The organism is Pseudomonas sp. CVAP#3, from assembly GCF_018986375.1.
Taxonomy (GTDB): Bacteria; Pseudomonadota; Gammaproteobacteria; order Pseudomonadales; family Pseudomonadaceae; genus Aquipseudomonas; species Aquipseudomonas helvetica.
The window spans coordinates 227949-285619 of record NZ_JAHMSC010000007.1; the positions used below are offsets into that span (position 1 = coordinate 227949).

Sequence of the window (57671 nt, forward strand, 5' to 3'; positions counted from 1 at the left end):
CAGCGATGAAGCAGCAAAGCCGGAAAGGTCGCTGCCTACATTTCAGTGATGGACTGCAATGTAACGAGATCATCTCGGCCCACTCGATACAGAAGCGGGGGCAACTGGGCCTGATTGCTGAATCTGGTCACGTTTATCGACTCAATGCAGATCTGTCGACACTGAAGGAAACAGGAGGCAAACCACTGCCAAAAAAAATAGGAGTGAATCGCGCGTCGACCTTTCCCGGGATGTGCAAGCAGCACGATAACAAGCTTTTTTCACCCATTGATGACCGCCCGCTGGCTATCGATCACCATCAGGTGGCGCTGTACGCATACCGCAGCATCTGCCGAGAATATTTTGTTAAAGAGAACGCATCGATCTCTCTCACTGAAATGCTTGGGCACCCAGGACTGATTTCCGAGCAGAGCCATTGGCTTACCGGTGCTGCCTATGGGCAGACCCTAGGGTTTGAACGGCTCAAACGGCATAAGCTCATCTACGATGGCTGCCTCGCGACCAACGATTTTACCGGTCTGAAATTCATTGTCTTTGGCTCGACGTCTCGATGCTCGCTCCAAGCCTCGGGGCTTATCTTCCCTGATTTTGATTTTCAAGGTCGTCAGTTACAAGACTTGGGCCCCGAAACCAGAGACTTGGATCTCCTGGTTTTCTTCACAGCCCCCACCGACTATGGTTGGGCATTTGTCCTCGCATGGCATGAATCAAGCGATCTAAGCTGCCAGCGATTCATCTATTCCTTGGCGAAATCAGGGCGCGACGGCGGAAAGATTGAGGACATGCTGCTCCGGTTTTCGCTCGCGTGTTGCGAGAACCATGCGATTCGAATCTCCTGGTGGGACTCGCTACCAACGGGTGCGAAAAATCAGGCGATAGATTTCATGGCGGTTATGGCGGATCCGACCTTGGGAGTACGACCGGACTATCTGGCGACGGGGTGCGAGGGATTGGCGGACTGGTCATTTGACAACGTTCGAGATGTACGGTGACCCGCATGAATGGCCAGAGCAGCTTGGGGGAGGGCGCCGCTGGAAAGATGCGCAGGGCAGCGCTCAAAACAGCGGGGTGGTCAGCTCATGGAGCTGACAGCACAGGCTCTGGTGCCATAGCTACTGCGTTGTTTCCGTTACGCGCGGGGCACATGGGCGTTTCGCAGGCGTTCGAAGCACTGATCGTATTCTAGCGCAGTAGGAGGCAATGGGATTCCCCATGGCATTACAGGCTACTATCTGATGCCATTCCAATTAATTTGGATCATCCATCCATGCTTCAACCTCGGAACTCCAATCCTCAGCGCAAAAATCAAGTGTCGGCCAATAGTTTTGGAATTCCTCATAATCCAGTTTCAATGCGTCTGCCCTTGATTTTTTGTCGATAACAGTCCAGGCGCAATACATTCTCTCTTTCCAGCTATCTGCAGAAAGCAATACATCCCCTATATCAAGTTTCCCTCCTAGTCCGCACAGTCGAGAATTGAAAAAATCGATTGCCACGTGAGCATAGTTAGGTTGGCGTAGGATAACTGCATCCGCCATGTGATAGAGCAAGCCGATGCCTTGGAAAGTCGAACTCGTGATCGACTCTTTTTTTTGTGTGGTGTGCTCTGCTTCTAACACGCGTCCAGCATTCGTTTTTAATAGACGAACATCGATGGAGAAGGTAGACATGATCAGATCCTCGTTCAATTAGCAGCTTACTTCGCTACATGCTTTCCTACGGTTCCGGAGTGGAGATTTCCGCATAAAATCGTGAAAAATCATGTTGAAGGAGTCAAAGCCAGGCCAATAATTTTTATTTTCCTCGTCGTCATAGTCATAACCGAGTGCAAGTGCTTGGTCTTGATAGCTCAATTGCGGCCAAATAAGGTTGAAACGCTCACGCCAGGTTTCAGCTCGCACGAGAGCACACGCAGTGTCCCATTCCAATGCCGCGAGATTCGTCAGCGCATCGGAGACATTGCTTTCACGGATAATTTCGTCCCACTCATCTACGAGCGTTCGCATTTTGTCGAACACATATAATATCCAGCCGATAGTTTGGAATCTGCACTCGCGAACTGACTGCGGAACTTCACCTAGGTCATTGAAGACCACAAAAGCCAATTTCGTATTTTCTAAATGCTCAACGTGAATGCTGTAAGACTCCATTGCATAAACTCTTTTTTGTTGTTGTATTAACAGGCTAGCATGGAGCTTTTTTGTTTAACAAGAGGTATTCGATTGACAAACACCAAGTGTTATATATACAAATAGCAACTCAAGACCTGCGCGTGAGCGAGAGGCTGATTAAACGAAGAAGATTGCACTAACCCTGGTAAGACTGATTTTTAGATGAGTGATAAGAATGCCCTATGACCTAGAAAATCGTTTGGTAATAGGCGTGGCCTCCAGCGCCGTGTTCGATTTGGTGGCTTCGGATGCCGTGTTTCAGCGCCAAGGAGAGGAGGAGTACCGCAAATTTCAGCAAGAAAACCTCCACGTCCCGCTTCCAAAAGGGATAGCGTTCCCTTTCATCAAGCGTTTGCTGTCGGTGAATGACCTGAGCGTCGATCCTGAGGATCCGCTTGTCGAGGTCATTCTTCTTTCGCGGAATGATCCTGACACAGGGCTACGCGTATTGAAGACGATCGAACATTACGGGCTTGGGATGACCAGGGCGATTTTCATGCAAGGAAAGTCTCCTTACGAGTACATACCGGCGCTAAATATCGCTCTGTTTCTGTCTGGTGACAAAAAAGACGTGGAAGCCGCTATAAAGCTGGGTAGGAGTGCGGAGATTGGGGTCGAAAACTTTTCCCGTTTTGGTTACGACAGTTAAGGACGGTAAAAATTGGGATTGCGTCGATCAAGCCCCTGAACGTTCCGTTTTGATCCCGACAGCAGTCGGCTCATATCTCAGGTATCACGAGAGCTGTCAGAAGCAACACGTTGAGGAAGGTTCGTTTCCGGTGATGCGACAGAATTCCGTTTAGTTTTCAACGCTTACAGCAGGGGAGTGAGGTCTTCGTCGCATGTACCTCACCTCGCGTTCATCCGCGCAGTATCTTCCCAGGAGTCATGCTCTCAACGCCGCGATAAGCTCAGCCCCTTTTTAGCTAACCAGGCAAGCGGAGAGCGCAGGCGTGAGGCTCGAAGCCGGTCAGGGTCAAGACGCACGAATCGCGGGCGGCTTGATTTACGAGAGCCGAACTCGAAAGCCTCAGTCATTGCTGGCATTGTCAGCACGGCCGGCCGCTGAAACGACCTAGCAAGAATGGGGTGAGGGCGCGTTTGCCTTCAAACTTGGTGGAAGCTGGTCGTAGGTTAGTGGTACTTCGAGCTTCCAAGCATCTTTGAAATCTCAACAAATGGATTATGACTTAATATTGCCATATCAATAAGATCCTGAGTTACCGCACTGCACCAGTCGATTATTCTCACAGCGCGCAGGATTAACGAAGTCTCATTCACTAAAAGCTTAAACGGGCGCCACTCTGTGCTGGAGCGACCAGTCTCAAGGCCTGTGGATTTAGTATTGTTTGAACACCAATTCCTAGGCGGAACAGAGCAAAACTTTAAAAATTCCATAGCATTCTTTTTAGTCAACCTCGCGATGTCGAGACCTGTCACTAACAGACACCAGAGCGCCAGCTTTTCAATTCCCCTGACCTTATAACGGTTTTTTCTGCCGCTCACACTATTTGCATACCGTGCAAATATTTGAATGGTACTTATATCACTGTCGGAGAGTGCTCCAACGCATCGCTGAATTTTGAAATGCAGTAGGCTTTCATTTACAAACTCTATAAGCGCGGGGTTTTTCTGGTGGTAATTGAATAAGGATGAAGGAGAGTGTAAAGATCGCACAGGCGGCATAGATAATTCTTTTTTACCAAGCAACTCAGCTGCCACTCGCAGTGATTTATTTGTTCGCCTGGCGTGTGCGGTTTTATCAGGCACATCCTGCACAAAGCCTTCAGAATCCGAGCTTCTATTGGCGGTAGAAGTTAGTCTTCTAAGATGTTGCCCAACAGTTGTGCCCATGAACTCAAACACAGGAAGCGACCCCCACACATGCTCGATTGCACGGCGTGACCCAAATATTGGCTCAACCTCACAAGGACTTGGCATCTCGCTAAGCCCGCAACTAACTCTGTAATTCCGCAATATCTCTATGTACCTGCCTGGCAGTTTTCGAGAAATCAATCCCTCATCGCCTTCAAGATTCAAGTGCCAGGCATTACAATATACTGAAAACGATGACATGCTGAAAAACCTGGTGTACCTAGATAACTCTGCAAAAGGGACTTTTAACAAGTAGCATGTAGCAAAAACAAATATTTGTTTATTTCGAGATGTGCGGCTAGGGCGACGCCTAACGGAGTCTTCAGTACTTTCAATCAACAATACAAAATATCGTTCAACCAGATAGTCATCCCCCAAAGTCTCTTTCGAATCTGTGGGAGCTACACCAGCTCGCCCTCTTGGAAGACTTATATTCACTAGAGTGCTTAGCGAAGCATGTCCAAAGAAATTTCGAAGGATACTGATTACCCTGTCGACATTTTTCGCCTGACCGGAAGGCATATAAAAAGGTTTCCAGTCAGGATTTACGGAAAGAGAAGTGCCAGATCCAACAAACCGTTTACAGAGACGAACAGTCCGGAGATAGGAAGCAGGGGGTGAAAAGTAAAATTCACAAAATGCAATAATGTCTTCACTCAGCATTTTTAGTGGCGACAAGCGCCGCACAAAAAAAGCCCAGTTTAAGAATCGTTCAATGACGGCAGCCGAAGGCTTAATGGAATTTTCGCTTGAACAGACAGTGCTCTTAAAGGCGAAGAATTTTCGCGCTAACGCATAGGTTATCGAGGCATCGAGCTCAGGATCGAGCTGCGCTAAAACTCGCTTGATCAGAGAGCACTCAGCAGGATCCGAAGAGGCCTCATCGCTCTTCGGATCCCATGTGTTCCCGAAGAGTGGATGCATCTTGTCCATAGAAGAGCTTCGGCTGTGGGGCTAATGATCGTCACCGAATATAGCTTGCTGCGCAAGGTTGTCAAAAAAGGCCTGTCGACCGCGAAGGTTTAACGGTTAATTATCGAAAATTTTCCAGAGAAATTACGCTGATTAATTTTCGACCGAACAAGACAAACCATAGCCTGATACGAGTAGAAACCCAGGTTTAACTGAGCGGTGGAGAAAGAGGAGCGCCGCCGATTAATTCTTAACGCCGACAGGGGGTTTGCGGAAATGGACAACAGGAGGAAAGTTCCGATCAGACACATTATTTAACATAATATACATTATGCGTTACTTCCTATACGGACGTGGGAGGCTCTGGCTGTGTCGAGATTACTTAAATATGCGAAAAAACAGCTAAATATGAAACGGGATACAAATCAGCCCCTTAGAGTCCTCGGAAGTAATTCGTTGTACTTTTCGGAACTAAATCGTTGAACTCAGCCTTTCGCACCCAGTACAAAGATTTGATTCAACAGCATGACCGGGTGCAAGCCATGAGTCATACCCGTCGATCCTCATTCAACATTTTAGCTCCTTGCGACCCAGCGAATGCTTTCTTTACCATCAAACGTTCTGGCCGTGGCTTTTGTGGGAATACTCATCGGGGGTGCCACGCGATTCCGGGAATGTCACCAAAGCCAGCGGGTTTACATTTGGATGGCAACAGCCTGAGCCTTGTCGTTGTAACCCTATTTTTTGACTTGTTAACCATCGTGGTTAACAGATCAAAAAATAGGGTTACAAGGTGCTCTGGATCTAAGCTTTTCGAAGCCGATGAAGCTGAGTAGCTGCTAGACTCCAAGCGGTTGACACGGTGTGTTTAGCGAAACCGTCGCCGGCCTACAAAGGGTTGTCAATTTGATTGACGGGCGTCAACTTTTCCCTACTGTAGCCATGCAACTGCGGGACGACTAACCGGTTGAGATTTGAACGTCCCCTAGCCCGAAAGGGTGCTCGCGCAAGGCGGGCCGAAGCCTGAAAAGGCGAAGTGGTGACCGGATCTGCTTTACCCGAATGCGAGAACGGTGCCTTAAAGCGCCTTTTTTCGTTTCTGCCATCAGCGTTTCATTGGTAGGCTTAGAATTAGGCGTTCTATACGACTTTCTTAGCTCAACTAAACGGCAATTTAGTTGAGCTATTTAGTTGTCGCAACCACCCTACCCCCACAGTTTCTTTCTAGTACGGATCAAGGACTTGTAGCTCATCCGGATGAACTCCAAGTACTCCACACAGTTCCGGATGGGTGCTTCGCTTCTGAAGTTGCCGGCTCCGTCGTGGCCCGCGGGTGGAGTTAACCTAGGGCAAACCGTCAGTGAAACCTTCGCGCTGGCCCCTACTCGCTTCCCGAGCGTAACAAGGCGTTGAACTATGAGCGTCAGCGTCTGGTGTGTGAACCTTGATCCGTGGAGGGCGTACCCGCGATAACGGAATAACGGCAGTTATAACTCCTACTTTAACGAAACACAACTAACCTACCCATAACACCGGCTCGATCAAGCCGGTGCGGTGTTCAAAACGGGGCGAACGGAGGGCATGAAGCCCACGCACAGTTACAAAACGGCCAGGTACTACAACGGCGCTCCCGAGGGGGCGGCAAGCCCGACTCTTTGAGGTCAACAGGTTCATCAACCAGCCCATGAACTTCGTCACCTCGAAATAAAGCGTATCTAAAGCTCTATTTAAGAAGTGTCTTAAAGACAAGCAACCAGCTCAAATATCATCATAGATGGCTTAGCACGAGGTAATTGAGTAGTGAATCCACTTAAAAAAACTCTTAGCGCTTTACTAATATTGGCGGCTCTAGCACCTGCGACTAGCTACGCATTATCATGCAGGACGATAGACGGAGGACTATCAACCATAGAAGCTATTGGAACTTCACTTGCCGTACCTGCCGACGTTGCCGATGGCACGATTATCTGGGAGTCCGATAAAATTTCAACAGATATTCGATGCGAAAATGATTATCCCACTTCGTATAAATACGAAAAAATATACCTTTGGAATGATCCTGCCAAGATTTCAAGCATTGGTAAAGGCATCCGCATAGGAATCCGATATAACAATGTAATCTATCCAAGCCAAGGAAAAATTGATACCGGGTATTCTATTCCATGTCTCTGGCTTGATCCTAAGTACTGTAAGGGTCAGTACTTAGATATTAAAATTAATTTTTCTGTCTTTGTCGAAAAATATGGAACTGTCCCTGATAACGGGCAAGCCAGCACTCTTTCTCAATATCGAGTATTCCAAGCTGACGGAGAGGAAAGTGTGTCGACAAAAGGTTTCAACTACATCCTCACAGGGCTTTCAAATATACGATTTATCCCCTGCTCGCCCAATCTGACTATTACTCCAAACGTGGTGAATTTTTCACGTGCTTATTCAGGGAGTGCGGCGAATGGCAAAGTCGCCAGCACAGCAAAATTCACTTTAGGACTGAACAAGAATTGCGACACCCCTTATACAGTCGATGCAAAATTTACACCCGCGTCGGGTAGCGTCATCAATGAACTGCTGGTCCCTCCCAACAACAATTCAGTCGGGATAATGCTGTCCCGAGTCGACAACGATGAAACAATTCCTTTCAGTAAATGGTTCAAACTAACCGAGATGAACCGTAGAGAGCCAGACAACATTGATTTCCGTGCAGATCTTATCTGGCGCGCCGATCCCATTGCCGGTCCATTTGAGGCATCCGTTATCGTAGACATGATGTACAAATGAGGCCACGACTTCGCCGTGGGTGTTCGGCTAGGGGTTCTCCGAAGACGCTCCCAGATAGAGAATGTGAAATGGCAGTAATATGAACCGGTAAGGCAACACGCAAGGAATGCCGCATGACCGATGAGAATAATCCAAAGGTTAAAGGTGATTGCTTGATCCATACGCACTCTGTCCCCGCCGATGAGTTATCCCGCCACCGCCGCGCCAGAAGCTACGGCCATACTAAAAGAGACATTACAAGCTACGTGGAAAGCGTCAAAAAGGAAGTCCTGAAAAATGAGACAGCAAAATGCAATTTAGGCGCAGCGACGACCTGTATAATTTGCGCAGATGCAAATGAATGGATTTTATGGACGGCCAAAGTTAGATTATCAAGTGCATCTTGTAGACAGTTGAGCAACTGGTTGCACCGCGCCGCTGCCTGCAGCCAACCCGCATGTTTTATTTCTCCCGATCAACCCAGCGGTCGCGCATAGCCCGGTACAAAACCAGCGCAAGATGGGGTGTTCCATCGGTCAAGGTTATGGCTTGCCCCGACCAATGCCAGGTGCACATTTCTTCTAACACTGTCTGGACACCGATCACCGAGGACGCAATTTTCCATTTTCGGCCTGATATCCCTCCCCTGAAATCGTGCGCCATGTGTCACTCCTGAAAACCATCTCCTATAGGCCGATATTTATAGCCTCTTGTTGTCTTTTACTTATGATTCACTCGCTTATTATTTTAGGAATGATGAAAAAAGCCCGGCATTTCTGCCGGGCTTCACTTGCTGTATTGCCTAATCACTTAAAGATAATCACCAGTTACGCACTAGCGTGAACTTGTAACTGGGTTGTTTCCATGTTGCTGCCTTATACGCAGGATAGGTTACAACCGGTGTTTGCCACATCCCAGGGACATAGCTCCAGGATGGGAAGACGGACTGCAACCAGGCGTCGCTGCCCACTTGGTTGCCGGCGATGCCGGAACCAAGCCAGTCATTGCCGCTCTGCTGGCCAATGAAGATCCCGGAGCCGGACGATCCAACACTAACGCCACCGGCAACATTTCCGGTGCCTTGGGACTCGGAGTTATCGACCACTGCGGGTGGCGTCACCTCCGGCTTGGGCACCACCGGAACACCGGTGCCTGCAGTCTCTGGCTGGCTGACACTGGTGTCACCGCCCGTACCGACGCTGCCAGCACCGGCAATATTTCCTGCGCCCTGGGACTGGGAGTTATCGACCACTGCGGGTGGCGTCACCTCCGGCTTGGGCGCCACTGGAACACTCGGCTTTGCCGGTGGCTCCTTGAACCCTGAACCCATGACACCTTGGTTGTGCTTGGTATCGACGAGTTCGGAGAAGCTACCGGCACTGGTGATGGAGCCGGTTTGAGTGTTTTTAACATCATCCGCCAACAGCGTCAGTTTGCTATCGCTATGGATAACATTGTCATTGAACACTTCAGGAGAGTTGATGGTCATCGACCCTGTACTGCGCGCAGTACCATGGTTCTCCAGCGACCCGGTGTAAGTCATGGAACCACCACTGCGCAGCGTGCCGTTATTCACGACCGTGCCGGTGTAAGTCATGGAGTTGCCGCTTTTTACCTCACCATCATTGCGCATACCGCCAGTTACCGAGAGCGAACCGCCCGCCAACAATGACGCCTTTCCGCTCTGAACCGAGTCGCCGGTTATCGACACGCTGGCGCCTTTGGCCACGCCGTGGTTATTCATGCCACCGTTGATACTCAGTAGTTGCTTGGCATCGAGTTCGCCCGTGGAGGCAATCATGACCTTGCCGTCCGATGTGACGGACAGGCCACCGGTCAACGCATTTATCTTGCCATCCACGTTCACCCCCACCCCTGCGGACTTACCGACCAGGCGGATCGAGTCAGCGTGCATGCCTCCCAGTTGGGCAACATCAATGGCTACTTCGGGTTGGTTATCAGCAGTAGCGTCGACTTTGGCGACCATCGCTGGATTGACGGCATACACCTCACCCTTCAAGGCAGTCGCGTTGAGCTTTTTGGCCTGAATTACGGCGTTGACCTGCAAGGTGCGAGCGATGAGATCAACCTCATTGGCTTCAGTCGCTTTAAGACCCGCGCCTTCGACGCGAATCTGGCCTTTGTCCGTCTGGAAGCGGGAAAGGTTACCGCTGTCGTCAAATACAACTTTACCAGCGACAAGCGATACACGATTGGCGTTGATGAAGCTCGCACCATTGGTCGAGATTCCGTTGGGGTTGGCGATGACCACCCGTGCACTCGGCCCAGCGACTTCAATCGCGCCGTTGAGACGAGAGGCCGTCTGGCCAGTCACTTCATTCAAAATGATACCGGCTGACTTGCCATTGAGCAGGTTGTTACCGGTAACAGCACCAGCCAATGTGGTTTGCGTACCGACCGTGCTGTTGTTAAGAATCAGCCCCGTCGGTCCCACATTGAAATCGGTGAACTTGTTGTGCGAAACACCCGAGCTGTTCGGGGCGACGATGTTGATGACCGGGGTGCCATTGACCGTCGACACGACAGCTGGCTGCGCCGCGCTCGGATCGACAGTAATCAGAGGCTGCGCAGATGCGGTCTGTTGCACCACTGGCAGTGTCAGCATAAGCGCCAGTGCCAGTTTGGTGCGCCTGGATGGCACGCGGCCAAGTTGAGCGGGATGTTCAATCATTGTTTTCATTATGACCTCGTTGTATTTACATAAGACGTGCGCGCAGGGCTAACACGAACGCTGTTGAGTTGACGGATCGGCGTGTATCAATGGTCCTCCATGCTTAGGGTGGTAGAGACGTCGTTTCGCAACCGAGTCGACCTAGAAACGACTGGTGATCGAGAAGTCGAGCGTTGGCATCCGGCTCTGCAAATAGCCCGGTTTTTTCAGCGGTAAACCAAGCGATGCGTCGTAGCCAAATGAATTGAGATTGCCCCGCAGGCCGATCGCACCGCCGATCAGCATTCGCCCTCCAGGCTGCTGACTGGCGGCGCTCGATACTTCTGCGGCATCAAGCGCGGTGTAGACTTGGCTTCCCAAGGGTGCGGCCATGGCAACTTCATTGCGCCAGGTCCAACCTCCAGGACCGGCGAGCGTGGTGTTCCCATCAAAACCGCGCACGGTGTACCGGCCACCAATCTGCAGATACTCGGTTGAGGGAACGGGAACGGGTGAATATTGAAAAGAGGCTGTGCTCTGATATCCCAGCGTTTTTTCACCCACGAGAAACGTGGTTCCCGCCGAAGCCTTTGCGGTGAATATCCGATAACGTCCCTTCCAGTCCTGCTTCTCGTAGATGGCACCTGGCGATGAGCTCATGCCTGGCAGGCTTCCCCGCAGCCCGAGTTCGAAGTCCAGAATGCCGCGGCTCAGCTTTTCGCGATGGGCGATACTGAATTCATAGCTGGTGATATCCCGATGCAACTGGAGCAGTTCAGTTGAGCTGACCCATGACTGATCCAGCCGCCGTATCAATCGAGAGTTGAACGTGCCCTTGCTGTGACTGGAGCGATAAGCCACAGCACTGATCCCGGCATCGAAACGACGGGTTTTTGAGGTCAGTGGAATGCCGTTGCCATCGCCATCCTTAAGCAACTGCTGCTTGCTTTCCCACTCGCTGGCACCAAGGGAAAACAATGCGTAGCCAAAAGGGACGTTCCAAGCTGCACTTTTCGAGGAGGAGCCCAGCGTGTGATTGCCGAATTCGGCATCCGAGTTGTAGGTAAGCAGAAACTGGTCGTAGAGCCACAGTGGAGAGTCAATCGCCATAATCACACCCAGTTGATTACGGCCGGTGGCGTCGATTCCGGAGTTATCTGCCGTCAACATACCCATGACACGGTCCGCGTCCTTGGGGTGCTGAATGAGAATGTCACTTTCACCCAATCCTGAGCCCGGAACCAAATCGAAAGCAGTGACGGCCTGCCCCGGCAGCCGGCGTACGTTTTCGAGTGCCTGATCGAGATCACGGACATTCAGCAAGGCGCCCTTGACACCGGGGAACACCGGCCGCGTCCAACCGATGCTGTCGGGATGCTCACGAATGCTGCCGATGCGCCCGGCAATGACATCGACGATCAAGCGACCGTTGGCCAGGTCTTGCTGCGGGATGCTGACTTGAGTCGTCAGATACCCCCGTGCAATGAACTGTTCGGCCACCCAATGCCTGAACCGGCCGAGCCCCTCGCCGCCTACGCAATGCCCAACGATGGGTGGAGTATCAGGTAGCCAGGGAAACTCGCTAGCCCCTCTCCACTCGACCACATGAACCGCAACGCACGGCGCTTCCTTCGCAAACACCAAGGTGTCGTTCTGCTCGAGCGGGGTGCTGGAAAGTACATCCGGCTGTTTCAGGGCTTGCGAATGCAGCATTTCCAGTTGCTGGTCCTGATGACGTCGCGCGCCGGAAAGGGCATTCAGCGACTCAGCACCATGGACTTCTTTGCCCCCCAGAAAAACCAGCACACTCAGCAGGCAAAACAAGGGCCTAGTGTTCTTGCATCTAGCCAACGTCGATATCCCCGACAACTCATTCGCGGGGATTTTAGATAGGCGCAAAAAAGATAAAAATCAGACAATTCTCAAATCCCCATAGGGGTGAACACCCATTGAGGCACCCTCAACCCACTTACTTAATCTCGACTAATGCTCGTCATAAACGTGAACGTAAACTCAACGGCGCCATTACCGTTCCCAGGCGTCATTTCATCTTCGTTACCTGTTCGAATATAACTGGCTCGCAGAGGTAAAGGCGATCGTCAGCACTTGGGAACGACCTTCCGCACACCGGCCTTGAAGACGCTCTGTCCCGTCCAGGCCTATGTGAACTGGATTACCGTCGCCGGCATTGCGAAGGGTCCGGTCTTCAGAAAGCTCGATCGTTGGGGGCATCTGGCAGAGGATGGCCTTAATGCCAACAGCCTGATCCCTTTGCTGCGTCGGGTATTTAGCCGAGCAGGCGTGCCCGGCGAACTGTACACCAGCCACTCATTGCGCCGAGGGTTTGCGACGTGGGCTACCGCTAATGGCTGGGATGTCAAAGCGCTGATGACGTACGTCGGCTGGAAGGACATGAAATCGGCCATGCGCTATATCGACACGGCCGATTCATTTGGGGAGTTAGCTGTGGCGAACTGCGGAGTCGCCGGTACATGCCCTGTATCAACGCAACCGGTACATGGCGCCCCGCGTACGCGCCCTTCTCGATTTTCTGGTCGAGCGCTTTGCAGAAGAATCCAGCCACCTGGACGACTATTTGAGCTGACAGCTATGCCAGATCAAGAACCTTCAAAAGGACTGCGAAGAGGATGTACAGCAACACCATCGATGCCAATAGCCAACGCGAAACGATGCCCTTTCGGAAAGCGAAGAACATGACACCCACACCTATCAGAGTGATGATTGCCGCCAGAACCAGCGACGTGTCCAGCGCCCAAGGCGTAAAGAACAACCCGAATGCGGTGGGCACTGTGGCTTGAATCATCATGGCGCCACTGATGTTGGCCAAGGCCAGTCGGTGTTTACCCTGGCGAACCCAAATGATCGCATTCAGCGTTTCAGGTAGTTCGGTAGCAATTGGGCTGAGCAACAGGGCCAGCAGTTGAGGGTGGATACCCAGCTTGGGACCCAGGGCATCGAGTTGTCCGACAAAAAAGTGAGAGGCTGCAAAGATAACCGCCAACGCAATCAACGTTTGAATCACCGCCGCGGAGGTCGACGGAGTCGCTTTGCCTGGCGCAAGTTTCAGGGGCTCGAGTTCATACTCTTCTTCATCCTGCTCACCGCGCATTTCCTTCCAGAAATACGCCGCATAGGCCGCCAGGAAAAGAATACCCAGCCAAGGTTTGTAGGCGAACACGACAAGACCGAGCGCAATCTTCGCCACAAAAATGACGAGGAACCATCCTTGATCACGGCTGAGTCGCTTGAAGTCCTGACGGATGGCCTCGGTATTCGCCAGGCGCTGACGACACACAAGCAGCGTCACCCCCACTACTGCATAGGCGATCGTCGCCAGGACCAGAGGGCCGCCAAGTGCAGCGCCGACGCCGAGGGATTTCTGCTCTGGCGTGTCGCCAAACACAACGGCAATAAACGTGATGACGCTTTCCGGTAATGCTGTACCAAAGGCCGCCAGAATGGAGCCTGTGGCTTGTTGCCCGACCGCAAGTTTGCGACCGACCCACTCGACGCCATTAACGAAGTATTCACAAGCCAGATAGATGACAACCGCGGAGCCCAACAGCAACGCAAACGTCATGGGCATTGAATGCATAAGGAAACCTGAGGGGCCGGACACAAGAGCCAATGGTTCAGACACCCGCGTCCGACCCACAGACAGGTATCTTCACCAATGGTCTTGCCAAGTCATATGACCGGTCACGCCATGGCTTGCGAGCCAAGTATGTTGACGTGACCCCTTCCGGAAACGAAGGCGGCTACTCCCCAAGGGAGCGGCGATCCTAAAGATCAAGCACAAATGCGTCAACGGCTTAGTTGCGAGTTTTCAAACTCTGAACCTCATTATTTTGCTGCAAACTCATATATAGCTAGAGCGTGCGGCACTTTAAACGGTTGGTGCAAACATTTGTAACATACTATGTCTTAAAAGACCTTCCGCATCACTTTCTGAATGAACGCTGAACACTATCCAACGAGTGGGTTACAGCAAAAGCAAACCCTCTTATTCTTGTTCCGGAAGTAATCCTTCAGGGGGTTATCAAGTATCCTTTAATGGCAATTATTGTTCAGGAGGTAATTAAACAGTAGCAAACTCACACCGGCACTGCCCGACTCCAGATCGGCACCGCCCTGGTTTATTTAATGTTGCAGTATCTCGTTCGGCGAGGCTCCTGTACAAACACAGGTCACTGATCTGACGACGTCGAGAGACGCCCAAGGTTAAGACAGGCTCTATCGGATTAAGGTTTAGCCCAAGTGACTTCCGGCCAACATGGCCCGGATACGTTGTACAGTGCCAAAACCTAGACGTGGAGATCGCTTTCTGCACTCTCTTCTCTGGTTTACGCCCCTGTGTGAGATCTGTTTGTGGTCAAAACAGCTATGGGGACTACCTCAAATGTCAATGGCAAGCTCTACCCCTTCCACCTTCAAGGACATCCGCCTGAAAGACACAGTAGTGTCTTACATGAGCCCTCTGCTCATCACTGTGACCGGCAACATGACGGTCAACCAGGCCAGGGAACATCTGCTCAAGCAACTGCCGGACGATGATATTCCGGCCCACATCTTTGTCACCGACCCGCACCGTATTTTGCATGGCCAACTGTCGGTCAAAACACTGCTCACCGAGAAAAACACCGACCTTTGCGTCCGCGATCTGACGATACCCATCCGCTATTCGGTTTCACCGAGTCAGCTCCGGAACGATGTCGCCCCGGAGCTGATCGAGAAAGGCGTGGACATCGTTCCCGTGGTCAGCGAAGGCCGACTGCTGGGCGTGCTGTATGAAAAAGAAATCGCTGCGCTGATTCAGGACGAAGGCACTGACGATGCTCAACGCCAAGGCGCGAGCCTGCCACTGGAAACGCCCTACCTCAGCACCAGCCCGTGGAGTTTGTGGAAAAAGCGCTTGCCGTGGTTACTGCTGCTGTTTCTCGCCGAGGCCTACACCAGCACCATCTTGCAAGTATTCGAAGAGCAGCTCGAAGCCGCCATTGCCCTGGCCTTCTTTATTCCCTTGCTGATCGGCACTGGCGGCAACAGCGGCACCCAGATCACCTCCACGCTGGTACGGGCCATGGCCCTGGGCGAAGTCAGCCTGCGCAATGTCGGCACGGTGCTGCGCAAGGAAGTGACCACTTCCTTCATGATCGCGCTGGCCATCGGTGTCGTGGCCTGGATCCGGGCGTGGATGCTGGGAGTGGGGTCGGAAATCGCCATGGTGGTCTGCCTGACGCTGGTCGCCATCACCATCTGGAGCGCCGTCGTCTCTTCCATCATCCCGATGCTGTTAAGAAAACTGCGCATTGATCCAGCCGTGGTCTCGGCTCCCTTCATCGCAACCTTTATCGACGGTACCGGCCTGGTCATCTATTTCAACATCGCCAAAATGGTGATGACCGACCTGCCGGCTTAAGCCACTCACCAGACAGCCCCGAATCGCCAGATGCCGGGGCCGTCTTGTTTTTGTAAAAAAAGTGGCGGAAGGCAGCAGGAGTCGAACCTGCCCGGGAACGGCTGCCGTCCCCAACCGGGTTTGAAGCCCGGCCGCGCCACCGGACGCGATTACCTTCCTTGATGTCAGCTCTCGGGTCGCTGTGCCAGGGCATTGTCCGCACGGATAAGACGCTGGTCGCCAAGTCTGCGGGTCAAGCCGATCCGGTCGAAGAACTCGAGTATCTGGATGCTGCGCTTGCGGCCGATCCCTACCTTGTCGCGAAACGCTGCCGCCTGAATCTGCGGATTGTCATCGACCAGTTGCCTCAGCATAGCCGCCAGCTGGCACACCGAGGCGTCGAGGTAAAACAAGTCACGGACGACCTGGTGAACCAGCCCTAATCTCGCCATCTTGCGCAGCAGCAAACGCACGGCAGCTTCATCACGGCTGATGGCGCTGGCCAGGTTGCGCACCCAGGGTGGATCGAAGCCAGCTTGCTCGATCAATGGCTGCAACTGCTGCCACATGGCCTCGTCTTCTTCACTCAGTCGCACTTGGTGTTCGGGTAAGTGCAGCCAAGGTCCACTGACTGCAATGGCGCCGCTGGACAGCAGTTCGTCGAGCAGACAGATGAACGTCGGTCGGTCCAGCGACATGGCCGAAAACCGCCGCAAGCGATCCCGGTCCGGACCCAGCTCATCCGGTTCAAGTTGATGAAAGTGTGCCAGGTGTTCCAGCAACGAGACTTTCAGCGCCTCCCAGCGTTCGGTGTTGAACAATAACGGACCTTGGCGCGTAGCAATGACACGGACATCCACCGGCAAATGCCAGGTGCTGCGCAGGCGATTGAACTGGCGCTCCAAGCGCAATGGATCGAGCCCGGCGTCACTATTGGCAAGCAGCTCTGGCAGTGTTTGCTCCAGACTTTCGCTTGCGGCCAGGGCTTGCAACTGCGCCAGTCTGGTCAGACTGCGGCGCTGGCGGGCTGGTGCAAACGGGTCGAGCACTCGCCCGCCGCCGAGGGTGCGCCGCGCACTCTGATCGCGCAGAACCAGACGGTCGCCATACACCGCCTGCAGCGGCGTGTTCAACAACAGTTGCGCGAACATCCGCTCACCCGGTTCCAGGCGCGTGCCCTCCAGCAAGGCGACCCGGGCGGTGACGTCCTGAGTTCCCAGATGCACGTGCACCGGGCTGAAATGTTCGAAGGCGCGTGGTTCGCTGGCCAGCAACTGCATCTCGATGTCCAGGCGTTGCGTGGGCGCGTACAGCCACTCGGCCAGCAACCAGTCACCGCGATGGATCTGTTCCAGGGCGAGGCGTTCGGCACTCAGGTTCAACGCCACCCGCTGCCCGGCCCACGCCTCGACGACCAGGTGATTCTGCGCATGCAAATTCCGCACTCGCACAGGCTTGCCTGTCTGGCCCAACAACAGTGTGTCGCCCACCCTCACCTGCCCGGCCAGCGCTGTGCCGGTGACCACAATACCGGCGCCGGCGACGCTGAAAGCGCGGTCGATTGCCAGACGGAATCCTCCGCTGGCGCTACGCTGCCGGACCTCATGTTGGGCGGTCAACAATGCTTGGCGCAGGGCTTCAACACCCTCCCCGGTCAGGTTCGACACGGCGAACTGCGGCGCGCCGCAATACGGCCCCGGCGCCAGCAACGCGGCGACCTGGGCGTGTACCGACTGCACCCGTGCCGGCTCGACCCGGTCGATTTTGCTGATCACCACCAGTGCCCGTGGAATCCCTAGTAGTTCGACAATTGCCAAATGCTCGCGGGTCTGGGGCATGACCCCGTCATCGGCGGCCACTACCAGCAACACCAGATCAATGCCTTGGGCGCCGGCGAGCATGTTGTGAATGAAGCGCTCATGCCCCGGCACGTCGATAAAACCGGTCATGTCCGCCCCAGGTTCCAACGGCGCATAAAGGAAACCCAGGTCGATGGTGATGCCGCGTTCGCGTTCTTCCCGATGGCGATCGCCGGCCTGTCCCGTCAGGGCTTTGAGCAAGGCCGTTTTGCCGTGGTCAATGTGTCCAGCGGTGCCGACGATCACCTGGCCTCCCCCACTCCTTGCAGCAGGTCGAGTTGGGCGAGCCAGGTCGCTTCGTCGTCCAGCTGGCGCAGGTCCAGCCACAGGGCATCGTCGTCGATACGACCGAGCACCGGAATGGGCAAGGCTCGAAAAGCCGCTTCCAGGCCATGCAGCTGCCGACCACGCAAGCGTTTGGACACATGCGGACGCAGGCACAAGGCGGCGCTTGGCAAGCGCGCAATCGGTTGGCTGCCGCTGCCGATCATGCCCAGCGCCGGCAGCGCGGTTACCGCCCAACCGTCGCCCAGTACACCTGCCAGCAACGGACACAGGCGTTCGGCCTGAGCGAGGATATCGGCTTGCGGGCGGGTGAGCAGGCGCAAGCTGGGCAAGCGCTCGGCCAATCGGTCGGGATCGCGGTACAGACCCAGCACGGCTTCGAGGGCGGCCAGGGTCAGTTTGTCTACGCGCAACGCCCGCTTGAGCGGGTTCTTCTTGATCCGGGCGATCAGCTCCTTGCGACCGACGATCAATCCCGCCTGAGGTCCACCGAGCAACTTGTCGCCGCTAAAGGTGACGATATCAGCCCCGTCGGCCAGCGCCTGGCGCACCGTAGGTTCGGCGGGCAGACCCCAGCGGGTCAGGTCCAGCAGACTGCCGCTGCCCAGATCTTCCAGCAATGGCAGCCCGTGCCGGTGGGCCAGTTGCGCCAGTTCGGCGGTCGGCACCTGGGCGGTAAAACCTTGAATGCTGTAATTGCTCGCGTGTACGCGTATCAACAAGCCGCTGCGTGGGCCGATGGCGGCTTCGTAGTCACGGGGATGGGTACGGTTGGTGGTGCCGACTTCATGCAGTTTGACCCCGGCCCGCGCCATGATGTCGGGGATGCGGAATGCCCCACCGATTTCGATCAGCTCGCCGCGGGAGATAATCCCCTCTTTGCGTGCTCCCAGGCTGTTGAGCGCGAGCAACACGGCGGCGGCGTTATTGTTGACCACCGTCACTGCCTCGGCACCGGTCAGCTCGCGTATCAGGCCTTCGATCAGATCATCACGATCACCGCGCTTGCCACTCGCCAGGTCGAATTCCAGATTGAGCGGATAGCGGGCAGCCTGTTGCACCGCCTCGATTGCTTCCTCCGGCAACAATGCCCGACCGAGATTGGTATGCAGTACCGTGCCGGTGAGGTTGAACACTCGCCGAACCCGGCTTCGGTGTTGGTTTGCCAGGCGCTCGCCGGCCCTCCCCGCCAACACCTGAGCCGTGAGTTCAAGGGCGTCAAGCTGACCCCGTTGCACCGGTTCACGCACATCGTCGAGCAACTGCCGCAGGGTCGCGAGCAAGGCATCGCGACCATAACGTTCAGCCAGCGGCTGGCAGGCGGCGTTGCGCAACAGGCTATCGATGGAAGGTAAACGCGTGGGGACGCTGGCAAGTTTTGCGGGCATCAAGGGGGCTCCCTGAAACGGTTGGCCGTCGCGGGAGTGGAATCAAACAGGCTCCGGTCCCGGAAACCTGAGTGTAGCCGCTGTGATCAATCTCCCCCTGGCGCCAGCATCAGGTTCGGTGCCAGACGCTGGTAGCCTTCCAGGTCCAGGCGCATGTCCAGCGTCAAGCTCGCCAGGTCCGCCGAGAGCGCTTCGGCTTCAGCGTCATTTTCCAGGTAGAGCAGTTTCAGGTAGCTGTTGCAGCCAGGGCAGATTTCGGCCCGCAATGGCGCCTGATCGGCGCTATGGCGATCATCCTCGAAACTGACGTACTTGAGCCCCTTGCTCTGCTCGCAGTAGACGCATTTGACCCGCACCACATGCCATTCGCAGGCACACAGCGAACACACCAGGTAACGCAGCCCGTTGTATTTTCCTCGCTGGTGAATCACCCCGGCCATGGCCGGTGAACCGCAAGCCGGACATTGACCGAGGCTGGCGCAAGGCTTCAATTCGCCAGCCGGCATGCTGAGTAACCATTGGCTCCAGGCCGCCTGCAAGGCCGCGCCGAGAAACGGCACCAGTGCCGCCGGCAGTCCCGCGTACTGGCCGCTGAGCAAGGCAATCGCCCAGACCTTGCGCTGTCCGACGCTGGCGTCGTGCAAGGTTGCCACGGCACTTTTCACAGCAGATCGCGGCGGTGCCTGATAACGCCGCAGCAGGGTTTCCAGGTACGGCAGCCAGCCGTCCTCGCGCACCAGACTGTCGGCGGCCAGCGGTGGCAAGCCGTGCTCCTGACACAACAACAGACGCTCAGGGTCCGGGGCCGGGGCCAGCGGTGGCTCGTCCAACAGGCTTTGCTGGACGTGACACAAATCGGCCACCAGCCGCAGGAAATCGGCCAGTGGATGCCCATCGGCCAATCGCTCCAGGCGCACAGCGCGCAAGGTGAACAGGTTGTGTGGCGGCAGGCGCAGGAACGGCGGCGTGCCCGCCGCCGTCTCGATTTGTCCGGGCTCGAGTATCGTGCTCAAGGCATCATCCTTTCTTGCTTATCTGGCTGTCAGGGCTCTCGTCGCGCGTCACCTCGCGGTACCAGAGCGCATGATGTTTCTTCGCCCAGGCACGGCTGACCCCGCCATGCAGCATCGCGCTGACCGAGCCCTTGATCCAGAGGCCGGCGTAGATATGCACGATGATGCTCAGCACCAGCACGAACGCCGCCAGGGCATGCAACAGCATCGCCAGGCGAATCGACGTGATACCGAAGTATTGACTGAAATAAGCCCGCCAGATCACCACGCCGCTAAACAGCAGCACCAGCATGCAGGCCAGCAGGGTCCAGAACAGCAGCTTCTGCCCGGGGTTGTACTTGCCAATGGGTGGTACGCCCTCCTCCTCATTGCGCATCACCCGGTTGATTCGTTTGAGCCACAGGCGGTCGTTGTCGATGAAAAAGTTGGCCCGCCAGAAGCGGATCACCAGTCCGAGGAAAAACATGAACATCAGCACGCCCATGAAGGGGTGGAGGATGCGCGTCCAGGGCCCGCCGCCAAACAACTCGCTGAGCCAGAACAGCGACGGGTGGAACAGTGCCAGACCCGACAGGGCCGCCATGAAAAACAGAATCGCCACCAGCCAGTGATTGGTGCGTTCGTTGGCGTTGTAGCGCAGGATCGTTTTGTCTTTCATGGTCGCCTGTCCTCCTGCGATCCTGGCGTGCTCGGGTCATAGACATGCACCGTCGGGTCGACTTCATGCACGCTGGGGTCCTTGCCGGGCAGGTGTTCGTCTTCCTCGACGCGCTGCGGGCCGATGCGCACGTAATGGAAGAAACCCGCCAGCACTGCAGCGCCCATGGCCAACAACGCCAATGGTTTGCTCACACCTTTCCACAGCCCGACCAATGGGCTGATGACCGGCTGATTCGGCAAGCCGGCGTACAACGATGGCTGATCGGCGTGGTGCAGCACGTACATCACGTGGGTGCCGCCGACTCCGGCGGGATCGTAGAGACCGGCGTTGTCGAAGCCCCGTGACTTGAGGTCAACGATGCGTTCGGCGGCATGCTCTTTCATGTCTTCCTTGCTGCCGAAGACGATGGCTCCGGTCGGGCAGGTCTTGACGCAGGCCGGTTCCAGCCCGACCGCCACCCGGTCCGAGCACAGCGTGCACTTGTAGGCCTTGTGGTCCTTCTGCGAAATGCGCGGAATGTTGAAGGGGCAGCCGGTGATGCAATACCCGCAGCCGATGCAATGGTCCTGATCGAAGTCGACGATGCCGTTGGCGTGCTTGATGATCGCCCCCGGACTTGGGCACGCCGCGAGGCAGCCAGGTTCGGCGCAGTGCATGCAGCCATCCTTGCGGATCAGCCATTCGAGGTTGCCGGCGTCGGTTTCGTGCTCGGTGAAGCGCATCAGGGTCCAGGTCTCGGCGCTGAGGTCCTGCGGGTTGTCGTAGGTTCCGTGGTTGTGACCGACCTCGTCGCGCAATTCGTTCCATTCCGAACAGGCGACCTGGCAGGCCTTGCAACCGATGCATTTGGTGGTATCGATGAGTTTGGCGACTTCCTCCTGTTGGCGTACCGAGGGCGGCAAGGTGGTGGTGGCCGAACGGGCAATGATGTCTTGGTTGGCCATCAGATTTTCTCCACATTGACCAGGAACGACTTGGATTCCGGGGTCTGTGTATTGCCGTCACCGAGGAACGGCACCAGGGTGTTTGTCAGGTAGCCATGCCGGGTTGCCCCGGTGAACCCCCAGTGCAACGGAATGCCGATATGGTGCACGGTCTGGTTGTTGACCTGCAGCGGACGAATCCGCTTGGTCACCACCGCCACCGCCTCAATATGCCCGCGCTTGGAGCTGACCCGTACCCGGTCGCCTGGGGCAATCCCCTTCTCCTTGGCCAGGGCTTCACCAATCTCGACGAACTGCTCGGGCTGGGTGATGGCATTGATCGGGCAATGCTTGGTCCAGAAGTGGAAGTGCTCGGTGAGCCGGTAGCTCGTGGCGGCATAGGGGAAATCCTTCGCCGTCCCGAGCGACTCCCAGACCGAATCGAAGATGCGCCCGGCCGGGTTGCTGGTCGCCTTCTTGTTGGTGGGGTGCAACGGGTTGATGCCGATAGGCGTTTCAAACGGTTCGTAATGCTCAGGGAACGGCCCTTCGTTCATCTTGTCGAGGGCGAAGAAACGCGCCACCCCTTCGGGGTTCATGATGAACGGGTTCATGCCTGCTTCCGGCGGTACATCGGCCTTGTAGTCAGGCACGTCGGTGCCGCCCCAGGACTTGCCGTTCCACCACACCAGGCGCTTTTTCGGATCCCAGGGTTGGCCTTTCGGGTCGGCCGAGGCGCGGTTGTAGAGAATGCGCCGGTTCATTGGCCAGGCCCACGCCCATCCCAAATTCTGCTTCATCCCGAAAGGGTCGCTGTTGTCGCGGCGGGCCATCTGGTTGCCCTGCTCGGTCCAGCTGCCGCAAAAGATCCAGCAGCCCGACGCCGTGCTGCCGTCGTCCTTGAGCTGGGCGAAACCGGATAGCTGCTGCCCGGCCTTGAGCGTCACTCCCGTGGCGTCGGTGAGGTCGGCAACGGCGTAGCCATTGAACTCCTTGGCAATCTCTTCCGGTGTCGGATCGTCAGGCACCTTGTAGGGCCAGCTGAGCTTGAGAATCGGCTCGGCGAAAGTCCCGCCGTTGGCCTGGTAGCGCTGACGCAAACGGATAAACAGCTCGCTCATGATCTTGATGTCGGTGCGTGCTTGTCCCGGGCCATTGGCGCCCTTCCAGTGCCATTGCAGCCAGCGGCCGCTGTTGACCAGCGAGCCGTCTTCTTCAGCGAAACAGGTGGTGGGCAGGCGGATGACTTCGGTCTGGATGCCGGCCGTTTCGACATCGTTGTAAGGCCCGACATTGCGCCAGAATTCCGAAGTCTCGGTAGCGAGCGGGTCCATCACCACCAGCCACTTGAGTTTGGCCAGCGCGGCCATCACCCGGTTCTTGTCAGGCAAGGCGGCGATAGGATTGAAGCCCTGGCAGACGTAGCCGTTGACCTGCCCGCTGGACATCATGTCGAACACTTTGAGGATGTCGTAACCGGGGATATCGAGCTTCGGCAGCCAGTCGTAGCCCCAGTGGTTGTCGGCGGTAGCGTTGGCGCCGTACCAGGCCTTCATCAGGCTGACGTGGAACTTGCCGTAGTTCTGCCAATAAGACAGCTGTCCGGGCCGAAGTGGTTTGAGCGCGCGCTTGGCAATGTAGGCGTCGTAGTCCTGTTCGGCATCGCCCGGCAAGGTCAAGTAGCCGGGCAGCAAGTTCGACAGCAACCCAAGGTCGGTCAGGCCCTGGATGTTGGAGTGCCCGCGCAGGGCATTGACGCCCCCGCCCGGCATGCCGACGTTGCCCAACAGCAACTGCACCATGGCTGCGCTGCGAATCATCTGCGAGCCCGTCGAATGCTGGGTCCAGCCCAGCGCGTAGAGAATCGTCATGGTCTTGCCCGGTTGCGAGCAGGTGGCGATCTCTTCCCAGATCTTTTGCAGGGCATCTTGCGGCATGCCGCAGATCTGGCTGGTCAGCTCCAGGGTGTAGCGGCTGTAATGCTGCTTCATCAACTGGTAGACACAACGCGGGTGCATCAGGGACGGGTCGACTTTGGCGAAACCGTCCTCGCCGATTTCATAGCCCCAGCTGGACTTGTCGCTGTAGGTGCGCTTGGTTGCGTCGTAGCCGGTAAACAGCCCGTCCTCGAAACCAAAGTCGGCCTTGACGATGAACGCCACGTCCGTATAGGCGTGCACGTACTCGTGCTGGATCTTGTTTTCAGTGAGCAAATAGTTGATCAGACCGCCCATGAAGGCGATGTCGGTGCCGGTGCGGATCGGTGCGTAATAGTCGGCCACCGAGGCGGTACGGGTGAAGCGCGGGTCGATCACGATCAATCGCGCCTGGTTGTGCGCTTTGGCTTCGGTCACCCATTTAAAGCCACAGGGGTGGGCTTCAGCGGCATTGCCGCCCATGACCAGGACCAGATTCGCGTTGGCGATATCGGTCCAGTGGTTGGTCATCGCACCTCGGCCATACGTTGGGGCAAGACTTGCCACCGTCGGGCCATGTCAGACACGTGCCTGGTTATCGAACCCCAGCATGCCCAGACTGCGAACGACCTTGTGGGTCATGTAGCCGGCTTCGTTGGAAGACGCCGAAGCGGCGAGAAAACCCGTCGTTAGCCAACGGTTGACCGTTTGGCCCTTGGCATTCTTCTCGATGAAGTTGGCGTCACGGTCGGCCTTCATCAGGTCGGCGATGCGATCCAGCGCTTCATCCCACGACACCCGCGTCCACTCCTTGCTGCCCGGCTTGCGTACCTGCGGATATTGCAGCCGGCTGGGGCTATGGACGAAGTCCAGCAGGCCTGCGCCTTTGGGGCATAGCGTGCCGCGATTGACCGGGTGGTCGGCATCCCCTTCGATGTGGATGATGCTCTGGCTGACGTTCTTGGCCGCATCGCCCTGGCTGTACATGATCAAGCCGCAACCCACCGAACAGTAGGGGCAGGTATTGCGGGTTTCATGGGTATGGGCCAGCTTGAAGTGGCGGACTTGCTCGGCGAAGGCTGGCGCGGGGGCCATGCCCAGCGCGGCCAGGCTGGAGCCTCCAAGGCCGATAGCGGCGACCTTGAAGAACTGACGACGGTTGAGGTCCATCGCGCGCTCCTGATCAGGTGGAGTTACCCGGAACTTGCCCGGGAAATCTTGGACGAACACGGTGACTGAACGACGGCCGCCGACACTTGAAACTATAGTCAAGATTGCACGGAATGTGACGAAACCCGGTCGTCGGCGGTGTACTCAGAGCTCCGGCGCGTCATTGCCTCTTTTCCCGATCACATCATCCACCCAGCTCATCGCCGCAATGACCGTGGGGAAGCCGATCGTGCTGGTCAAAGCGATCAGTGCGTGATGGATCTCCTCTGTCGTGGCGCCCGCCGCCAGCGCTCGTCGGGTATGACTGTGCACCGCGCCTTCCGAGCGGATCGCCGCCGCGGCACCGAGCTGAATCAGCTGGACGGTTTTCTCGTCCAGCGGCCCGGCATGATGCACCGCTGTACCCAAGGCCTCCAAGGCACTGAAGTAATCAGGATATAGATGCTTGAGACGTTGGTACGTGTATGGGTTGTGGCTGCTCTTGTTGTCCATAGTTGTCTCCTCGCGTTGACGGTTCGATTCAGTTCAGGTCCTTCACTTCAGACAGCGTTCTACAAGCTCCTCGGCACTGATTACCGGTGGCTCGCACGTGCGGTTTCGGCAGACATAGGCGCTGGTTTGCCCCGCAAGCGCATGTCGGCCCGCGCCGATGGGCACATCCTCGGCAAAAGCCAGGACGCGTGCCGGCAGGTAGCGGCGCTGCAGGCTCGCGACCAGGGCGCTGGCGGCGGAACGCTCGCCGGCAATGACGATGCTGAGCGGACCACGCTGTATCCAGTCCTGCGCCGCCAGCAGATGGGCGAAACCGAAGGGATTCTGCGCGGCTGCGGCGCGATACATCGCCAAGACCTGCTCGGCACGCTCGCGGTAAAGCTCGCGACCGGTCAGTTCAAAGAGTCGCAGGAAAGCCAACACGCAGGACGAAGTTCCCGACGGCCAGGCACTGTCGTGTGGCGCTCGAGGCCTGTGCACCAAGGGCTCGCCATCGCTGGGCGTGAAGTAAAGTCCGTCCTCCCAGAACTTGGCGAGGATCACCTCGACCAGTTGCGTGGCGCGTTCGACATAGCGTTTATCGAAGTCGCACTCGTAGAGATCGATCAAGGCGTTGGCGAGAAACGCGTAGTCTTCGAGGAAGCCTGGAACCTTCGCCACGCCCTCCCGCCAGGCCCGGTACAGGCCACCTTCGGGCGTCGAGAGTCGGTCCAGAATGAAATCGGCGGCGCGCCTCGCGGCGTCCAGATACGTTGTGGTTCCGGTCGCCTGGTAAGTCGCGCAGAGACCCTGGATCATTAACGCGTTCCAGCTGGTGAGGATGTTCTCGTCGCGCCCCGGACGAATACGCTGGGCACGCGCCAGCAATAACCTGTCGCGCAGGCCCTTGAGCTGTAGTTCCTGCACCGCGTCCAGTGCGACTGCGCGGTGCAGCACGCTGCTGCCATGCTCGAAGTTGCCGGCGACAGTGACGCCGTAAGCCCGGCAGGCCAGCGCAGCATCCGGCTCACCGAGCGCGGCTTGCACCTGAGCGGGTGTCCACACGTAGAACTTGCCCTCTTCGCCCTCGCTGTCAGCGTCTTCACTGGCGTAGAAACCACCTTCAGGATGGGTCATGTCACGCAGGATGTAGTCGATCGTCTCTTCGAACACGCGCCGCCAGGCAGGTTTGCCGGTCTCGCGATAGGCATCGGCATAGAGCTTCACGAGCTGGCCGTTGTCGTAGAGCATCTTTTCGAAATGAGGGACGGCCCAGCGTTCATCCACACAGTAACGAGCAAAACCGCCGCCCAGGTGATCATAGAGTCCGCTGGCGGCCATGCGATCAAGGGTCAGCTCTACCGAATGCAGCAAATCCGGTTCGTGCAGACGCTGATAGAGGCGCAGGACGAGATCATGGCAGGCTGGGTTGGGAAATTTCGGAGCATTGCCCAGACCGCCGTTCACCGGGTCGGTGTTTCGGGCAAACAACCGGGCAGCGGTGGCCGGCTGGTCTGGCTCCAGCGGCGTATCGCCCTCAAGCTCTGACGCCTCCAGCTTGCGGTAACCCTGAAGGAACTGTTCGACGTTCTGTTGCAGCGCTGCGCGGTTATTCTGCCAGGCGTCGCTCAGACCGAGCAGCAGTTGAGTGAAGCCTGGCCGGCCATAACCGTCGTCTGGCGGGAAGTAAGTGCCGCCGAAAAACGGCTCGCGCTGCGCAGTCAGGAACACCGTTAACGGCCAGCCACCGCCCTGCCCCATCATCTGCACGACTTGTTGATAGATGTCGTCGAGGTCAGGCCGTTCCTGGCGGTCGACTTTGATATTGATGAAGCGCTCGTTCATCAGGCGCGCGGTCTCGGGATTCTCGAACGACTCGTGGGCCATCACATGACACCAATGGCAGGCGGCATAACCCAGCGACAGGTGGATGGGCTTGTCCTCGTCGTGTGCGCGGCGGAACGCTTCCTCGCCCCACGGATACCAATCGACGGGGTTCTCAGCATGCTGGCGCAGATAGGGCGAAGTCTCGTTGGCGAGTCGATTGCTCATGGTTGGCTCCTCACGCCGGGTTCCTCAGAACAGCCCCAACTGCAAACGCGCCGCCTCGGACATGCGGCTTTGATCCCAGGGCGGGTCCCAGACGATCTCGACTTCGACCTCGCTGACTCCCGGGATAGTCTGGACCTTGGTGCGCGCCTCTTCTTTGAGCACGTCGCCCATTCCGCAACCGGGCGCGGTCATGGACATCTTGATCTCGACTCGCTGGCCGCCGTTGGCGAGCAAGCGGGTTTCACACTGATAGATCAACCCGAGATCGACCACATTGACCGGAATCTCCGGGTCGTAGACGGTGCGCAACATGTCGAACACCTGCTGGATGTCGAACCCGCCCCTGCTCGCCTGGGGCTGCTCCTGCTGCTGAGCATCCAGCCCCAACGCATCGGCGTCAGCGGCGGCAATCCGCGCTAGCCGGCCCCTGGAGATTTGCACCGTGAAGCTGCCACCGAGCGCCTGGGTTACCACCACCCGCTCGCCACGGCCCAGTTGCAGTCGCTCCCCGCCCGGAATCAGGGTCACTGCACAGTCGCGCGTGAGTTCGATCGGTTGCAGGTAGCCCGGTTTATTCGGGTTATCGAAATGGAAGCCGGCGCCATGCAGGTCATACTCGAAATCAACGGACAAGCCATCGGCGCGCCCTGCGCTCGCGGGATCGAGCAACAGCTTGATGCCGTCTGCTTCGGCCGTAATATCACCTTCGGCAGCGCGCTCGAAGAAAAACTCATGCGCGAAGTGCTCGTCGATCCTGAGCCGCACACCGCGCACATGCCCGTCCGCCAGGGCATCGAGCAAGACTTTGCGTGCCGGTTCGCGCAGGTGAATACGGGGGATTGGTAATGTGGCTGTCATGGCTGATTACTCCGTGGTGACCTGCGAGGCGCTGCCTTCGAGGGCGCTACGCAGCGTGTGCCAGGCCAGAGTGGCGCACTTGACCCGCACCGGAAACTCCCAAACGCCTGAAAGCACCGCGAGTTTACCGAGCTCCGCGGGTGTCACCTGGGCGTTTGGCCCTTCGGTGAGCAACGTATGCACCCGGGCAAAAAGTGCCTGCGCCTCCTCAGGTTTTTTCCCCTTCACCGCCAGCGTCATCAGGGATGCCGAGGCCTGGGAGATGGCGCAGCCAACCCCCTGAAAACTGATGTCCTCGATCACCCCGTTCGCCAGCCGGAGATAAATCTTCAACTGATCGCCGCACAGCGGATTGAAACCCTCCGCCGTACAGGTTGCGTCCGCAAGCGGGTGAAAGTTACGCGGCCGCTTGCCGTGGTCGATGATCACGTCCTGGTAGAGGTCGCGCAGTTCGTCGCCACTCATCGGAACACCTCCTGAACTTTGGCCAGCCCCGCCACCAGCGCATCGATATCACGCTCGGTGCTGTAGCAGCCGAGCGACGCGCGAGCGGTGGCGGGCACGCCGAAACGGTTCATCAAGGGCTGTGCGCAGTGGTGCCCGGTGCGAATCGCGATCCCTTCGCGGTCAAGGATAGTGCCGATATCGTGCGGGTGGATGCCCTCGAGGACAAACGAAAGGACCCCAACCTTTTCTGCTGCCGTACCGATCAACCGCAGGCCGGACACTGTCGCCAGCGCCTTCAGTGCGTAGGTCTGCACGACCTGCTCATGAGCCGCAATCGCCTCCGGACCCAGTTCAGCGAGAAAGTCGATCGCCGCACCAAGGCCGATAGCGCCGGCCATGTTCGGGGTCCCCGCTTCAAACTTGTACGGCGGTTTGTTGTAGACGGTTTTCTCGAAGCTGACCGAGAGAATCATGTCGCCGCCGCCCTGATAAGGCGGCATGCTTTCGAGCAACTCGTGACGGCCATAGAGCACGCCGATACCCGTGGGGCCGTACATCTTGTGGCCGGACAAGGCGTAGAAATCGCAGCCCAGCGCTCGCACGTCGACCTTGAGGTGCGGAGCCGCCTGGGCGCCGTCGACCAGCACGCGTACGCCCCGCGCGTGGGCGAGTTCGACAATGCGCCGGATCGGGTTGATGGTACCGAGCACATTTGAGACATGAGTGACGGCGACCAGACGGGTCCGGGGCCCGATCAGCCGTTCCAGCTCATCGAGCAGCAGTTCGCCGGCGTCATTGATCGGTGCCACCCGCAGCCGCGCGCCGGTCTGCTCGCAGAGCATCTGCCACGGCACGATATTCGAATGGTGCTCCATGGCCGTGATCAGCACCTCATCGCCTGTTCGGAGCTGAGTCTTGCCATAGGTTTGCGCCACGAGATTGACCGCTTCGGTCGTGCCGCGGACGAAGACGATCTCTTCGACGGACTCGGCATTGAGGAAACCCTGGACCTTGGCCCGAGCCTTCTCATACTCCTCGGTGGCGCGCACCGAGAGGTAATGCACTCCGCGGTGTACGTTGGCGTTCTCCTTTGAAAAGAAGTGCGACATGGCATCGATGACCGCCTGCGGCTTCTGGCTGGTCGCGGCACTGTCGAGGTAAATCAGCGGCTTGCCGTAGATCGTCTCCGCAAGAATCGGGAACGCCTGGCGCACACGTTCGACGTCATAGCCTGGCGTAAGGTGTAGCGGTTTCGATAGCCCTTGAAGGCGGTTTTCGAGGTCGCTCATGCCAACACCTCCCGTCCCCGCAGTTGCGCGGTGACCAGTCGCTGCACATGCTCGCGAAACGGCTCCAGCTCAATGAGCTCAAGCATCTCGCTGACAAACGCAAAGGTCAGCAGCGACCGCGCTGCCGCCAGCGGAATCCCCCGTGAGCGCAGGTAGAAAATAGCTTGTTCATCCAGTTGACCGACGGCGGCACCGTGAGCGCACTTGACGTCATCGGCGAAAATCTCCAGTCGTGGTTGAGAGTTGACCTGGGCCGACGTCGACAACAACAGATTCTTGTTGGTCTGGCTGGCATCGGTCTTCATTGCTCCTGGGCGTACGATGATCCGTCCGTCAAAGATTCCATGCCCATGCTCATCGATCACGCCTTTATAGCGTTCGCGGCTGGTGCAACGCGGTGCCCGATGCTCGATGGTCGTCTGATTGTCCAGGTGCTGCTGGCCTCGCGGCAGGTACAGACCGTTCAGCACAACCTCCGCACCGGGGCCTTCGAGTACAACGCGCAGCTCCTGCCTTGCCAGTTTCGAACCCAGTGCCAGGGAATGCGCTATGAAGTGACTGCCCTGAGCCTGGCGCACGCTGAGCAGCGCGACGTGGAAGGCCGCCGTGCTCTCGTTCTGCAACGTGTAATGCTCGAGCGTAGCGTCAGCGTCAAGCAGCACCTCGCTGACCGCGTTACTCAGGTAGACCTCTTCCCCGCTGCCGACGTGGCTTTGCACCAGAATCGCCCGGCTCCCTGCCCCCATCTGCACCAGGACACGCGGATGGGTCACCCGTGGCGTGGCGTCTGATGTCGAGAGAAACACCAGATGGATCGGGGTGTCGAGCGTCGTGTGGGCAGGAATCTGCACCAACGCCCCGTCCTCGGCAAACGCCGCATTCAGTGCGGTAAAGGCTTGTGGTTGTGAGCGAAACGCGTGGGCGAACAAGCTTTCGAGCGCTTCGTTGTCAGCGTTCAGCAACGGTGCAAATGCGCACACCTTTACGCCCTGCGGTAGTCCTTCAAGTGCCGACAGATCTGCTGCGAAATAGCCGTTGACGAAGACCATTTGCACGCCGCCGTAGTTGCCGGCGAGTCGTTCGATGTCGACGGCGGACAGGGCCTGACTCACGGCCGATTCGGCCAGCAGGAAAGGAATCTCCAGGATCGGCGCGACTCGCGTGTGCTTCCAGGCTTCGTCCTTGGCCGTCGGAAAACCTTGGTCGGTCACCCACTGGAACGCGGCGCGGCGCAACGCTTGCAGCCAGGCCGGACGCCGGGCGTCAAAATCGGGGGTGAGCTGCGAGAGGAACGCCGCGCTGTTCATGGCCTGGCTCCGGGCGCTGCAGAATCCTGCTCATAGCTCGCATAGCCGTGCTTTTCCAGCTCGATGGCCAGCTCCTTGCCACCGGACTGGACGATCCGCCCGTTGGCCATGACGTGCACGTGATCCGGGACGATGTAGTCGAGCAGTCGTTGATAGTGGGTGATCACCAGCAGCGCGCGATCCTTGCTGCGTAGCGCATTGACGCCAGCTGCGACTGTCCGCAGCGCATCGATGTCGAGGCCCGAGTCAGTCTCGTCGAGGATCGCCAGCCGGGGTTCGAGAATCGCCATCTGGAAAATTTCGTTGCGCTTCTTCTCGCCGCCCGAGAAATCGACGTTGAGCGAGCGGTTCATGAAGCTCTGGTCCATCTCGACCAGCGTCATGCGCTCCTTGGCGAGCTCAAGGAAATCCAGCGCATCGAGCTCTTCGAGCCCGCGCTGCTTGCGCACGGCATTGAGGGCCGTGCGCAGAAAGTAGAGGTTGCCGACGCCGGGGATTTCCACCGGGTACTGGAACGCGAGGAAAATCCCGGCGACCGCCCGCGCTTCCGGCGGCATGGCGAGCAGGTCCTGGCCGTCATACAGCACCTCGCCGCTGACCTCGTAAGTCTCAAGACCCGCGAGGACCTGGGCCAGCGTGCTCTTGCCGGAGCCGTTCGGCCCCATGATCGCGTGCACCTCGCCCGCTTCCACCCGCAGCGTGATGCCCCGCAGGATTTCACGGCCGTCGACGCTGGCGTGCAGATCATTGATTTCGAGCATGCTCCCACCCCGGGCCTCAGCCCACGCAGCCCTCCAGGCTCACGCCCAGCAGTTTCTGGGCTTCTACCGCGAACTCCATCGGCAGCTCCTTGAGCACTTCGCGGCAGAAGCCGTTGACGATCATCGGCACCGCGTCCTCTGCGCTGATGCCGCGTTGCCGGCAGTAAAACAGCTGCTCGTCGCTGATCTTCGACGTCGAGGCCTCATGCTCGACCTGGGCGCTGGGGTTCTTCACGTCGATATAAGGAAACGTGTGCGCGCCACACTCGCTGCCCAGCAGCAGCGAGTCACACTGCGTATGGTTGCGGGCGCCGGTCGCGGCTTTCTGGATTTTCACCAGGCCGCGGTAGGTGTTCTGTCCATGGCCGGCGGAGATTCCCTTGGACAGAATGGTGCTGCGCGTGTGCCGGCCGATGTGGATCATCTTGGTGCCGGTGTCCGCCTGTTGGTGATTGGCCGTCAGGGCGACTGAATAGAACTCGCCGACCGAATAATCGCCCTGGAGAATCACTCCCGGGTATTTCCAGGTGATCGCGGAGCCGGTTTCGACCTGAGTCCAGGATATCTTCGAGTGCGCGCCTGCACATTTGCCGCGTTTGGTGACGAAATTGAAGATACCGCCACGTCCTTCGGTATCGCCGGGGTACCAGTTCTGCACCGTGGCGTACTTGATCTGGGCGTTATCCAGCGCAACCAGCTCGACCACCGCCGCGTGCAGCTGGTTATTGTCGCGCATGGGTGCGGTGCAGCCCTCGAGGTAGCTCACATAGGCGCCCTCCTCTGCGACGATCAGGGTACGCTCGAACTGACCGGTGTCTGCGGCGTTGATGCGAAAGTAGGTCGACAGTTCCATTGGGCAACGCACGCCCTTGGGCACGTAGCAGAAGGAACCGTCGGAAAACACCGCCGAGTTCAGTGTGGCGAAGAAGTTGTCGCTGTAGGGCACCACCGAACCGAGGTACTTGCGCACCAGCTCCGGATGGTTTTGCACGGCTTCGGAGAAGGAGCAGAAGATCACCCCGACTTCGGCGAGTTTGTGCTTGAAGGTGGTCGCGACCGAGACCGAGTCGACTACAGCATCCACCGCAACGCCGGTCAGGCGCCCCTGCTCGGCGAGCGAGATGCCGAGTTTTCCAAACATCTCGCGCAGCTCCGGATCGACCTCATCAAGACTATTGGGGCCCGGTGTTTTCGGCTTGGGCGCCGAGTAATAGATGATGTCCTGGTAGTCGATGGGCGCGTAATGGACGTTCTGCCAGGTAGGCTCGCGCATTGTCAGCCAGTGGCGATACGCCTTCAGGCGCCAGTCGAGCAGCCACTGCGGCTCGTTCTTCTTCGTCGAGATCAGGCGGATGAGGTCTTCGTTGAGCCCGCGCGGGGCCGCGTCGCTCTCAAAATCAGAGACAAAGCCGTACTTGTAGGCCCGGTTGCTGAGTTCGCGGATACTCACATTGTCAGTGCTCATCGCGGATGCCTCCTGCTGTTGGCAGGATGATGTGATCGTTTAACTATACTCCTTCCCTGTTCCTTACGACCCGAGCGCATCCCTGGCGTTCAAACATCCGACGATTGCCGTAACAGGATGTCGTTACCGTCCACCCGGACCTCGAACTGTTCGACCTGGTAAGCCGGTTCTGTGAGGCATTCGCCGCTGGTCACGTCGAACTCGTAGGCGTGGACCGGGCAAATCACCACGTTGTCGCACAGGATTCCGTCCCCCAGCGAACCGTCTTCGTGCGGGCAGGTGTTGTGGATGGCGAAGTACTGGCCATCGACATTGAACAGCGCGACGGGCGTGCCCCCAAGGTTCACGGTTATGCCGTTACCCGGTTCGATATCCCCCACGCAGGCGACCTTGACGAACTCACTCATAGTGCCACTCCCTCTTGAGTCTCATTTTAGCTGCTGGATCTGCTGGTGATTCGTCGGGATCCGCTCACCAGGACGTGCGCCCGGCAGCAGTAGGCTAAGCTTTCAGCAGCTCATTGCTCACGATGCTCGCGCCTGCAGGTTTTGGGTTTTTCTGAAGAGCGTCTGCAACAGCTATTTCAGACAGGCCCAAACCATTCACGCAGGACTGACGTGATGACCGAGCCCCTTCTCAGCTTCGAAGAACTGAAACTCGCCGCTAGCGCAGGCGATATCGATACCGTGCTGGTCTGCATGGTCGATATGCAGGGGCGACTGGTCGGCAAGCGATTCCAGGTCGAGTTTTTCATCGACAGCGGCCATGAAGAAACCCACTGCTGCAATTACCTGCTGGCCGACGACATCGACATGGAGCCGGTGCCGGGTTATGCCGCCGCCAGTTGGAGCAAAGGTTATGGCGATTTTGTACTGAAACCCGACATGGCCACCTTGCGTCGTGTGCCGTGGCTGGAGTGCACGGCGCTGGTGCTCTGCGACGTGCTCGACCATCACCATCGGCGGGACTTGCCGCACAGCCCGCGGGCAATCCTGAAAAAGCAGATCGAGCGACTCCGTGAGCGCGGCTACAGCGGCATGTTCGCCTCTGAACTGGAGTTCTATCTGTTTGACGAGAGTTACGAGGCCATCCACGAGCGCAACTACCACAAGCCGAAAACCGCCGGCCACTACATCGAGGATTACAACATCCTCCAGACCACCCGTGAGGAGCCGGTGCTGCGGGCAATTCGCAAACACCTGCAGGCGTCCGGCATTCCCGTGGAAAACTCCAAGGGTGAATGGGGCCCGGGCCAGGAAGAAATCAACATCCGTTACGCCGATGCCCTGACCATGGCCGACCAGCACGTCATCATCAAGCACGCCTGCAAAGAGATCGCGCAGATGCAGGGCAAGGCGATCACGTTCATGGCCAAGTGGCGCTATGACGCCGCCGGGTCCAGCAGCCATATCCACAACTCGTTGTGGGACAAGACTGCCAAGAAGCCGCTGTTCTTCGACCCCAAGGCCGAGTTTGGCATGTCGACGCTGATGCGTGCCTGGGTGGCCGGGCAGCTCAAATACGCCAACGACATCACCTGTTTTCTCGCGCCTTACATCAATTCGTACAAGCGCTTCCAGGCCGGCACTTTCGCGCCGACCCGGGCGATCTGGAGTCGGGACAATCGCACCGCTGGCTTTCGTTTGTGCGCCGAAGGCAGCAAATCCATTCGTATCGAATGTCGTATCGGCGGCGCCGACCTCAACCCTTATCTGGCCTTCGCCGCGTTGATCGCCGCAGGCCTGGCCGGTATCGACGAGCAGCTCAGCCTGGCGCCACCCTTTGAAGGCGATGCCTACCTCGACGAACACTTGCCGGAAGTCTCGAAGACCCTGCGCGAAGCCTGCGCCGCGCTCAAGGCCTCGAACATGTTGCGCGAGGCCTTCGGTGACGAAGTGGTCGACCACTATGTGCACACCGCCGAATGGGAGCAGAAAGAGTACGACCGACGGATAACCGACTGGGAACTGCAGCGCGGCTTTGAGCGCTATTGAGCAATCCATTATCGAGGCAGCCATGACGTCGATGATTCAACTCATCTCCCCGGTCGATGGCCGGGTCTACGCCGAACGCCACTGCGCCGATGCGGCGCAGATCGAGCAAGCTCTGACGGCTGCCGCAGCCGCCCAGGCGTCATGGAAGCGCCGGCCACTGAGTGAACGCGCCGCTTTATGCGGTGCTGCCGTGGACGCGATGCTGGCCATGAAAGACGAAATAGTCCCGGAACTGGCCTGGCAAATAGGCCGCCCGGTACGCTTTGGTGCCGGCGAGCTGCGCGGTTTCGAAGAACGCGCCCGGCACATGATCGCCATTGCACCTGAAGCCTTGGCAGGGGTCGAACCTGCGCCTGTCGCGGGGTTTCGACGCCAGATCAAACGCGAGCCGCTGGGCACGGTGCTGGTTATCGCGCCGTGGAATTACCCCTACCTGACGGCGGTGAATACGATCATCCCGGCGCTGATGGCCGGCAACAGCGTGATCCTCAAACACGCCTCGCAAACGCTGCTGGTCGGCGAACGTTTCGCCGAAGCCTTTCGCCGCGCCAACCTGCCTGAAGGGCTGTTCCAGAACCTGCTGCTCAATCACACCTATACCGCGGCGATCATTGCCTCGGGACGGGTGCAGCAAGTGAACTTCACCGGTTCGGTCGAAGCCGGCAAAGCCATCGAAATCGCCGCCACCGGGCTCTTCCTCGGCATCGGGCTGGAGCTCGGTGGCAAAGACCCGGCCTACGTCCGGGCAGACGCCAACCTAGAGCATGCCGTGGAAAACCTGGTGGACGGCAGCTTCTTCAACTCCGGGCAAAGCTGCTGCGCCGTTGAGCGTATCTATGTCGATCAAAAAATTTACCCGGTGTTTGTCGAGCGCTTTGCCGCCCTGACCCGCCAATACGTGCTGGGCAACCCGCTGGACGAAGCCACCACCCTCGGCCCGTTGGTCAATCCGGGGGCTGCCGAGTTCGTGCGCGGGCAAATCGCCGAAGCGCTGGCAAAAGGTGCCAAAGCACTGATCGATCCAAAGGCCTTTGCGGCGGACGTGCCAGGCAGCGCCTACCTCGCGCCGCAGGTACTGGTCGACGTCAGCCATCAAATGTCGGTGATGCGCGAGGAAAGCTTTGGTCCGGTAGTCGGCATCATGCCGGTTGCCAGCGACGACGAAGCCATCGCCTTGATGAACGACAGCGAATTCGGGCTCAGCGCTTCCATCTGGACCACCGACCTCGGCGCCGCCGAACGTATCGGCAACGAGATCGCCACCGGCACCGTATTCATGAACCGCTGCGATTACCTGGACCCGGCCCTGGCCTGGACCGGGGTAAAAAACAGCGGGCGCGGCGTATCGCTGTCGCGCATCGGTTACGAACACCTGACCCGAGCCAAATCCTTCCATCTGCGCCATGAGATCTGAGCCATGAGCCTGACCGCGAACTGGAACTACCCCACGAGCATCCACTTCGGTATTGGCCGCATCGCCGAGCTGGCCGACACCTGCCGCAGCCAAGGTATCCAGCGACCGTTGCTGGTCACCGACAGTGGCCTGGCACGCGCACCGATCACCACGGCGGCGCTGGAATCCTTGCGCGCCGCTGGCCTCGGCGTGGCGCTGTTTTGCGACCTCAAGCCGAATCCGGTCGAGGCCAACCTGGCGGGTGGACTCGAGGCCTGGCGCGCCGGCAAGCACGATGGCGTGGTCGCCTTTGGCGGTGGCAGCGGGCTGGATATGGGCAAGCTGATCGCCTTCATGAGCGGCCAGACCCGGCCGGTGTGGGATTTCGAAGACATCGGCGACTACTGGACCCGCGCCGATGAAAGCAGCATCGCCCCGATCATTGCGGTGCCGACCACAGCGGGTACGGGATCCGAGGTCGGCCGTGCGGCGGTGATCATCGACGAGCGTACGCACACCAAACGGATCATCTTCCATCCGAAAATGATGCCGCGGGTGGTCATCAGCGACCCGGCGCTCACCGTCGGCATGCCGGCAAAGGTCACCGCCGGCACCGGCATGGATGCCTTTGCGCATTGCCTGGAGTCGTACTGCGCCCCCGGTTTTCACCCCATGGCCGAAGGGATTGCGGTTGAAGGCATGCGCCTGGTGGCCAACGCCCTGGTGCGGGCAGTACGCACACCCTCTGATCTGGAGGCGCGCGCGGAAATGCTCGCGGCCGCCGCGATGGGCGCCACTGCCTTCCAGAAAGGTCTGGGCGGGATGCACGCACTCGCACATCCGGTGGGCGCCCTGTACGACACCCATCACGGCATGACCAACGCCACGTTCATGCCCTATGTGTTGAAATTCAATCGCCCGGCCATCGAGGAACGCATCACCCGCCTGGCGGCATATCTGCGTCTGCCGACCCCAGGCTTCGACAGCTTTCTGGCCTTCGTCCTCAAGTTGCGCAAGGACATCGGCGTGCCGCATACGCTGTTTGAGCTGGGAGTGGATGATCGGCAGGTCGATCTGATCGCCGACATGGCGATTGTCGACCCCTGCGCTGGTGGCAACCCGCTGCCCTTGACACGCAATGGCGCGGCGGAGATTTTCGAAGCGGCGTATCACGGCCGGCTCTAGAGGCGGCGTCTGGTCATGGTAGAGAGGTAAACGCGCATCAAAACTGACGAACGGCGTAGAACAGCACTATAGGCTGCGCACCATGGATTAATCTGTAGGTATGGGTAATCTCACCTATGGACGGTGGCTGAAATGTTTGATGCTCCCAAGCCACAACAGAACCATCTGCTGGCGGCCCTGCCCGCGCAATCGCTGGAGCGCTTGCTGCCCTACCTCGAGCCGATCACCCTGCCGCTCGGCAAGGTGCTCTACGAGTCCGGGGATGCCCTGCGACACGTCTACTTCCCCACCGACTCCATCGTGTCCTTGCTATACGTGATGGAAAACGGCGCCTCGGCGGAAATTTCAGTGGTCGGCAATGAAGGCTTGATCGGTATCGCCGTCTTCATGGGTGGCGAAAGCACACCAAGCCGGGCGATTGTCCAGAGCGCCGGGCATGCTTTCCGGTTACCCGGCCAGCGACTCAAGGATGAGTTCAACCGCCACGGAGAGATGCTCCTGCTGATGTTGCGCTACACCCAGGCGTTGATCACGCAGATGGCCCAGACTGCGGTGTGCAACCGCCACCACTCGATTGATCAACAATTGTGCCGCTGGTTGCTGCTGTCCCTTGATCGCCTGCAAGACAATCAACTGATCATGACCCAGGAGTTGATCGCCAACATGCTCGGCGTACGTCGTGAAGGCGTGACCGATGCCGCCGGCAAGCTGCAACGCCTGGGCGTTATCGAGTACAGCCGTGGCCACATCAAGGTGCTGGACAGGGCCGCGCTCGAGCAACTGAGCTGCGAGTGCTACGCGGTGGTCAGAAAAGAAACCGAGCGCCTGCTGCCTTACGTTCCGCTAAAGCCGACCCGCTGACTGCCAGTGCCTGCGTGTTCTAGCGAACAGACTGGCCTGCCGGAGTCACCCACACTTAAAGCATGAGACGGCCCCGGCACCTGTCCCGCCCATCCAGGACCCACTGTGCCACAGGATCTGCGCATGCCAATTACGTCTGGGCGCCCCATAGAAAACCGGCTACTCCAGGGGCTGTCGAAGACTGACTACGGCCGGCTGGAGGCACAGTGCGATAACGTCGAACTGGCCTTTGGCACCGTCCTGTGCGAGCCGGGTCATCCGATCCTGCATGTGTATTTCCCGCAAACAGCGCTCATCGCTGAAGTGGTGACGTTGTACCGCCACCCTCCTCTGCACATGATCCTGATCGGCAATGAAGGGATGCTTGGAGCGACGCTTGCTCTGGGGGTCAATACCGCCCCTATGCGCGCCGTGGTGCAAGGCGCCGGCACGTGCCTGAGGATGAGAGGCTTGCAGCTGCAGGTCGCGCTGCGCGAGAGCCCGTTATTGTTGCGCAGGCTCAATCAGTACCTGTACGTGCAGATGATGCAGCTCGCTCAAACCGCCGCCTGCACCCATTTTCACGAGATCGAGCCACGCCTGGCGCGCTGGTTGCTGATGACCCACGATCGCGCGCACGCCAATCACTTTCATCTGACCCACATGTCCCTCGCGGACATGCTCGGGGTTCGGCGCAGTGGCGTGACATTGGCCGCTGGCACGCTGCAACAGCGTGGATTGATCCGTTACACCCGTGGTGAAGTCACGATTCTTGACCGCAAGGGATTGGAAGCGGCGTCATGCGAGTGCTATAGCGACACCCACTCGCCTGCGCTATGACACGGCTATCGTGCCAAGGGAAAGGTCGCCGTGAACGTGGTACCGCCTTCTATCGAGGAGGTCACCCGTACATCGCCGTGATGCGCCCTGACAATCTCTCTCACAATGAACAGACCGAGCCCGACACTGCGCAGTTTTGCGTTATCGTGACTGCCGCGAATCATCGGTTCGAACACGTTGTCGAGCAATTTTGAAGGTATCGGCGTGCCAAGGTTGTGCACGACAATAATCACCTGGTCCTCGAAGCACGAAGACACCGTGACCTCACCCTCAGCCGTGCCATAGGCAATCGCGTTGGTCACCAGATTGCCAATAAGCTGGTAGATCCGGTCACTGTCGGCGATGAAATGACCTTGGCCGACACAACGATGGGTCAGCGTGTGCTCAGGGAACACCAGACTCAGCTCGTCCAGGCATTCGCCCACCAATATGTGCAAATCAACCGGTTTGAGGGAAACCGCAATGTTTCGTCCGACTTGCCTCAGGGTGAAGTCCAGCAGGTCCGCCACCAGACGTTGCGCGCGCTCTGCAGCGTGCGTTATGTGGCCGAGTATTTGTGCTTGTTTAGGAGGCAAGTCACGGCAACCGAGCAATTGCGAAGCCATTTTTATCGCCGCCAACGGATTGCGCAGGTCGTGACTGACAATCCCGATCAACTGTTCGGCGAACAGCGCCCGCTCTTCTGCCGCGGCGTAGTTGCTCCATAACGCATCCCGTGCAACGTCCATTGCGTATTGGGCCTTGAGGTTCATCGCCAGGTACCGCTCGGCAAGCATGCGGGCAGCGAGAGGCCGGTCATCTGTCTTGAACAGCCTCACCTCATGAAACGTGCCGTGGTACGCAATACTCGGCTGCACGCTATTCACTCCAGTGCAAGTTCAGCGTTTCGATGGATTTACCACCGACTGAAATGGTGTGGCGCTCTTCATGACCATTCAAACTGGCGATGACCAGGTATTTGTTGGCCGGCAATTGCGCGTACACGATGGGCCCCACCTGACTCAGCGACAACAGGGGGCTACCTTTTTCGCTCTGGATCACCACGTCGACATTGCTGACGTACTGATTGGCAGGTCCGGTTGAAAAGGTCATGTGAAGGTTGTAGCCCTGGGTCTGGAGCAAGGCCTTTGACTCATCCAGGCCGATGCCTCCCGTCAGATAGCGGATGCCATTCTGCTCCTGCGGCTCCAACTGCACGGCCGACATGTCAACCGGTTCTGCGGTGGCTGCATGCAACACCACGGGAGACAAACCGAGCAATAGGGCCAGGGTGAGTCTTGAAAGCGTCAGTGAATGGTTGAACAAAATAAGGGTTTTCATATTTTCTCCGGTCAATAACCAGCAGTAATCTGCCTGGCACTCAGCGTGCGCGTAGTCGCCAGATGGGGTCTGTGCGCTAGTGCACGGAGGTGTGCGTGTCTTATTAACGGGTGTCAGATTCTCCCTAATAAAAGCAACACAACCAGGACAATAACGACCACGCCTAATAAACCGCTCGGCGCATAGCCCCAGCTTCGGCTGTGCGGCCATGTCGGAATAGCGCCAACCAGCAGCAAAATCAGCAGGATCAACAGTATGGTTCCCAAGCTCATGGCTTTTCTCCTTGAGTCTGCAAGTAGGTGGATGTTGTGCAGGCAGTGAGACCTTGATCTGCGCGTTGCAGGCTACTAACTTGACGCAAGTACCCGGTGCCGTCTGTACGGCAACACACATATCGTCAGTGTTTGATTGATCAGCGGCGCGGTCGTTGTTATTGCGTTTGTGCAAGGTTTTTTGCGTTATATAGATTGCCCAGTGTGTGATGGCGTACAGAACGTTGCGACGATCAGGCACAGAATAAAAATAACCACAGAGCAGCCTTCGCTGCAGCAGGTAAAACCATGAACACAATGACCGAGTCCGCCCTGGTACAGCGTATTAATGCACAGTGCCATCCCTTGATGCGCTACCTCCACAAGTTAAGTGGAGTACGCTATTTGGCCGCCTATGACGCAGCCGGCAGTTATGAACTGAACCCTATAAACGGTCACGCAAAACATGCGACCGACAGCGAGTTAGCCAATACGGAAGTCTGGGAGAGACTGCCTTAGGCAGCCTCTCTAACCCGGATGTACGTTGTCGAATTTATCGTTTGATCAGCGAAATCTTGGTGCCTTCAATGCTGACGCCCGCCATCAGGCCTTGCTGGTCAAAGACAAACGCATAAGCATCATCTTTCAATGTCGAGCTCGACAGATTTTTCGCAACGCCTTGGTCAACCAGGACGACAGTCGGCCCTACGCCAACTTCCCAGCCCTTGGTCTCACGTACATACTTGACCGCTTTGTCAGTCATCAAGAACACGGCATAAGCATAGGACTGAGCCCCCGCCTGCAAGCCCCATGAACCGGTCACGCTGTTGTAGTAATTGTCTACTTTTGAACCGCTGAACATGACCCCCTCACCATAACTGCCACCAAATACCAGACCCGCCTTGATAACTTTAGGGAATACGAGCACGGCCTTGGCAGTGCGCGACATGGTCTCGGCCACCGGATTAGCTTTGTAGAGCATTTGCAAGGCATGCCGCGAATCCTGTTCCAGGTCCGCGGCCGTTGCGGCGCTTGCGGTGTTGAGCAAACCTGTTGAAGCCAGTGACAGGGTTGTGAGGGCGATAAACAGAAGTGAGCGTAATGAAGTTGTCATGGTTGTACTCCAATGCCAGCGATACACACGATGCGGCAAGCTGATAATCAGCAGGATGGGTAGCCGCGACTGTCCATTAGAGTGTAGTAGCGACCTGGCCATGTCTGTTCGGTGGCGCACACTGCCAGCCGCTGTAAGGCTTCAATCGTGGCGCAGCCACTCGATGAGGCAAGCTTCACCCCGAATGGGGGGAACGACTGAGGAAGGATCAACGCAGGCTCGGCAGCTGCTACGACGGTTACGCCAGCCTTCATCTGTGTTAGTCGAGGGCTACACGGTCTTGCGATAATGCGGACTGACACAAATTGATCGTTCCCACGCTCTGCGTGGGAATGCAGCCGGGGACGCTCTGCGTCCCATCAAAAGCCGAACGCGGAGCGTCCGTTGAGGCATTCCCACGCGGAGCATGGGAACGATCAGGTTAAGCCTCGGTAGCGGCTGGCTTATACAGTGGATACAGCTGTTCATCGAACTGCGACAAGCGCGGGAATTCCAGCGGTTGTTCATCGTCAAGGTGCTCCAGCCGCAGGCGATAATCTTCCAGAAACGCCTGGCGCGCCTCATCGCTGATGTAAGGCACATGCCAGGCCACGAACGGTTCCAGCACCTCGAACCCGACGTAGGCCAGCGTGCCGCGCAAGATCGGCCGCAACATGTCCTGCAATGGGCCGTGAATCGCATCCTCGCCAAACATATGCTCACGTCCGCCCAACGTTACGCTTACCAGAGCCTTCTTGCCGCTCAACCCGCCCTGATCGTAAAAGCGCTTGCCGCCGTAGCAGACACCGGACACCAGCACCCGGTCGATCCAGCCCTTGAGCATGGCCGGGGCGGAGAACCAGAAGATCGGGAAGTTGAGGATCAGCAAGTCCGCCCACAGCAGCTTGTCGAGTTCAGACTGGATATCCGCCGCCAGCGACTGGCTCTTCACGCCCAGACGTTGCTCCAGCGCATAGACCAGATACTGGGGGTTTTCCCGCGACGAAAAGTCATTGCTGCTTGCCACCGGGTTCCAATTCATCGCGTACAGGTCACTGACCTGGACCTCATGTCCTTGGGCTTCAAGGGTCGCGACAGCCTCGTCACGCAGCGCAGCGGTAAACGATTTCGGCTCCGGATGGGCGTGGACGATCAGTACTTTCATGGCAATTCCTTGGACGTTTGCACGCTGTGTATTTGAAGACGGTAATGGGTATGTGGAGTCATTAACGATCACACCTGAATCGCCTTCACTTCGACGAACTCATTGAGCCCTTCTTCCCCCCATTCGCGGCCATTGCCTGATTGTTTGTAACCACCGAACGGCGCCTGATAATTGAACGCCGCACCATTGAGAAAACACTGGCCTGCACGCAATTGCCGGGCAAGTTGCAAGGCGCGTTCAGCGCCGCCGGCCCAGACACCGCTGGACAGGCCAAACGGTGAATCATTGGCGATCTGAATCGCCTGCGCCTCGTTGGTGTAGGGAATCAGGCACAGCACCGGGCCGAAGATTTCTTCCTGAGCGATGCGCATCCGGTTGTCGACATCGGCGAACAGCGTCGGGCTGACGTAGTAACCACGCTCGAACGCCTGCGCCGTGTCGCCGCCACACACCAGCCGCGCACCTTCCTGCTGGCCGACCTGAATGTAGTCGCGCACGGTGCGGCGCTGGGCCGCCGAACACATCGGGCCGAGGAAGCTGTGCGGGTCGAGCGGATCGCCCATGCGCAAACTCAAGGTTTCTGCCCGCGCCAGTTCCACCGCCTCGGCGTAACGACTGGCCGGCAGCAACATGCGGGTCAACGCGGTGCAGGTCTGTCCAGAGTTGATCATCACGTCCTGCACGCCGTAGCGCACGGCGGCGGCCAGATCCGCGTCCTCGGCAATCAGCAGCGGCGACTTGCCGCCCAGTTCCAGGCAAACGCGTTTCACCGACGGTGCCGCCGCTTGCGCCACCCGTACTCCGGCGCCGGTGGAACCGGTGAACGACAGCATGTCCACGTCCGGGTGTTTGGCCAGTGCTTCGCCGACCTTTGAACCCGGCCCGCTGACCAGGTTGAACACGCCGGCCGGCAAGCCGATGGCCTCGATCATTTGCGCCAGCAAAAACGCGTGCAGCGGGGTTTCCTGACTCGGCTTGACCACCACCGTGCAACCGGCGGCCAGCGCCGGTGCGAGCTTGCCGATCAGTTGATGCAGCGGGTAGTTCCATGGATTGATGAAGGCGCAGACGCCTACCGGTTCGCGAATCACCAGTGAATTGCCGACCTCGCGCACTTCGTCCATCAAGCCGGCGAGTTCGACGTATTGCTCCAGCCCGATGATTGGCCCATCCACCTGAACCGAACGGCACCATTGCACCGGCATTCCCAGTTCGGCGGTGATCACCGCCGCCATCTCGTCGGCCCGTGCGCGCAACTGCTCGGCAAGTGCCCGGATGTAGCCGGCGCGTACGCTGGACGGAGTCCGCGACCAAGTACTGAAAGCCCGTCGTGCCGCGGCCACGGCGTTCTCGACATCACGCTCATCACCCAGCGGCACCGAACCTGCCACTTCCTCAGTGGCCGGGTTGATCACCTCGGCGATGCCCTGCCCCGACGGCATTTGCCAGCGGCCATCAATAAACAGCGCGGTGTAGTTATGCATAGAGTTGGGCCTCCATCAGTTCACTGGCGCACCGGGCAATCCGCTGGCAGGCATCGCGCAACGGTTCTGCCCCCACCACCAGCCCCAAACGAATATGCCCGGCAGCACTTGGGCCGAACGCTTCACCGGCCAACACCGACACACCATGCCGGTCGAGCAGACGATCGGCGAACGCTTGGGCGCTGAGCCCGGTTTCGCGAATGTCGACCATCACGAACATCCCCCCATCGGGCTTCAACGGCCGCACACCGGGGCAATCGGCGAGGGATTCACAGACCAGGTCGCGGCGCTGGCGATAGGCGTCGCGCATGGCGGCCAACTCCGGCAAGTTGCTTTCCAGCGCCACGATGGCGGCGTCCTGAACGAAGTCCGGCGAGCCGTAAAGCATGCACAGCGCGAGGTTTTCCAGATGCGCCGCGAGGGATGGCGGCGCCACCACCCAGCCGACGCGCCAGCCGGTCATGGCGTGGGATTTCGACAGGCTATTGAGCGTCGCGGTGCGTTCGGCCATGCCCGGCAAACTGGCCGGGCTGACGTGTTCGCCCTCGAACAGCAGCTCGCTGTAGACCTCATCGGAAATCAGCCACAGGTCATGGGCGATGCACAGTTCGGCCAGCGCCTGCCAGGTGGTTCGCGGCAGGCTGGCGCCCGACGGGTTGTGCGGGCTGTTCAGCGCCAGCGCCCGGGTACGTGGGGTGATGCGTGCAGCGACGTCTTCGGGCAGCACCCGAAAGCCGTTCTCGGAACGCACCGGCACCGGAATCACCACCGCACCGCAAGCACCGAACACCGCTTCATACGTGACGTACATCGGCTCGGCGACAATCACTTCATCGCCTGGGTTGAGCACGCACTGGGCGACGCTGAACAGCGCACATTGCGCCCCGGCCAGCACCGTGACCTGATCGGCCGAAACCGGTTGGCCGCTGCGTTGCTGGTGACGCTTGGCAATGCTTTCACGCAACGCACGCTTGCCACGCACTTCGGCGTAGTGAGTGTTGCCGGATAACAGGCTATCGATAGCTGCCTGCACGATCGGCACCGGTGTATCGAAATCCGGGTCGCCTACCGACAGCAGCAGAATGTCTTCGCCCTGTTCTTGCAGCGCCAGTGCGCGGTAATGAATATCCCAGGCGGCGGCGCCGTCACCGGCAATACGTTGAGTCAGATCGGAAAAGCGCATGGTTCCATCCCCTTTAAAAAGCCCCGAAACAATGTTTGGAAGTCAGTGCGCGCACGCATGCTTGAGTTCGATCAGGGTCACGCCGTTGCGTTTGAAGCCGTGGCGCAAATCGGTTTGCAGCTCAGCCAGACTCTGCGGCTGGCTCACGCTGCAGCCGAACGCCCGGCCCAGGGCGGCGAAGTCCGGGTTGCGCGGCAGTACGCCAATCGGCTCGATATCCAGCCCGAGCATGTCGTCGCGAATCTGCCCGAGTGCGTCGTTGTTCCACAGCAACACCACCAGCGGGCTGTCCAGTTCCTCGACAGCGGTCGCCAGTTCCTGCGCGGTGTAGAGAAAGCCGCCATCGCCAACCAGCACCAATCCGGGCCGCTGCGGCGCGCCGAACTTGGCACCGATGCCCGCCGGCAAGCCATAGCCCAAGGTGCCGTAGCCGGTCGGATGCAACCAACTGCGCGGCGCCAGGCTGTTGAAGGCGTAGTTGCCGGTATAGGCCAATTGGGTCATGTCGGTGCTGATGAACGCGTTGTCCGGCAGCTCGGCGGCGATACGCTCAAGAATTGCCTGATGAATCGACTGCAACGGACCGTGGCCGGCCTTCACTGCTGCGCGCAATGCAGCGACTGCGGCAATCGGCGCACTGGCATCGCGGGTGTCGGGCGACAGGCGCTCCAGCAACGCCGCCAGGGTTTGTTGCGCATCGCCGTGCAACGCCACCGCGCACGGATAGAAATCGTTGAACTTGCGCGGGTCGATGTCCACACGCAGCAGTTCGGCCTTCAGCGGCAGGCGCTCGCGCCAGAAATCGGTGTCGGCCATTTCGGTACCGACCGCCAGCACCACGTCGGCTTCGGCGATCAGTTGCCAACCCGGCTCTATGCACAGGGTCGAGCCGGCATTCAGCGGTGCATCCGGCGGCATCAAGCCTTTGCCGGCGACGCTGGTAAAAAACGGTGCCGCCAGCCGGGTGCTGAGACTCTGAAGTTCCTGCGCCGCGTTCAGCGCGCCGCCACCGGCAATGATCATCGGACGCTTGGCCGCCTGCAACTTGGCCACGGCTTGATCCAGCGCAGTCACTGCCGGTACGCCGCGCCCGGGGCGACGCACCACTTCATGGCTCCAGTCGCGAGTGACCTGTGCCGACAGCACATCCAGCGGCACAGAGATGTGTACCGGGCGCGGCCGTTCGCTGTCGAACACCGCATAGGCACGGGCGATCAGTTCGGGCAGGTCCTCGGTGCTCAGCGCCACCGCCGAGAACGCGGTGATCGGCGCGGTCATGGCGCGCTGATCCTGGGTTTCGTGCAGACAACCCCAGCCCTTGCCGAGGCTGGCGGTGTGGTTGACGCTGGAAATCACCAGCATCGGAATCGAGTCGGCATAAGCCTGACCGATGCCGGTCGCGGCATTGGTCACGCCGGGGCCGGTGATGATGAAGCACACGCCGGGTTTGCCGCTGACCCGCGCATAACCGTCGGCCATGAAACTGGCGCCTTGCTCATGGCGGGTCAACACGTGGCGAATGCCGCTGCCGGGCAGGCCGCGATACAGCTCCAGGGTGTGTACCCCGGGAATCCCGAATACGGTGTCGACGCCGTAGTTGGCCAGCAGACGTACCAGGGCCTGGCCGCCGGTCAAAGTTGTGGTTTGCATGTTCATATCCTCACTTGTGGCCGAGGCGAATCAACGCATCGACCGCCGTCGTGCCGTGGGCACCGACCAACAATGGGTTCACATCGAGTTCCAGCAACTGCCCGGCGTTCTCGCAGGCGTAATCGGCCACGGCACGAATCGCCGCCACCAATGCGTCCAGATCTGCCGCTTCACGACCGCGAAAGCCTTGCAGCAACGCGGCACTGCGCAGGCTCAACAACGCTCTGCGAATCGCACCATCGGTGGTCGGCAGCAGCAGGCTGCGGCTGTCCTTGAGCAACTCCACCAGAATCCCGCCGGCACCGATCACCAAGGCCAGGCCAAAGTCGTTTTCACGTTTGATGCCGACGATCAGTTCGGCCAATGGCTTGGTTGCCATGGGCTCCAGCAGCACCTGATCGAACGGTACATCCGGCGCGTAATCAGCAACGCTCGCGCGCATCTTTTCCAGCGCTGCACTCAGGGCCACGCCATCCTTGAGGTTCAGTGCCACGGCGCCGGCTTCGGTTTTGTGCGGCAATTGCGCGCTAACCGCCTTCAGCACCAAGGGATAACCCAGCACATTGGCGTCATTCAGCGCTTGGTCCGGGGTGCTCAACACGCCGTTTGGCGTCGGTAAGCCGAAGGCCTGGAGGGCCTGTTTGGAGTCCCATTCGTTGAGCAAATGGCCTTCACCGTCCAGCGCTTGCGGACACAGCGGCACCAGCGCCGATTCGCCGAGCGCGAGCAGTGCCTGGCGATTGCGTTGATAGCCAGCGATTCGGCCCCATGCGGCCAGCCCGTCTTCCACACCTTGCAACGCCGCCACACCTTGAGCGTGCAAGCGCTCGCGAGCACTGGCCGGCAGCAGTTCGGGAAAGGCCGAAGTGACGAAACCGGTCTTGCCGTGACGGACCAACGCCTGGCAGTACAGCTCCAGCAACAGGTCACACTCTTTGCGCTCACCAGTGAACTCCGCCGGGTAATCCAGCACCAGCATCGCCGCATCGGCTTCAGTGCGCAGGGCACTGTCGAGCATGCGGTTCAAGGCCTCGCCATCGCCCCAGATTGCGGTGGTGAAATCCAGCGGATTGACCAGGTTGGCGTAGCTCGGCAGCACTTCGGCCAACTCGCTGCGCTGACTTTCATCAAGCTTGGGCAGGCTCAGGTCGTTGCGTTCGGCGTAGTCGGCAATCAGCCCGGCATCGCCGCCCGAACAGGCCAGCGCAATCAGGCTATTGCCCGCCGGCAGCTTGCCGCACGCCGCGGCCTTGAGGGTTTCGACGAAACTCACCGGACCGCTGACGCGAATCACCCCAAGCCGCGCAAACAGGCTGTCGTACAGCGCATCGGAGCCCGAGAGCGAGCTGGTGTGACTGAGGGCCAGTTCGGCACCGATCTGCGACACGCCGGTTTTCAAGGCGATGATCGGAATGCCCTTCTCCAGCGCCTTGTGCGCCGCCCGAGCGAAACCGGGAACATTTTTCAGGCCTTCCAGGTGCAAGCCAATGGCGGTGACCCGAGGCTCGTCGAGCAACACGTCCATCAATTCGGCGATACCGAGTTGCGCCTGATTGCCGACCGAAGCCATGTAGGCCACCGGCAGCGAACGGTCGCTCATCGACAGGTTGTAAGCGAAGTTGCCGCTCTGGGTCAGCACCGCAACGCCCTGCTCCACCGGTTTGCCGCCATGGGCCACCGGCCACAACGCCGAGCTGTGCAGATAATCCAGCAAGCCGTAGCAGTTAGGCCCGAGCAAAGCCATGTTGCCGGCGACCTTGAGCAGCTGTTGTTGCAATGCCTGACCTTCAGCACCGGTCTCGGCAAAACCGGAGGCGTAGCAAATCACTCCGCCCGCGCCTTTGGCGGCCAGTTCGGCGACGCAGGTCAGGGTCAGCTCACGGTTGGTCGCGACAAACACCGCGTCCGGGCCGCACGGCAGCTCGGCGATGCTGCGCACGCACGGCACGCCTTCAAGGCTTTCATGTTGCGGGTTGACCAGCCACAGTTGCCCAAGGTAGCCACCTTCAGCGCAACGCTTAAGGGCCCGAGCCATGCTGCGGCCACCGACAAACGCCAGATGGCGCGGCGCGAGCAGGCGTTTGAGGTTGTCACGAATCGTCTGGGACATGGGTATTCTCCGGGGCGATCAGCGCAACAGCGGCCGCAGCAGTTCGCGGGAAATGATGTGGCGCTGGATTTCCGAAGTGCCCTCCCAGATCCGCTCGATCCGCGCGTTACGCCAGATGCGCTCCACCGGTCCTTCATCCATCAGGCCCATGCCGCCAAAAATCTGCACTGCTTCATCAGCCGCCCGACCGAGCACCTCACTGGCGAACAGCTTGGCCATTCCGGCCTCGCCATCGGTCATCGTGCCTTGATCCATCTTCCACGCGGTGTGCAAGGTCAGCAGTTCAGCAGCGCGGATCTGCGTCGCCATGTCGGCCAACTTGAATGACACGCCCTGATAGCTGCCGATCGGCTGGCCGAACTGCTTGCGATCCGCCGCCCATTGCAGCGACACGTCGAGTGCGCGCTGAGCCTGGCCCACGCAGTTGGCGGCGACCATCACCCGCCCGGCCGTCAGCCAGGCGTTGGCGACTTCCCAACCTTTGCCGACTTCGCCAAGCACTTTGGAGGCGGGTACACGGCAGTCGTCGAAGAACATTTCGAAGGTGTGGTAACCGCGGTTGCTCACGCACTTGGGTCCGCGGCGAATGGTCATGCCCGGGGTATCGCGATCCACCAGGAACGAGGTCACGGCGTTGCGCTTGCGGCCGTTGTGTTCGTAGGTGTCGGTGACCGCGAAAACGATGGCGAAATCAGCGTGTCCGGCGTGGCTGATGAAGTGCTTGCTGCCGTTCAGCACGAAGTCATCACCATCACGTACCGCGCGGGTCTTGATCGCGTTGGCATCGGAACCGGCACCCGGCTCGGTCAGCGCGAAGCAGTCGATCTTCTCGCCCTGAATGCACGGCAACAGGTAGTCGTTGATTTGCTGGCCGGTGCAGGCCATGAGGATTTTCGACGGCCGAGCGACAAATACATGCAGCGCCCAGGAAACCTTGGACAGCTCCCGCTCGATCAGCGCCTGCGACAGGTAATCGAGACCGCCGCCACCGACTTCTTCAGGCATGTTGAAGGCATAAAAACCCGCCGCAATCGCCTTGCCGCGAATCTGTGCGGCCAGCTCCGGGGAGACTTCGTCGGAGCGATCGACCGCTTCTTCATGGGGCAACAATTCCTTGGCGACAAAGCTGCGGACCGCGTCCACCAACATTTCTTGTTCTTGGGTCAGTTGGAAATTCATGGTGTTACCTGTTGTTCGTTCACTGAATAGATGAGCGGCGTGGGCCTACTTGCCGACAAACTGCGGCGGGCGTTTTTCCATCGCCGCGCGCAAAGCTTCGGCGCCGTCTTCACTGCGACCGCAGAGCAAACCCGCCGCCAGCTCGGCTTGCAGCTGTTCTGGCAGGCTGCGCTGGGCGCCTTCGCGCATGAGTTTTTTGGTCTGGGCGAACGCAAAGGTCGGTCCAACGGCGATGCGTGCGGCTAATTCACTGGCGGCGCCAAGCAGTTGTTCGTCAGCGCAGACTTCGCTGACCAGCCCCGCCGCCAAGGCGCGATCGGCGCCCCACAACTCGTCGAGAAACAGCAGGCGTTTGGCCTGTTCGGTGCCAATCAACCGTGGCAGATGCCAGCTGGCACCGGCGTCCGGCGAATACGCCATGCTGGTGTAACCGGCCTTGAACCGCGCCGATTGCCCGGCGATGCGCAGGTCACAGCACAGCGTCAGGTCCATCCCGGCGCCGACGGCGGTGCCGTTGATCGCTGCGATGGTCGGCTTGTCCAGGCTGTACAGCCGGCTCATCAGCGCGTGGGCGGTTTCGGTCCAGCCGTAGCTTTCCAGCGCGCCACGGGCTTCGGCTTCAGCCCATTCGGCAAGATCGGCGCCGGCGCAGAAACTGCGGCCGCTGCCGGTCAATACAACGACCCGAACGGCCGGGTCGGCATTGAAGCCATCAAGCAAGGCATGAAGATTTTTCAGGGTTGGAATGTCCAGCGCATTGCGCTGAGCGGTGCGATTGAGGGTGATCCAGGCAACGCCCGCTTCGACCTGACTGAGCAGAGAAGATTGAATAGTCATGCGAGTCCTCGAATTATTGTGTTTGGCATGAGGTGATGCGACTTGAGGTCATACTAAACGACTGTTCAGCAAGACGGCAATCTGCGAGGAAATTGGCTGTAACAGCCTTAAAAATTCTTTAAATTATTGTTTTTATTGAGTTATTTTCTGATGCATAGCCGTGCGACAGCTGAGCTGTTACAACTTTGAACAACTGGCTACAGGACAATTGATGATCGTTGATGATCGTTCCCACGCTCCCGCGTGGGAATGCAGCCCGTGACGCTCCGCGTCACTGGACGCTCCGCGTCCCTAGAGGCATTCCTTTGCGGCGCATGGGAACGATCAAAACCACACCGCACGCATGTTCTTCAGACATAAAAAAACGCGACAGTCGCCTGTCGCGTTTTTTCTTGCTGCCTGCCGTTACACGGTCGGCAAGCTCGGCGCCAACACCGTTTGGCGTTTGCGCTGAATCAGGAAATACGCACCGTAGCACAGCGCCATGAACCCAAAGCCCCAATACAGCGAAGGACGCTGGGTTTCATCCATGGCCAGGAACACGAACAGCGAGCAGCACAAGGCGATGCACAGGATTGGCAGCAGCGGGAACCACGGCGCACGGTATTTCAGGTCGCTGAGCTTGCCGCCATCGCGGATATAAGCGCGGCGGAACTTGTACTGCGCCAGTGCGATAACGATCCAGGTCACGGTGCCGGACATCCCACTCACCGCCATCAGCACCATGAACAAGGTGTCGGCAGCGATGAAACTGGTCATCAGCGACACCAGCGCGAAGCACAAGGTGATGCTCAGCGCCCGCAATGGCACGCCGCGCTTGCTCAACGGCGACAGACTTTTCGGTGCCATGCCGGTCTTCGACATGGCCCACAGAATCCGGGTCGAAGCGTACAGGCCGGAGTTACCAACCGACAGAATTGCCGTGAGGATCACGAAGTTCATCAAGTCGGCAGCGTAAGGAATGCCGACCATGTCGAACACCTGCACGAACGGGCTTTCCATCAAGCCGGCCTGCTGCCACGGCACGATGGCCGACAGCACCACGATCGCCAGCACATAGAAAATCAGCACACGGAACACCACGTTGCGCACGGCGCGCGGGATGCTTTTTTCCGGTTGATCGGTTTCGCCGGCGGCTACGCCCATGATTTCGCAACCCTGGAACGCGTAGACCACAGTCATCATCACCGCGAACACCGCAGGCAAACCGTTGGGGAACAACGAGTCGCCGATCAGGTTGCTCATCATCGGTGCCGGCGCGCCGCTGGTCAGTGGAATCGCGCCGAAGATCACCAGGACGCCGACTACGATGAAGCCGAGAATCGCTGCAACCTTGATTCCGGAGAACCAGTATTCCGCTTCACCGAAAGCACGGGTCGCCAAGGCATTCAGGCCGAACAGCACGACCACGAACAGCGCCGACCAGTACCAGATCGGCACGCTGGGGAACCAGCGCACCATCAACATCCCGGCCGCGGTGAATTCCAGGCCGACGGTGGACGCCCAGCTCATCCAGTACACCCAGCCGATCATGAACCCGGTGGCCGGGCCGATGAACCTGGTGGCGTGGGTCTGGAACGAACCGGACACCGGCATCTGTACCGACAATTCACCGAGGCAGACCATCACCAGGTACATCAGGAAGCCGGCGATCAGATAAGCCAAAATCGCCCCCACCGGGCCGCCCTGATTGATCGTCACGCCGGAGCCCATGAACAGCCCGGTGCCGATCACGCCGCCCAGCGAGAGCATGAAAATGTGCCGGCTTTTCAGGGCACGGGTCAGGTGTATGCCTTTGCGTTCGATAGTTTCGCTCATGTCGGCACCTCAGTAGTCGGCGAGGTGCGCGGCGGATGACAGGACGTCATGGCGCTGGGAAGGATCAGCTTTACGGCAGTTCATTATTATTATCTCCAATAAGCTTCGAAGACCGCGCTGACGGCGGTTGCGTCGATTATTGGAAACCCGTGTAAGTTCGAGTTGAACGTGACGATCAAAGATGTAAAAAGTCGTAACATTCTTGTACGTCAGGCTTGTACGTCAGGCGTGCAGCAGGTCCGCCAGCGTCTGTTGCGAACGCTGCAATTGCTCGTGCACCTGAGGTGCCAGCGCCCGCAACGCCGACTCATCGTTGACCAGCGCCGCCTCTTCCAGTGCGCGCAGCACGTTGGCCAATGCGCGAAAGCCCAATGAGTCGCTGCTGCCGGCCAAACGGTGCGCCAGATGGGCAACTTCGGTGCAATCGTCGGCTTCGATGGCGTCCGTTAGCGCCTCCCGATGCTGAGTGATCGAGTGGCGCAACACCGCGAGCAATCCCTGAACCTTCTGTTCGCCGAGCAAGGTCCGGTGAGTGTCCAACAACAGCCAATCCATCGCCTCGTCATCCTGCTGCGGCTCGGGTATGGGCGACTGCCCGGCCAGCACCTGCCGCAGGTTTTCAAGCTTCAAGGGTTTGGCGAGAATGCCGTCCATGCCGGCATCCAGATAGCCGCGCACCAGGGCTGGTTGCACACTGGCAGTCAGGGCGAAAATCCGGCTATGACGGTTCGGCCCGGCGCTGCTGCGGATCAGTTTGCACAGCTCGACGCCGCTGATACCCGGCAGGTGCACATCGAGCAGGATCAAATCGAAGGTCTGGCTCGCGCATTGCGCCAGCGCCTGTTCGGCCTCTTCGGCGAGCCAGACTTGGTGCCCGTCGCGTTGCAGCAAGCCGCTGACCACTTCGCGGTTCAGCGCCACGTCCTCGACCACCAGAACGTTCAGCACGTGACCCGCTGCGCTGCTCGGTACCGCATCGATCATGCCGGTAGCCGGTTGCAACGTCAGCTCGAACCAGAAGCAGCTGCCCTGCCCCATCTCACTCTGAACACCGATTCGTCCGCCGAGTTGCTCCACCAGATGTTTGCTGATGGCCAGGCCGAGTCCGGTTCCGCCAAAGCGTTGCGCCACTTCTTCACTGGCCTGGGTAAAGCGTTCAAAAATCTTTGCCTGCATCGCCGGAGCAATGCCGATGCCGTTGTCGGTCACGCTCAGCCGCAGCCGTTGGCCGGTTTGCCCCGAATCTTGCGCCAGTAACGTGACTTCGACGCTGACCCGCCCGCCTTCGGTGAACTTGATCGCGTTGGCCAGCAGGTTGCTCAACACCTGACGCAAGAACTGCTCTGCAGCGTGGTGCCTGTCGGCGACCTGCGGATCGATCCGGCAATGCAGTGTCGTGTCATTGCTCAGCGCACGCGGTTCCAGCAGCGTCAGCACCTCGTCGAGCAAGTGCCGGACCGAGAAATCGACCGGTTCCGGGTGGGTTTCGCCCTCTTCCAGCCGGGCGAAATACAGCACTTCGTTGAGAATCGTCAGCAACCCTTCGCCGGCCTTGTACAGCGCATCCAGACGTTTGCCGTCGCGCTCGTCAAGACTGGCGCCACGCAGCAACTCGGCCATGCCGAGGATGCCATTGAGCGGTGTGCGCAGTTCGTGGCTCATGGTCGCCAGAAACCGCGACTTGGCGAGGTTGGCCGCTTCGGCTTCGTCCTTGGCGCGCATCAGGCTGGCCGTGCGGCGCTCGACCATTCTCAGCAGTTCATCGCGGTTATCCTGCAACGCCAGGCGATCGGTTTCGCGCCGATCAATGTCACTGAGGATCGCCCGGCGCATATCGTCCAGGGCGTGAGCCACGGTGTCGATTTCGTCTTCGTTGACGCCGCGGCTCTTGTCCAGATGCAAAGGCTCATGCCAGTCACCGGCGGCAATACGCCGGGCAAACCCGGCCATGACTTGCAGGTGCCGCGTGACCAGACGGTAAAACAGTCCCGACAGGGCCACCGCCAGCCCGCAGAGAAACACGCTCATCCACAACAGACTGGTCAAACCGGTGGCGAACAGCCGCTGATGCACCGCGCCCAGATCGGTGCTGACTTCCAATTGCCCCAGATGCCGCACAGGACCTGCCGGCGGTTGATAGTCCAGTTCAAAGCGCTCGACGCGTAACGGTCCGATCGGGTCCTGGTTGCCTTGCAGCAGATCGAAGTCCGGGCTGGTCAGACGAACCCGGGCCACATCGGAGAAGTCCACCAGGCCGCGCAGTTGCACATTCAACTGCTCCTGGTTCAGGTCCCAGAGGCTGCGCTCCAGGCTGGCCAGGTATCCGGCGCGAATCAGCTCCATGCGCGAGTCGATGTCACGCATCTCGCGGCGGTATTCGAAATACAGTTGCACGGTGCTCGCCAGCACGGTGAAGCACAGGCTGAACAACAGAATGAACAGCAGCAGGCGCCGCAACAGTCCACCGGGTCGTGCGCGAATCATTGCGTATCTGCCGGCAGGTTGATCATGTCGCGATAGGTCACTTCACTTTCGTTCAGCCAACGGTCGATTTCCCCGGCATCGACCATCCGCTTCAACTGCGCGTCGATGTCCGGCATGCGGCTGGCCAGCGGAGAACGGCGTGACACCGCAACCCGCAGATAATCCACGCTCAAGGCGTTAGGCAAGGCCACGATGTCTAGCGCCCCTGGCAGGTTTTCGACGTACAACTGCCCGGTGCGCCGTTCCGACGTGATGAAGTCGATGCGCCCGCGAATCAGCTTGCCGAAGTTCTGGCTGCTGTCGGACACCCATTCGATGTTCTGGTGTTGGGCGACCAAGCGATCGAAATCCACGCCGTAGCTTTCACCGAACAACAGCCCGCCCCGGTAATGGGCCAGGTCCTCCAGGCGTTCGAATTGCACCGGGTGCCGACGATTGGTGAACAGCGCGACCTCTTCGCGCAATACCGGCACCGTCGAAAAAACCATGCTCTGCTCACGTTGCACGGTACTGTAGGCCAGCACCACGTCGACCCGGCCTTCGGCGGCGTCCAGCAGGCAGCGTTTCCAGTTGCCCAGCACGACGATCTCGACCTCGTAGCCCAGTTGGCCGAAGAGGTTTTTCACCACGCTGGGGGCCAGGCCGCGGACCTGTTTACCGTCGCTCCAGGAGATTGGCGGGTACACCGGATAATCGCAGTAGCGAACCTTCTCCGCCGCTATCGCGCTGTTGGCCACCAATGCCAACATCAGCCAAAACAGCCGCAACATATGGCTCAGGCCGCGACGCTGGCGGTGAACAGGTAACCGGCGCCGTGGATGGTGATGATCAATTGCGGCTCGGCCGGATCGTCGTTCAACTTGCGCCGCAAGCGCCCGACCAGCACATCGATGGAGCGATCGTTAGGCACCCACTCGCGGTTGCGGATCTGGTCCATCAACTGGTCACGGCTCAAGGTGTGGCCGCTGTTGCGCAGGAACACGCTGAGCAACTGGTACTCGCCATGGGTCAGCAGGGTTTCGCTGCCCGCGTGGTCGATCAGCCGTCGGCGGTCAGTGTCCAGCGCCCAGGCGGCAAACTGCTTGACCGGCCGAGGGATCGCTGCAACCGGTTGCGGCGTTTGGGCATGACGAACCCGGCGCACCAGGTTTTTTGCCCGGGACACCAGTTCGCGTGGA

At 58.8% G+C, this 57671-nt stretch carries 47 protein-coding genes, 1 tRNA gene and 2 riboswitches (2 of these 50 cut by a window edge); of the genes, 11 read left to right on the top strand and 37 right to left on the bottom strand.

Features of this window, described 5'->3' with window-relative positions; translation table 11 throughout:
- Positions 1 to 992, top strand: the 3' portion of a protein-coding gene (locus tag KRR23_RS14845; protein WP_216743107.1) for a hypothetical protein. It extends 25 nt beyond the left edge of the window; the window shows 992 of its 1017 coding nt (coding positions 26-1017); the start codon falls outside the window, past its left edge; its stop codon occupies positions 990 to 992.
- A 255-nt stretch (positions 993 to 1247) separates the two neighbouring features.
- On the opposite strand, the gene KRR23_RS14850 is transcribed toward KRR23_RS14845, so the two are convergent.
- Complete coding sequence (locus KRR23_RS14850) at positions 1248 to 1670, bottom strand: hypothetical protein (RefSeq protein WP_216743108.1); 423 nt, start codon at positions 1668 to 1670, stop codon at positions 1248 to 1250.
- A gap of 18 nt (positions 1671 to 1688) precedes the next feature.
- Positions 1689 to 2150: a hypothetical protein gene (locus KRR23_RS14855; protein ID WP_216743109.1), complete on the bottom strand. Its 462-nt coding sequence runs from the start codon at positions 2148 to 2150 to the stop codon at positions 1689 to 1691.
- Between the two features lie 196 nt (positions 2151 to 2346).
- On the opposite strand from KRR23_RS14855, the gene KRR23_RS14860 reads away from it, so the two are divergent.
- Positions 2347 to 2820, top strand: a complete 474-nt coding sequence (locus KRR23_RS14860) for a 5'-nucleotidase (RefSeq protein WP_301542420.1) — start codon at positions 2347 to 2349, stop codon at positions 2818 to 2820.
- 485 nt (positions 2821 to 3305) lie between these two features.
- Here the strand turns inward: KRR23_RS14860 and KRR23_RS14865 are convergent, their stop codons facing one another.
- Entirely contained in the window at positions 3306 to 4979 is a 1674-nt protein-coding gene (locus tag KRR23_RS14865; RefSeq protein ID WP_216743110.1) for a hypothetical protein, read from the bottom strand.
- A 1779-nt stretch (positions 4980 to 6758) separates the two neighbouring features.
- Here KRR23_RS14865 and KRR23_RS14870 point away from each other — a divergent pair.
- Together KRR23_RS14870 and KRR23_RS14875 are read left to right on the top strand one after the other, a co-directional pair.
- A complete protein-coding gene (locus tag KRR23_RS14870) occupies positions 6759 to 7733 on the top strand; it encodes a fimbrial protein (protein WP_216743111.1) in 975 nt (324 codons plus the stop codon).
- Between the two features lie 113 nt (positions 7734 to 7846).
- Positions 7847 to 8209, top strand: coding sequence for a hypothetical protein (locus tag KRR23_RS14875; protein WP_216743112.1), 363 nt, complete (start codon positions 7847 to 7849; stop codon positions 8207 to 8209).
- Between the two features lie 323 nt (positions 8210 to 8532).
- Here the strand turns inward: KRR23_RS14875 and KRR23_RS14880 are convergent, their stop codons facing one another.
- Together KRR23_RS14880 and KRR23_RS14885 are read right to left on the bottom strand one after the other, a co-directional pair.
- Positions 8533 to 10413, bottom strand: coding sequence for a filamentous hemagglutinin N-terminal domain-containing protein (locus KRR23_RS14880; RefSeq protein WP_216743113.1), 1881 nt, complete (start codon positions 10411 to 10413; stop codon positions 8533 to 8535).
- Between the two features lie 132 nt (positions 10414 to 10545).
- Positions 10546 to 12207: a ShlB/FhaC/HecB family hemolysin secretion/activation protein gene (locus KRR23_RS14885; RefSeq protein WP_216743114.1), complete on the bottom strand. Its 1662-nt coding sequence runs from the start codon at positions 12205 to 12207 to the stop codon at positions 10546 to 10548.
- Between the two features lie 339 nt (positions 12208 to 12546).
- Here KRR23_RS14885 and KRR23_RS29135 point away from each other — a divergent pair, with 339 nt between their 5' ends.
- Positions 12547 to 13101, top strand: coding sequence for a tyrosine-type recombinase/integrase (locus tag KRR23_RS29135; protein WP_367880656.1), 555 nt, complete (start codon positions 12547 to 12549; stop codon positions 13099 to 13101).
- Here KRR23_RS29135 and KRR23_RS14895 read toward each other — a convergent pair.
- Positions 12992 to 13984 (bottom strand): sodium:calcium antiporter, encoded by a 993-nt coding sequence (locus KRR23_RS14895; RefSeq protein WP_253912102.1) that lies wholly within the window; start codon positions 13982 to 13984, stop codon positions 12992 to 12994. The two genes, KRR23_RS29135 and KRR23_RS14895, sit on opposite strands and share 110 nt — an antisense overlap.
- A 33-nt stretch (positions 13985 to 14017) precedes the next feature.
- Positions 14018 to 14176: riboswitch (yybP-ykoY riboswitch) on the bottom strand.
- Positions 14177 to 14552: 376 nt separating this feature from the next.
- Positions 14553 to 14727: riboswitch (M-box (ykoK) riboswitch) on the top strand.
- A 145-nt stretch (positions 14728 to 14872) separates the two neighbouring features.
- On the opposite strand from KRR23_RS14895, the gene KRR23_RS14900 reads away from it, so the two are divergent.
- Entirely contained in the window at positions 14873 to 15823 is a 951-nt protein-coding gene (locus KRR23_RS14900; RefSeq protein WP_216743115.1) for a magnesium transporter, read from the top strand.
- 62 nt (positions 15824 to 15885) lie between these two features.
- On the opposite strand, the gene KRR23_RS14905 is transcribed toward KRR23_RS14900, so the two are convergent.
- From KRR23_RS14905 to KRR23_RS14980, 16 genes are all read right to left on the bottom strand, one after another.
- Positions 15886 to 15981 (bottom strand) — tRNA-Sec (locus KRR23_RS14905).
- Between the two features lie 6 nt (positions 15982 to 15987).
- Positions 15988 to 17907 carry a selenocysteine-specific translation elongation factor gene (selB, locus tag KRR23_RS14910; RefSeq protein ID WP_216743116.1) on the bottom strand — a complete coding sequence of 640 codons (1920 nt, stop codon included), beginning with the start codon at positions 17905 to 17907 and terminating at the stop codon, positions 15988 to 15990.
- Positions 17904 to 19334 carry an L-seryl-tRNA(Sec) selenium transferase gene (selA, locus tag KRR23_RS14915; RefSeq protein ID WP_216743117.1) on the bottom strand — a complete coding sequence of 477 codons (1431 nt, stop codon included), beginning with the start codon at positions 19332 to 19334 and terminating at the stop codon, positions 17904 to 17906. Before selA ends, selB begins: the two co-directional genes overlap by 4 nt.
- A gap of 86 nt (positions 19335 to 19420) precedes the next feature.
- Positions 19421 to 20347: a formate dehydrogenase accessory protein FdhE gene (fdhE, locus tag KRR23_RS14920; RefSeq protein ID WP_216743118.1), complete on the bottom strand. Its 927-nt coding sequence runs from the start codon at positions 20345 to 20347 to the stop codon at positions 19421 to 19423.
- 4 nt (positions 20348 to 20351) lie between these two features.
- Positions 20352 to 21005 carry a formate dehydrogenase subunit gamma gene (locus KRR23_RS14925; RefSeq protein ID WP_216743119.1) on the bottom strand — a complete coding sequence of 218 codons (654 nt, stop codon included), beginning with the start codon at positions 21003 to 21005 and terminating at the stop codon, positions 20352 to 20354.
- The gene (gene fdxH, locus KRR23_RS14930; RefSeq protein ID WP_216743120.1) at positions 21002 to 21952 is read right to left on the bottom strand and encodes a formate dehydrogenase subunit beta; all 951 of its coding nucleotides are present in this window, start codon (positions 21950 to 21952) and stop codon (positions 21002 to 21004) included. Before fdxH ends, KRR23_RS14925 begins: the two co-directional genes overlap by 4 nt.
- Positions 21952 to 25017: a formate dehydrogenase-N subunit alpha gene (gene fdnG, locus KRR23_RS14935; protein WP_216743121.1), complete on the bottom strand. Its 3066-nt coding sequence runs from the start codon at positions 25015 to 25017 to the stop codon at positions 21952 to 21954. The genes fdxH and fdnG overlap by 1 nt, the downstream gene beginning before the upstream one ends.
- Before the next feature lie 144 nt (positions 25018 to 25161).
- Positions 25162 to 25509, bottom strand: a complete 348-nt coding sequence (locus tag KRR23_RS14940) for a carboxymuconolactone decarboxylase family protein (protein WP_216743122.1) — start codon at positions 25507 to 25509, stop codon at positions 25162 to 25164.
- Between the two features lie 42 nt (positions 25510 to 25551).
- A complete protein-coding gene (locus tag KRR23_RS14945) occupies positions 25552 to 27540 on the bottom strand; it encodes a thioredoxin domain-containing protein (RefSeq protein WP_216743123.1) in 1989 nt (662 codons plus the stop codon).
- 24 nt (positions 27541 to 27564) lie between these two features.
- Positions 27565 to 28398: a putative Fe-S cluster assembly protein SufT gene (gene sufT, locus KRR23_RS14950; protein WP_216743124.1), complete on the bottom strand. Its 834-nt coding sequence runs from the start codon at positions 28396 to 28398 to the stop codon at positions 27565 to 27567.
- A gap of 6 nt (positions 28399 to 28404) precedes the next feature.
- Positions 28405 to 28863, bottom strand: a complete 459-nt coding sequence (gene sufU / locus KRR23_RS14955; RefSeq protein WP_216743125.1) for a Fe-S cluster assembly sulfur transfer protein SufU — start codon at positions 28861 to 28863, stop codon at positions 28405 to 28407.
- The gene (locus KRR23_RS14960) at positions 28860 to 30134 is read right to left on the bottom strand and encodes a cysteine desulfurase (RefSeq protein WP_253912103.1); all 1275 of its coding nucleotides are present in this window, start codon (positions 30132 to 30134) and stop codon (positions 28860 to 28862) included. Before KRR23_RS14960 ends, sufU begins: the two co-directional genes overlap by 4 nt.
- Positions 30131 to 31441 carry a Fe-S cluster assembly protein SufD gene (sufD, locus tag KRR23_RS14965; RefSeq protein WP_216743126.1) on the bottom strand — a complete coding sequence of 437 codons (1311 nt, stop codon included), beginning with the start codon at positions 31439 to 31441 and terminating at the stop codon, positions 30131 to 30133. Before sufD ends, KRR23_RS14960 begins: the two co-directional genes overlap by 4 nt.
- Positions 31438 to 32202, bottom strand: a complete 765-nt coding sequence (sufC, locus tag KRR23_RS14970) for a Fe-S cluster assembly ATPase SufC (RefSeq protein WP_216743127.1) — start codon at positions 32200 to 32202, stop codon at positions 31438 to 31440. Before sufC ends, sufD begins: the two co-directional genes overlap by 4 nt.
- 16 nt (positions 32203 to 32218) lie before the next feature.
- Positions 32219 to 33667 carry a Fe-S cluster assembly protein SufB gene (gene sufB / locus KRR23_RS14975; protein ID WP_216743128.1) on the bottom strand — a complete coding sequence of 483 codons (1449 nt, stop codon included), beginning with the start codon at positions 33665 to 33667 and terminating at the stop codon, positions 32219 to 32221.
- Positions 33668 to 33756: 89 nt separating this feature from the next.
- Positions 33757 to 34074: a non-heme iron oxygenase ferredoxin subunit gene (locus tag KRR23_RS14980; RefSeq protein WP_216743129.1), complete on the bottom strand. Its 318-nt coding sequence runs from the start codon at positions 34072 to 34074 to the stop codon at positions 33757 to 33759.
- A gap of 213 nt (positions 34075 to 34287) precedes the next feature.
- Here KRR23_RS14980 and KRR23_RS14985 point away from each other — a divergent pair, with 213 nt between their 5' ends.
- From KRR23_RS14985 to KRR23_RS15005, 5 genes are all read left to right on the top strand, one after another.
- Positions 34288 to 35661, top strand: coding sequence for a glutamine synthetase family protein (locus tag KRR23_RS14985; RefSeq protein WP_216743130.1), 1374 nt, complete (start codon positions 34288 to 34290; stop codon positions 35659 to 35661).
- Positions 35662 to 35683: 22 nt separating this feature from the next.
- The gene (locus tag KRR23_RS14990) at positions 35684 to 37075 is read left to right on the top strand and encodes an aldehyde dehydrogenase family protein (RefSeq protein WP_216743131.1); all 1392 of its coding nucleotides are present in this window, start codon (positions 35684 to 35686) and stop codon (positions 37073 to 37075) included.
- A gap of 3 nt (positions 37076 to 37078) precedes the next feature.
- A complete protein-coding gene (locus KRR23_RS14995; protein ID WP_216743132.1) occupies positions 37079 to 38239 on the top strand; it encodes an iron-containing alcohol dehydrogenase in 1161 nt (386 codons plus the stop codon).
- Positions 38240 to 38371: 132 nt separating this feature from the next.
- Positions 38372 to 39100 carry a Crp/Fnr family transcriptional regulator gene (locus KRR23_RS15000; RefSeq protein WP_216743133.1) on the top strand — a complete coding sequence of 243 codons (729 nt, stop codon included), beginning with the start codon at positions 38372 to 38374 and terminating at the stop codon, positions 39098 to 39100.
- A 123-nt stretch (positions 39101 to 39223) separates the two neighbouring features.
- Positions 39224 to 39919 (top strand): Crp/Fnr family transcriptional regulator, encoded by a 696-nt coding sequence (locus KRR23_RS15005; RefSeq protein ID WP_216743134.1) that lies wholly within the window; start codon positions 39224 to 39226, stop codon positions 39917 to 39919.
- A gap of 5 nt (positions 39920 to 39924) precedes the next feature.
- On the opposite strand, the gene KRR23_RS15010 is transcribed toward KRR23_RS15005, so the two are convergent.
- The 15 genes from KRR23_RS15010 to KRR23_RS15080 form a co-directional block, all read right to left on the bottom strand.
- A complete protein-coding gene (locus tag KRR23_RS15010; protein ID WP_367880652.1) occupies positions 39925 to 40776 on the bottom strand; it encodes a sensor histidine kinase in 852 nt (283 codons plus the stop codon).
- A 1-nt stretch (position 40777) separates the two neighbouring features.
- The gene (locus KRR23_RS15015; protein WP_216743135.1) at positions 40778 to 41239 is read right to left on the bottom strand and encodes a carboxypeptidase regulatory-like domain-containing protein; all 462 of its coding nucleotides are present in this window, start codon (positions 41237 to 41239) and stop codon (positions 40778 to 40780) included.
- Positions 41240 to 41352: 113 nt separating this feature from the next.
- Positions 41353 to 41505, bottom strand: coding sequence for a DUF3309 family protein (locus tag KRR23_RS15020; protein ID WP_216743177.1), 153 nt, complete (start codon positions 41503 to 41505; stop codon positions 41353 to 41355).
- Positions 41506 to 42043: 538 nt separating this feature from the next.
- Positions 42044 to 42604, bottom strand: a complete 561-nt coding sequence (locus tag KRR23_RS15025) for a YSC84-related protein (protein WP_216743136.1) — start codon at positions 42602 to 42604, stop codon at positions 42044 to 42046.
- 421 nt (positions 42605 to 43025) lie between these two features.
- A complete protein-coding gene (locus KRR23_RS15030; RefSeq protein WP_216743137.1) occupies positions 43026 to 43748 on the bottom strand; it encodes an NAD(P)H-dependent oxidoreductase in 723 nt (240 codons plus the stop codon).
- Between the two features lie 68 nt (positions 43749 to 43816).
- On the bottom strand, positions 43817 to 45232 hold the full coding sequence (locus KRR23_RS15035) for an aldehyde dehydrogenase family protein (protein WP_216743138.1): 1416 nt from the start codon (positions 45230 to 45232) through the stop codon (positions 43817 to 43819).
- Positions 45225 to 46415 carry a pyridoxal phosphate-dependent aminotransferase gene (locus KRR23_RS15040; protein WP_216743139.1) on the bottom strand — a complete coding sequence of 397 codons (1191 nt, stop codon included), beginning with the start codon at positions 46413 to 46415 and terminating at the stop codon, positions 45225 to 45227. The genes KRR23_RS15035 and KRR23_RS15040 overlap by 8 nt, the downstream gene beginning before the upstream one ends.
- 42 nt (positions 46416 to 46457) lie before the next feature.
- Positions 46458 to 48065, bottom strand: coding sequence for a 5-guanidino-2-oxopentanoate decarboxylase (locus tag KRR23_RS15045; protein WP_216743140.1), 1608 nt, complete (start codon positions 48063 to 48065; stop codon positions 46458 to 46460).
- A 10-nt stretch (positions 48066 to 48075) separates the two neighbouring features.
- Entirely contained in the window at positions 48076 to 50175 is a 2100-nt protein-coding gene (locus KRR23_RS15050; RefSeq protein ID WP_216743141.1) for an acetate--CoA ligase family protein, read from the bottom strand.
- A gap of 18 nt (positions 50176 to 50193) precedes the next feature.
- Positions 50194 to 51354, bottom strand: a complete 1161-nt coding sequence (locus KRR23_RS15055; RefSeq protein WP_216743142.1) for an acyl-CoA dehydrogenase family protein — start codon at positions 51352 to 51354, stop codon at positions 50194 to 50196.
- Between the two features lie 45 nt (positions 51355 to 51399).
- Positions 51400 to 52191, bottom strand: a complete 792-nt coding sequence (locus KRR23_RS15060; RefSeq protein WP_216743143.1) for an enoyl-CoA hydratase/isomerase family protein — start codon at positions 52189 to 52191, stop codon at positions 51400 to 51402.
- 405 nt (positions 52192 to 52596) lie between these two features.
- A complete protein-coding gene (locus KRR23_RS15065) occupies positions 52597 to 54009 on the bottom strand; it encodes an amino acid permease (RefSeq protein ID WP_216743144.1) in 1413 nt (470 codons plus the stop codon).
- A 222-nt stretch (positions 54010 to 54231) separates the two neighbouring features.
- Positions 54232 to 56493: an ATP-binding protein gene (locus tag KRR23_RS15070; protein ID WP_216743145.1), complete on the bottom strand. Its 2262-nt coding sequence runs from the start codon at positions 56491 to 56493 to the stop codon at positions 54232 to 54234.
- Positions 56490 to 57263: an ABC transporter substrate-binding protein gene (locus KRR23_RS15075; RefSeq protein WP_216743146.1), complete on the bottom strand. Its 774-nt coding sequence runs from the start codon at positions 57261 to 57263 to the stop codon at positions 56490 to 56492. Before KRR23_RS15075 ends, KRR23_RS15070 begins: the two co-directional genes overlap by 4 nt.
- Positions 57264 to 57268: 5 nt before the next feature.
- Positions 57269 to 57671 carry the 3' portion of a response regulator gene (locus KRR23_RS15080; protein ID WP_216743147.1) on the bottom strand. It continues 314 nt past the right edge of the window, so only the last 403 of its 717 coding nucleotides appear in the window; its start codon lies beyond the right edge, outside the window — the gene reads right to left on this strand; it ends in the stop codon at positions 57269 to 57271.

What these genes read in the sequence shown, in the direction of transcription:
- KRR23_RS14850 (WP_216743108.1), bottom strand. Translation starts at nt 1,670, where the DNA reads ATGTCTACCTTCTCCATCGATGTTCGTCTATTAAAAACGAATGCTGGA.
- KRR23_RS14855 (WP_216743109.1), bottom strand. Translation starts at nt 2,150, where the DNA reads ATGGAGTCTTACAGCATTCACGTTGAGCATTTAGAAAATACGAAATTG.
- KRR23_RS14860 (WP_301542420.1), top strand. Translation starts at nt 2,347, where the DNA reads ATGCCCTATGACCTAGAAAATCGTTTGGTAATAGGCGTGGCCTCCAGC.
- KRR23_RS14865 (WP_216743110.1), bottom strand. Translation starts at nt 4,979, where the DNA reads ATGGACAAGATGCATCCACTCTTCGGGAACACATGGGATCCGAAGAGC.
- KRR23_RS14875 (WP_216743112.1), top strand. Translation starts at nt 7,847, where the DNA reads ATGACCGATGAGAATAATCCAAAGGTTAAAGGTGATTGCTTGATCCAT.
- KRR23_RS14880 (WP_216743113.1), bottom strand. Translation starts at nt 10,413, where the DNA reads ATGAAAACAATGATTGAACATCCCGCTCAACTTGGCCGCGTGCCATCC.
- KRR23_RS14895 (WP_253912102.1), bottom strand. Translation starts at nt 13,984, where the DNA reads ATGACGTTTGCGTTGCTGTTGGGCTCCGCGGTTGTCATCTATCTGGCT.
- KRR23_RS14900 (WP_216743115.1), top strand. Translation starts at nt 14,873, where the DNA reads ATGAGCCCTCTGCTCATCACTGTGACCGGCAACATGACGGTCAACCAG.
- selA (WP_216743117.1), bottom strand. Translation starts at nt 19,334, where the DNA reads ATGCCCGCAAAACTTGCCAGCGTCCCCACGCGTTTACCTTCCATCGAT.
- KRR23_RS14925 (WP_216743119.1), bottom strand. Translation starts at nt 21,005, where the DNA reads ATGAAAGACAAAACGATCCTGCGCTACAACGCCAACGAACGCACCAAT.
- fdxH (WP_216743120.1), bottom strand. Translation starts at nt 21,952, where the DNA reads ATGGCCAACCAAGACATCATTGCCCGTTCGGCCACCACCACCTTGCCG.
- KRR23_RS14940 (WP_216743122.1), bottom strand. Translation starts at nt 25,509, where the DNA reads ATGGACAACAAGAGCAGCCACAACCCATACACGTACCAACGTCTCAAG.
- KRR23_RS14945 (WP_216743123.1), bottom strand. Translation starts at nt 27,540, where the DNA reads ATGAGCAATCGACTCGCCAACGAGACTTCGCCCTATCTGCGCCAGCAT.
- sufT (WP_216743124.1), bottom strand. Translation starts at nt 28,398, where the DNA reads ATGACAGCCACATTACCAATCCCCCGTATTCACCTGCGCGAACCGGCA.
- sufU (WP_216743125.1), bottom strand. Translation starts at nt 28,863, where the DNA reads ATGAGTGGCGACGAACTGCGCGACCTCTACCAGGACGTGATCATCGAC.
- KRR23_RS14960 (WP_253912103.1), bottom strand. Translation starts at nt 30,134, where the DNA reads ATGAGCGACCTCGAAAACCGCCTTCAAGGGCTATCGAAACCGCTACAC.
- sufD (WP_216743126.1), bottom strand. Translation starts at nt 31,441, where the DNA reads ATGAACAGCGCGGCGTTCCTCTCGCAGCTCACCCCCGATTTTGACGCC.
- sufC (WP_216743127.1), bottom strand. Translation starts at nt 32,202, where the DNA reads ATGCTCGAAATCAATGATCTGCACGCCAGCGTCGACGGCCGTGAAATC.
- sufB (WP_216743128.1), bottom strand. Translation starts at nt 33,667, where the DNA reads ATGAGCACTGACAATGTGAGTATCCGCGAACTCAGCAACCGGGCCTAC.
- KRR23_RS14980 (WP_216743129.1), bottom strand. Translation starts at nt 34,074, where the DNA reads ATGAGTGAGTTCGTCAAGGTCGCCTGCGTGGGGGATATCGAACCGGGT.
- KRR23_RS14985 (WP_216743130.1), top strand. Translation starts at nt 34,288, where the DNA reads ATGACCGAGCCCCTTCTCAGCTTCGAAGAACTGAAACTCGCCGCTAGC.
- KRR23_RS14990 (WP_216743131.1), top strand. Translation starts at nt 35,684, where the DNA reads ATGACGTCGATGATTCAACTCATCTCCCCGGTCGATGGCCGGGTCTAC.
- KRR23_RS14995 (WP_216743132.1), top strand. Translation starts at nt 37,079, where the DNA reads ATGAGCCTGACCGCGAACTGGAACTACCCCACGAGCATCCACTTCGGT.
- KRR23_RS15000 (WP_216743133.1), top strand. Translation starts at nt 38,372, where the DNA reads ATGTTTGATGCTCCCAAGCCACAACAGAACCATCTGCTGGCGGCCCTG.
- KRR23_RS15005 (WP_216743134.1), top strand. Translation starts at nt 39,224, where the DNA reads ATGCCAATTACGTCTGGGCGCCCCATAGAAAACCGGCTACTCCAGGGG.
- KRR23_RS15015 (WP_216743135.1), bottom strand. Translation starts at nt 41,239, where the DNA reads ATGAAAACCCTTATTTTGTTCAACCATTCACTGACGCTTTCAAGACTC.
- KRR23_RS15025 (WP_216743136.1), bottom strand. Translation starts at nt 42,604, where the DNA reads ATGACAACTTCATTACGCTCACTTCTGTTTATCGCCCTCACAACCCTG.
- KRR23_RS15030 (WP_216743137.1), bottom strand. Translation starts at nt 43,748, where the DNA reads ATGAAAGTACTGATCGTCCACGCCCATCCGGAGCCGAAATCGTTTACC.
- KRR23_RS15035 (WP_216743138.1), bottom strand. Translation starts at nt 45,232, where the DNA reads ATGCATAACTACACCGCGCTGTTTATTGATGGCCGCTGGCAAATGCCG.
- KRR23_RS15040 (WP_216743139.1), bottom strand. Translation starts at nt 46,415, where the DNA reads ATGCGCTTTTCCGATCTGACTCAACGTATTGCCGGTGACGGCGCCGCC.
- KRR23_RS15045 (WP_216743140.1), bottom strand. Translation starts at nt 48,065, where the DNA reads ATGCAAACCACAACTTTGACCGGCGGCCAGGCCCTGGTACGTCTGCTG.
- KRR23_RS15050 (WP_216743141.1), bottom strand. Translation starts at nt 50,175, where the DNA reads ATGTCCCAGACGATTCGTGACAACCTCAAACGCCTGCTCGCGCCGCGC.
- KRR23_RS15055 (WP_216743142.1), bottom strand. Translation starts at nt 51,354, where the DNA reads ATGAATTTCCAACTGACCCAAGAACAAGAAATGTTGGTGGACGCGGTC.
- KRR23_RS15060 (WP_216743143.1), bottom strand. Translation starts at nt 52,191, where the DNA reads ATGACTATTCAATCTTCTCTGCTCAGTCAGGTCGAAGCGGGCGTTGCC.
- KRR23_RS15065 (WP_216743144.1), bottom strand. Translation starts at nt 54,009, where the DNA reads ATGAGCGAAACTATCGAACGCAAAGGCATACACCTGACCCGTGCCCTG.
- KRR23_RS15070 (WP_216743145.1), bottom strand. Translation starts at nt 56,493, where the DNA reads ATGATTCGCGCACGACCCGGTGGACTGTTGCGGCGCCTGCTGCTGTTC.
- KRR23_RS15075 (WP_216743146.1), bottom strand. Translation starts at nt 57,263, where the DNA reads ATGTTGCGGCTGTTTTGGCTGATGTTGGCATTGGTGGCCAACAGCGCG.